Source organism: Bythopirellula sp. (assembly GCF_041737835.1).
Lineage (GTDB): Bacteria > Planctomycetota > Planctomycetia > Pirellulales > Lacipirellulaceae > Bythopirellula.
In genome coordinates this window covers 115,344-173,014 of the sequence record NZ_JBGSQY010000004.1, presented here as the reverse complement: position 1 = coordinate 173,014, position 57,671 = coordinate 115,344, and the positions used below count along the sequence as shown (strand labels likewise).

The 57,671-nt window shown below is 55.4% G+C and carries 53 protein-coding genes (2 of these 53 cut by a window edge); 30 read left to right on the top strand and 23 right to left on the bottom strand.

Annotated features, from left to right (window positions below; genetic code table 11):
• Positions 1–517, bottom strand: partial view of a PEP-CTERM sorting domain-containing protein gene (locus tag AC6T8Q_RS02195; protein ID WP_500677534.1) — the 5' portion only. Its footprint begins 233 nt before the window's first position; 517 of the gene's 750 nt are visible here — the first part of the coding sequence; its start codon is at positions 515–517; its stop codon lies off the left edge, out of view.
• 111 nt (positions 518–628) lie between these two features.
• Positions 629–1,369: a 3-keto-disaccharide hydrolase gene (locus tag AC6T8Q_RS02190; RefSeq protein ID WP_500677533.1), complete on the bottom strand. Its 741-nt coding sequence runs from the start codon at positions 1,367–1,369 to the stop codon at positions 629–631.
• 264 nt (positions 1,370–1,633) lie between these two features.
• Here AC6T8Q_RS02190 and AC6T8Q_RS02185 point away from each other — a divergent pair, with 264 nt between their 5' ends.
• The 3 genes from AC6T8Q_RS02185 (at position 1,634) to AC6T8Q_RS02175 (ending at position 5,719) form a co-directional block, all read left to right on the top strand.
• Positions 1,634–3,004, top strand: a complete 1,371-nt coding sequence (locus tag AC6T8Q_RS02185) for a Gfo/Idh/MocA family protein (RefSeq protein WP_500677532.1) — start codon at positions 1,634–1,636, stop codon at positions 3,002–3,004.
• Positions 3,005–3,050: 46 nt separating this feature from the next.
• Positions 3,051–4,358 carry a PQQ-binding-like beta-propeller repeat protein gene (locus AC6T8Q_RS02180; protein ID WP_500677531.1) on the top strand — a complete coding sequence of 436 codons (1,308 nt, stop codon included), beginning with the start codon at positions 3,051–3,053 and terminating at the stop codon, positions 4,356–4,358.
• Between the two features lie 92 nt (positions 4,359–4,450).
• Complete coding sequence (locus AC6T8Q_RS02175) at positions 4,451–5,719, top strand: BaiN/RdsA family NAD(P)/FAD-dependent oxidoreductase (protein WP_500677530.1); 1,269 nt, start codon at positions 4,451–4,453, stop codon at positions 5,717–5,719.
• On the opposite strand, the gene AC6T8Q_RS02170 is transcribed toward AC6T8Q_RS02175, so the two are convergent.
• Complete coding sequence (locus AC6T8Q_RS02170) at positions 5,720–6,682, bottom strand: putative ATP-dependent zinc protease (RefSeq protein WP_500677529.1); 963 nt, start codon at positions 6,680–6,682, stop codon at positions 5,720–5,722.
• 336 nt (positions 6,683–7,018) lie between these two features.
• Here AC6T8Q_RS02170 and AC6T8Q_RS02165 point away from each other — a divergent pair, with 336 nt between their 5' ends.
• The 11 genes from AC6T8Q_RS02165 (at position 7,019) to AC6T8Q_RS02115 (ending at position 17,647) form a co-directional block, all read left to right on the top strand.
• Positions 7,019–8,581: a 7TM domain-containing protein gene (locus AC6T8Q_RS02165; protein WP_500677528.1), complete on the top strand. Its 1,563-nt coding sequence runs from the start codon at positions 7,019–7,021 to the stop codon at positions 8,579–8,581.
• A 163-nt stretch (positions 8,582–8,744) separates the two neighbouring features.
• Positions 8,745–9,728, top strand: coding sequence for an alpha-L-glutamate ligase-like protein (locus AC6T8Q_RS02160; RefSeq protein ID WP_496920811.1), 984 nt, complete (start codon positions 8,745–8,747; stop codon positions 9,726–9,728).
• Between the two features lie 85 nt (positions 9,729–9,813).
• On the top strand, positions 9,814–10,029 hold the full coding sequence (locus AC6T8Q_RS02155) for a hypothetical protein (RefSeq protein ID WP_500677527.1): 216 nt from the start codon (positions 9,814–9,816) through the stop codon (positions 10,027–10,029).
• Positions 10,030–10,330: 301 nt separating this feature from the next.
• Positions 10,331–11,089, top strand: a complete 759-nt coding sequence (locus AC6T8Q_RS02150; RefSeq protein WP_500677526.1) for an Ig-like domain-containing domain — start codon at positions 10,331–10,333, stop codon at positions 11,087–11,089.
• A gap of 400 nt (positions 11,090–11,489) precedes the next feature.
• Positions 11,490–11,882, top strand: coding sequence for a hypothetical protein (locus AC6T8Q_RS02145; protein WP_500677525.1), 393 nt, complete (start codon positions 11,490–11,492; stop codon positions 11,880–11,882).
• Positions 11,883–12,114: 232 nt separating this feature from the next.
• A complete protein-coding gene (locus AC6T8Q_RS02140) occupies positions 12,115–12,852 on the top strand; it encodes a Fe-Mn family superoxide dismutase (protein ID WP_500677524.1) in 738 nt (245 codons plus the stop codon).
• Between the two features lie 186 nt (positions 12,853–13,038).
• A complete protein-coding gene (locus AC6T8Q_RS02135) occupies positions 13,039–13,830 on the top strand; it encodes a hypothetical protein (RefSeq protein WP_500677523.1) in 792 nt (263 codons plus the stop codon).
• 99 nt (positions 13,831–13,929) lie between these two features.
• Complete coding sequence (locus tag AC6T8Q_RS02130; RefSeq protein WP_500677522.1) at positions 13,930–14,388, top strand: hypothetical protein; 459 nt, start codon at positions 13,930–13,932, stop codon at positions 14,386–14,388.
• A gap of 215 nt (positions 14,389–14,603) precedes the next feature.
• Positions 14,604–15,989 carry a cytochrome c peroxidase gene (locus AC6T8Q_RS02125; protein ID WP_500677521.1) on the top strand — a complete coding sequence of 462 codons (1,386 nt, stop codon included), beginning with the start codon at positions 14,604–14,606 and terminating at the stop codon, positions 15,987–15,989.
• A gap of 82 nt (positions 15,990–16,071) precedes the next feature.
• A complete protein-coding gene (locus AC6T8Q_RS02120) occupies positions 16,072–16,272 on the top strand; it encodes a hypothetical protein (RefSeq protein WP_500677520.1) in 201 nt (66 codons plus the stop codon).
• 10 nt (positions 16,273–16,282) lie between these two features.
• On the top strand, positions 16,283–17,647 hold the full coding sequence (locus AC6T8Q_RS02115; RefSeq protein WP_500677519.1) for an MFS transporter: 1,365 nt from the start codon (positions 16,283–16,285) through the stop codon (positions 17,645–17,647).
• A 72-nt stretch (positions 17,648–17,719) separates the two neighbouring features.
• Here the strand turns inward: AC6T8Q_RS02115 and AC6T8Q_RS02110 are convergent, their stop codons facing one another.
• A complete protein-coding gene (locus tag AC6T8Q_RS02110) occupies positions 17,720–18,313 on the bottom strand; it encodes an HAD family hydrolase (RefSeq protein WP_500677518.1) in 594 nt (197 codons plus the stop codon).
• Positions 18,314–18,453: 140 nt separating this feature from the next.
• Between AC6T8Q_RS02110 and AC6T8Q_RS02105 the strand changes: the two genes are divergently transcribed.
• Both AC6T8Q_RS02105 and AC6T8Q_RS02100 read left to right on the top strand, forming a co-directional pair.
• A complete protein-coding gene (locus AC6T8Q_RS02105) occupies positions 18,454–19,038 on the top strand; it encodes a transglutaminase-like domain-containing protein (protein ID WP_500677517.1) in 585 nt (194 codons plus the stop codon).
• A gap of 95 nt (positions 19,039–19,133) precedes the next feature.
• The gene (locus AC6T8Q_RS02100; protein WP_500677516.1) at positions 19,134–20,405 is read left to right on the top strand and encodes an MFS transporter; all 1,272 of its coding nucleotides are present in this window, start codon (positions 19,134–19,136) and stop codon (positions 20,403–20,405) included.
• Between the two features lie 80 nt (positions 20,406–20,485).
• On the opposite strand, the gene ilvC is transcribed toward AC6T8Q_RS02100, so the two are convergent.
• Complete coding sequence (ilvC, locus tag AC6T8Q_RS02095) at positions 20,486–21,490, bottom strand: ketol-acid reductoisomerase (RefSeq protein WP_496920797.1); 1,005 nt, start codon at positions 21,488–21,490, stop codon at positions 20,486–20,488.
• A gap of 184 nt (positions 21,491–21,674) precedes the next feature.
• The gene (ilvN, locus tag AC6T8Q_RS02090; RefSeq protein ID WP_496920796.1) at positions 21,675–22,211 is read right to left on the bottom strand and encodes an acetolactate synthase small subunit; all 537 of its coding nucleotides are present in this window, start codon (positions 22,209–22,211) and stop codon (positions 21,675–21,677) included.
• A gap of 174 nt (positions 22,212–22,385) precedes the next feature.
• Between ilvN and uvrA the strand changes: the two genes are divergently transcribed.
• Positions 22,386–25,382 carry an excinuclease ABC subunit UvrA gene (gene uvrA / locus AC6T8Q_RS02085; protein ID WP_500677515.1) on the top strand — a complete coding sequence of 999 codons (2,997 nt, stop codon included), beginning with the start codon at positions 22,386–22,388 and terminating at the stop codon, positions 25,380–25,382.
• Between the two features lie 10 nt (positions 25,383–25,392).
• Here uvrA and AC6T8Q_RS02080 read toward each other — a convergent pair whose 3' ends face one another.
• The 3 genes from AC6T8Q_RS02080 to AC6T8Q_RS02070 all read right to left on the bottom strand — a co-directional run bounded on the left by AC6T8Q_RS02080 (position 25,393) and on the right by AC6T8Q_RS02070 (position 26,767).
• On the bottom strand, positions 25,393–25,701 hold the full coding sequence (locus tag AC6T8Q_RS02080; protein WP_500677514.1) for a type II toxin-antitoxin system RelE/ParE family toxin: 309 nt from the start codon (positions 25,699–25,701) through the stop codon (positions 25,393–25,395).
• Positions 25,702–25,704: 3 nt separating this feature from the next.
• A complete protein-coding gene (locus AC6T8Q_RS02075) occupies positions 25,705–25,959 on the bottom strand; it encodes a hypothetical protein (protein WP_500677513.1) in 255 nt (84 codons plus the stop codon).
• A 79-nt stretch (positions 25,960–26,038) separates the two neighbouring features.
• On the bottom strand, positions 26,039–26,767 hold the full coding sequence (locus tag AC6T8Q_RS02070) for a PEP-CTERM sorting domain-containing protein (RefSeq protein ID WP_500677512.1): 729 nt from the start codon (positions 26,765–26,767) through the stop codon (positions 26,039–26,041).
• A 213-nt stretch (positions 26,768–26,980) separates the two neighbouring features.
• On the opposite strand from AC6T8Q_RS02070, the gene AC6T8Q_RS02065 reads away from it, so the two are divergent.
• Genes AC6T8Q_RS02065 through AC6T8Q_RS02050 form a run of 4 tightly spaced genes read left to right on the top strand, consistent with a single transcriptional unit; the run spans position 26,981 to position 30,183 of the window.
• Complete coding sequence (locus tag AC6T8Q_RS02065; protein ID WP_500677511.1) at positions 26,981–28,213, top strand: LL-diaminopimelate aminotransferase; 1,233 nt, start codon at positions 26,981–26,983, stop codon at positions 28,211–28,213.
• A 42-nt stretch (positions 28,214–28,255) separates the two neighbouring features.
• Positions 28,256–28,510 carry a hypothetical protein gene (locus AC6T8Q_RS02060; RefSeq protein WP_500677510.1) on the top strand — a complete coding sequence of 85 codons (255 nt, stop codon included), beginning with the start codon at positions 28,256–28,258 and terminating at the stop codon, positions 28,508–28,510.
• A 5-nt stretch (positions 28,511–28,515) separates the two neighbouring features.
• Positions 28,516–28,836, top strand: a complete 321-nt coding sequence (locus AC6T8Q_RS02055) for a helix-turn-helix domain-containing protein (protein ID WP_500677509.1) — start codon at positions 28,516–28,518, stop codon at positions 28,834–28,836.
• Positions 28,837–28,887: 51 nt separating this feature from the next.
• Positions 28,888–30,183: a pectate lyase gene (locus tag AC6T8Q_RS02050; protein ID WP_500677508.1), complete on the top strand. Its 1,296-nt coding sequence runs from the start codon at positions 28,888–28,890 to the stop codon at positions 30,181–30,183.
• Between the two features lie 164 nt (positions 30,184–30,347).
• Here the strand turns inward: AC6T8Q_RS02050 and AC6T8Q_RS02045 are convergent, their stop codons facing one another.
• Positions 30,348–30,749, bottom strand: a complete 402-nt coding sequence (locus AC6T8Q_RS02045; protein WP_500677507.1) for a hypothetical protein — start codon at positions 30,747–30,749, stop codon at positions 30,348–30,350.
• A 15-nt stretch (positions 30,750–30,764) separates the two neighbouring features.
• The gene (locus tag AC6T8Q_RS02040; protein ID WP_500677506.1) at positions 30,765–31,586 is read right to left on the bottom strand and encodes a hypothetical protein; all 822 of its coding nucleotides are present in this window, start codon (positions 31,584–31,586) and stop codon (positions 30,765–30,767) included.
• 131 nt (positions 31,587–31,717) lie between these two features.
• Here AC6T8Q_RS02040 and AC6T8Q_RS02035 point away from each other — a divergent pair, with 131 nt between their 5' ends.
• The 5 genes from AC6T8Q_RS02035 (at position 31,718) to AC6T8Q_RS02015 (ending at position 37,290) form a co-directional block, all read left to right on the top strand.
• Positions 31,718–33,148, top strand: a complete 1,431-nt coding sequence (locus AC6T8Q_RS02035; RefSeq protein WP_500677505.1) for a high affinity choline transporter 1 — start codon at positions 31,718–31,720, stop codon at positions 33,146–33,148.
• Positions 33,149–33,377: 229 nt separating this feature from the next.
• On the top strand, positions 33,378–34,670 hold the full coding sequence (locus AC6T8Q_RS02030) for a hemolysin family protein (RefSeq protein ID WP_500677504.1): 1,293 nt from the start codon (positions 33,378–33,380) through the stop codon (positions 34,668–34,670).
• 164 nt (positions 34,671–34,834) lie between these two features.
• Positions 34,835–35,221, top strand: coding sequence for a hypothetical protein (locus AC6T8Q_RS02025; RefSeq protein ID WP_500677503.1), 387 nt, complete (start codon positions 34,835–34,837; stop codon positions 35,219–35,221).
• 125 nt (positions 35,222–35,346) lie between these two features.
• Complete coding sequence (locus AC6T8Q_RS02020) at positions 35,347–36,399, top strand: aldo/keto reductase (RefSeq protein WP_500677502.1); 1,053 nt, start codon at positions 35,347–35,349, stop codon at positions 36,397–36,399.
• 153 nt (positions 36,400–36,552) lie between these two features.
• Complete coding sequence (locus AC6T8Q_RS02015) at positions 36,553–37,290, top strand: lamin tail domain-containing protein (RefSeq protein WP_500677501.1); 738 nt, start codon at positions 36,553–36,555, stop codon at positions 37,288–37,290.
• Here AC6T8Q_RS02015 and AC6T8Q_RS02010 read toward each other — a convergent pair.
• From AC6T8Q_RS02010 to AC6T8Q_RS01980, 7 genes are all read right to left on the bottom strand, one after another.
• A complete protein-coding gene (locus AC6T8Q_RS02010; protein WP_500677500.1) occupies positions 37,287–41,027 on the bottom strand; it encodes a proline dehydrogenase family protein in 3,741 nt (1,246 codons plus the stop codon). The two genes, AC6T8Q_RS02015 and AC6T8Q_RS02010, sit on opposite strands and share 4 nt — an antisense overlap.
• Before the next feature lie 471 nt (positions 41,028–41,498).
• Positions 41,499–42,014, bottom strand: a complete 516-nt coding sequence (locus AC6T8Q_RS02005) for a CBS domain-containing protein (RefSeq protein WP_500677499.1) — start codon at positions 42,012–42,014, stop codon at positions 41,499–41,501.
• Positions 42,011–43,036 carry a 2-oxoacid:ferredoxin oxidoreductase subunit beta gene (locus AC6T8Q_RS02000; RefSeq protein WP_496920780.1) on the bottom strand — a complete coding sequence of 342 codons (1,026 nt, stop codon included), beginning with the start codon at positions 43,034–43,036 and terminating at the stop codon, positions 42,011–42,013. Before AC6T8Q_RS02000 ends, AC6T8Q_RS02005 begins: the two co-directional genes overlap by 4 nt.
• Positions 43,037–43,086: 50 nt before the next feature.
• The gene (locus AC6T8Q_RS01995) at positions 43,087–44,937 is read right to left on the bottom strand and encodes a 2-oxoacid:acceptor oxidoreductase subunit alpha (RefSeq protein ID WP_500677498.1); all 1,851 of its coding nucleotides are present in this window, start codon (positions 44,935–44,937) and stop codon (positions 43,087–43,089) included.
• Between the two features lie 56 nt (positions 44,938–44,993).
• Positions 44,994–45,461 (bottom strand): CBS domain-containing protein, encoded by a 468-nt coding sequence (locus AC6T8Q_RS01990; RefSeq protein ID WP_500677497.1) that lies wholly within the window; start codon positions 45,459–45,461, stop codon positions 44,994–44,996.
• Positions 45,462–45,684: 223 nt separating this feature from the next.
• Complete coding sequence (locus AC6T8Q_RS01985; protein ID WP_500677496.1) at positions 45,685–46,563, bottom strand: hypothetical protein; 879 nt, start codon at positions 46,561–46,563, stop codon at positions 45,685–45,687.
• Positions 46,560–47,438 carry an alpha/beta hydrolase fold domain-containing protein gene (locus tag AC6T8Q_RS01980; protein WP_500677495.1) on the bottom strand — a complete coding sequence of 293 codons (879 nt, stop codon included), beginning with the start codon at positions 47,436–47,438 and terminating at the stop codon, positions 46,560–46,562. Before AC6T8Q_RS01980 ends, AC6T8Q_RS01985 begins: the two co-directional genes overlap by 4 nt.
• 164 nt (positions 47,439–47,602) lie before the next feature.
• Between AC6T8Q_RS01980 and ribA the strand changes: the two genes are divergently transcribed.
• The 3 genes from ribA (at position 47,603) to AC6T8Q_RS01965 (ending at position 49,501) form a co-directional block, all read left to right on the top strand.
• Positions 47,603–48,808, top strand: coding sequence for a GTP cyclohydrolase II (gene ribA / locus AC6T8Q_RS01975; RefSeq protein WP_500677494.1), 1,206 nt, complete (start codon positions 47,603–47,605; stop codon positions 48,806–48,808).
• Between the two features lie 103 nt (positions 48,809–48,911).
• Positions 48,912–49,247, top strand: coding sequence for a hypothetical protein (locus AC6T8Q_RS01970; RefSeq protein WP_500677493.1), 336 nt, complete (start codon positions 48,912–48,914; stop codon positions 49,245–49,247).
• A gap of 71 nt (positions 49,248–49,318) precedes the next feature.
• Positions 49,319–49,501, top strand: coding sequence for a hypothetical protein (locus AC6T8Q_RS01965; protein ID WP_500677492.1), 183 nt, complete (start codon positions 49,319–49,321; stop codon positions 49,499–49,501).
• A 29-nt stretch (positions 49,502–49,530) separates the two neighbouring features.
• On the opposite strand, the gene AC6T8Q_RS01960 is transcribed toward AC6T8Q_RS01965, so the two are convergent.
• From AC6T8Q_RS01960 to AC6T8Q_RS01940, 5 genes are all read right to left on the bottom strand, one after another.
• Complete coding sequence (locus AC6T8Q_RS01960) at positions 49,531–50,340, bottom strand: META domain-containing protein (protein WP_500677491.1); 810 nt, start codon at positions 50,338–50,340, stop codon at positions 49,531–49,533.
• 110 nt (positions 50,341–50,450) lie between these two features.
• Positions 50,451–51,548: a hypothetical protein gene (locus tag AC6T8Q_RS01955; RefSeq protein WP_500677490.1), complete on the bottom strand. Its 1,098-nt coding sequence runs from the start codon at positions 51,546–51,548 to the stop codon at positions 50,451–50,453.
• The gene (locus tag AC6T8Q_RS01950; RefSeq protein WP_500677489.1) at positions 51,549–52,466 is read right to left on the bottom strand and encodes a hypothetical protein; all 918 of its coding nucleotides are present in this window, start codon (positions 52,464–52,466) and stop codon (positions 51,549–51,551) included.
• 1,454 nt (positions 52,467–53,920) lie between these two features.
• Positions 53,921–54,208, bottom strand: coding sequence for a (2Fe-2S)-binding protein (locus tag AC6T8Q_RS01945; RefSeq protein WP_500677488.1), 288 nt, complete (start codon positions 54,206–54,208; stop codon positions 53,921–53,923).
• Between the two features lie 45 nt (positions 54,209–54,253).
• On the bottom strand, positions 54,254–55,444 hold the full coding sequence (locus AC6T8Q_RS01940; protein WP_500677487.1) for a M20/M25/M40 family metallo-hydrolase: 1,191 nt from the start codon (positions 55,442–55,444) through the stop codon (positions 54,254–54,256).
• A gap of 278 nt (positions 55,445–55,722) precedes the next feature.
• Here AC6T8Q_RS01940 and AC6T8Q_RS01935 point away from each other — a divergent pair, with 278 nt between their 5' ends.
• Positions 55,723–57,671 carry the 5' portion of a hypothetical protein gene (locus AC6T8Q_RS01935; protein ID WP_500677486.1) on the top strand. It continues 559 nt past the right edge of the window, so only the first 1,949 of its 2,508 coding nucleotides appear in the window; the start codon lies at positions 55,723–55,725; the stop codon falls past the right edge of the window.

Below are 57,671 nucleotides of genomic sequence, written 5' to 3'. Positions count from 1 at the left end.
CGCCATCGCGATCAAAGTCCGCTGAAGGAGTGATCGCGGCGCGTTCGTAGGCGAAGTATCCCCCCGCTTCCATGCCGATTCCCCAGTCGGTGAAACGAATGTCGAGATAGATATCTTGCTCCACCAAATGCACGGCGGCGTCTTGGCCCACGGTCGCAGGTGGACCACTCGCTCCCGGCCCGCCGTTGGCGGTTTGCCAATCTTCGAAGACGAGCGATTCCCAGTTGGCGGCGCTGATCGTGGCGCCGGGATTGTTAAAGGGAAACGCCCATGCGGTCCCCTCGGGACTAAAATTCAAATCGAAGATCTCCTCGGTGGCGATGTTGAAGATCCCCATCGACTCGGTACGGGTGATGATGATATCTGGAAGAATCGCGTCCTGGTTTTCAGGCAGCGTGTAGTCGGCCCACTCGCCCTTGCTGAACGTGATCGTGTAGCCAGAATAAATGAGCGGCGCGGCCGAAGCCACGCCGCTCATGAGGATATTCACAAGCAGTGACAGACACCAATCGCGCATCGACTCTCACCCAGGAATGTGCGGCAATGAAGTCCCCACATTGTATCTCGCGAGCGGAGCGAATTCTGGCGGATTGGCGAAAAACTTGTTGCGCTTCGCCGCAGAATGACTCTACGGCAGAAGTTTGATTGCGATGTCCTTATAGCGGACGACGCTCCCCGGGTCATGAGCCTGGAGGGCGATAGTTCCGCTGCCCAACTTGCGGCCAGGGAATTCCTTGAGATGCGACATGTCGTCGCCCGTGTCGGTGAATTCGACAACCTGCTTGCCGTTGATGTCGGCGGTAATGTGGTCCCCTTCGACAGTGATCACATAATCAAACCACTCGTCGTCTTTGGCCGGTGATTCCTTCACGTCGATCACGCCATAGAGCGAGCCTGTCTTCCGCGGGTCATCGCCCGCATTGTTAACTTGCACTTCGTAACCTTGCTCGGGCCAGCCTTCTTCTTGGTACTTGGTGTGAATGTACACTCCCGAGTTCGATTTTGGTTCGGCCTTCACTTTGAGTTTGAGCTGAAAGTTTTTGAAGTCGTGATCGCCAACCGGCCCGGTGTAAAACACATGGCTACGTTCGCCCCCGCCGACGACCATTTCGCCATCAACGAGTTTCACGGAATCTTTGTTCTCGCTGGCGGTCCAACCGTCGAGCGACTTGCCATCGAAAAGCGTTTGCCATCCGTCCGCTTGTGTGGGTGCAGCGGAGTCGGTTTGTGTTTGAGCCGCGGTTGTTGACTTGCACGGACAAGGACGCTGCCGGGTCGATCGACGATGACGACGCCCAGCTTGGGACTCATTAGCGGTAAGAAATGTGGCAATTGCGACCATCACAATGATGGATTTACGGCTGAACATGGAAGCCTCCTCAAAAAAGCGATTAAAAAGAATCATCAACGAGCGACACAGCAAGCGGGTCCCGGTGCGTCGCTTGCGAGTGTCTGTGGATAGCCCTATCATAAAGTCGCCTTCTCCTTTGAGGGAACCCCCTAAAAGCCGCGCCTCGAGTGCAGCCTATTTCGGAGAATTTGTCGCTTTCATCGCAGTCGTGGCAAAATTCAAACCCTCGGCCCTCAACGCTATTCATCCCGTTACAGCCAACGGATCCACAGGAGTTCTTTCGTGAACCACTCGTCTCGTCGCCAGTTTCTTCAGCAGAGTGCCGTGTTGAGCACCGCGTTTGCCACGCCCTTGCTGACGGGCGCCAACCTTTTCGGCCAAGACGCCAACAGCAAACCGAAGATCGCCGCGATTGGCGTGGGCGGCAGCCGTGGCCGCTACAACCAAGGGGGGGCGATCGCGCGGAAGGCCGCTAAGTTCGGCGACATGATCGCCGTCTGCGACGTTGATGATCTGCATACCGAGGAGTTCAACAAAGAATTTGACGGCAAGCTCACCAAGTATCGCGACTATCGCAAGCTGCTCGAAACAGAAAAGCCAGACGCGGTGACGATTGGCACGCCCGATCATTGGCATGTGCCCATTGCGATCGACGCCCTGCACGCGGGCTGCGACGTCTATTGCGAAAAGCCGTTGACGCTCACCATCGAAGAGGGCATTCGCATTCGCGATGCCGTCAAGCAAACGGGGCGCGTCTTTCAGGTGGGGACACAACAGCGGAGCGAACATGGCCTGCTGTTTTTGAAGGCAATTGCCTTTGTGCAATCCGGCAAGCTGGGTGACAACGTCAAGGCGTATCTGGCGATTGGCGGTGGCGATATTGGTGGGCCGTTCAAGAATACACCAACGCCCGATGGCATCGACTGGAACATGTGGGTAGGCCCTGCTCCCCAAGTGGACTACACCGAAGAACGTCGCAAGGAGTTTCGCTGGTTCTACGAATACTCGGGGGGCAAAATGACCGACTGGGGAGCGCATCACATCGACATCGCCCAGTGGGCACTCGGCGTGGATCGCACGGGGCCGAATTCGATCGTCGCCAAAGGGGAGTTTACCAAGATTGTCCCCGAAAAGTTTGACTGGGCGCCCTTTCTGAACGGCAAAGCAACGCTCCCCAACGGCTTCAACACCGCGACGAAATTCAGCATCGATCTCAACTATGCCAACGGAGCGTTGATTAGCGTCAACGACGTTTATTCCCGTCCCGATGGCACGTCGTTCCCCAACGGCATTTTGTTCGAAGGCTCGAAAGGTCGCATCTTCGTCAATCGCGAGAAGTTCACCGGCAAGCCCATCGAGCAAATGTCGGAAGCCGACAAGACGGCCCTCGATGAAGCCGTGGTGAAACTTTACAAGGGCAAGCTGCCCGGCGATCACATGGGCAATTTCTTCGAGTGCATCGCCAAGGGAGGCGAGCCGATTTCCGACGTCGAGACGCATCATCGCACGATGACCGCTTGCCATTTGTGCAACATCGGGTTGATGATGGGCCGCGAGTTGAAATGGAATCCCGAAACGGAAAGGTTCGTCGACGATGCCGCCGCGGATGCGCTGATTAGTCGCGCGAGTCGGCCTGGGTTTACGATGTCGTGAGACAAAAATATTACGTTCTAACAAAACTTTTACGGAGAAGAGTGCCATGAACCGTTTGATATTTGCCTGCTTGTTGATTTCTGTGTCGCCGGTGTTGGCTGACGATTGGCCGCAATGGATGGGGCCCCAGCGCGATAACATCTGGCGTGAGAAAGGAATCGTCGAAAAATTCCCCGACGGTGGGCCCAAGGTTTTGTGGCGAACAAAAATAGCAGGCGGATATGCCGGGCCTGCGGTGGCCGATGGCAAGGTGTTCATCACCGATTATGTCACCGGCGACGATGTGAAGATCGCCAACTTCGAGCGCAAGACATCGACCGGCAGCGAGCGCGTGATGTGTCTCGACGAAGCCACCGGCAAAGAACTTTGGAAGCATGAATACCCGGTGACCTACACGATTTCGTATCCCTCCGGACCACGGTGCACGCCCTCGGTTCATAACGGCAAGGTCTACACGCTGGGGGCCGAAGGAAATTTGATTTGCTTCGACGTCAACTCGGGCAAGATCGTGTGGCAGAAGGATCTCGTAAAGGAATACAAGACTAAAGCCGCCCTGTGGGGCTACGCCGCTCATCCGCTCGTGGATGGCAACAAGTTGATCTGTGTCGTGGGTGGCGAAGGGACGCACACGGTCGCGTTCGATTTGGAGACCGGCGACGAGATCTGGCATAACTTCGATTCCCCGGAACAAGGTTATTCTCCCCCGACGATCATCGAAGCGGGTGGCGTGCGGCAATTGATTTCCAGCCGTCCCAACGGCATTTCGTCGTCCGATCCTGCAACGGGCAAGGAATATTGGTCAGTTCCCTACACCGCCACCAACGGCTCGATCATCATGTCGCCGGTTGTGTCGGGCGATCACTTGTATGTGGGCGGTTATTCCGATCAATCCCTGATGCTCAAGCTCGCGCAAGATAAACCCGAAGTGGAGATCGTCTGGGGCAACGAGCGCAAACACGGCATCTCGCCCATCAATGTGCAGCCAATCGTCGATGGCGACACGATCTACGGTGTCGATCAAAGCGGCAAGATGATGGCCGTTGCCGTACCAAGTGGCGAGCGGCTGTGGGAAACGTCCGAACCGGTGAGCGAAAAACCGGAAAACAGCGGCACGGCGTTTATCGTGCGGCAGACCGATCGTTACTGGCTGTTCAACGACAGCGGCGACTTGATTATCGCCAAGCTCTCGCCCGAGAAGTATGAAGAGCTGGACCGCGCGCACATCATCGAGCCCACGAACAACGCGTTTGGCCGCGAGGTGGTGTGGTGCATGCCCGCGTTCGCCAACAAGAAGCTGTTTGTGCGGAATGACGCGGAGATTATTTGCGTCGACTTGGCGAAAGAGAAAGAGTAGCACCGCTAATGTGCGCTAATAATCGCTAATTCTCAGTGCAGCAAGTCATTCATATTTATCAGCGTGACATTAGCGTTAATTAGCGGTTTGCTATGAATACTGTTGATGTCGTTGTGATTGGTGCCGGGGCGGCGGGGATGCTTGCCGCGGCGCGGGCTGCTCTGCGACACGATCGCGTTGTGCTGTTGGAAAAAAATCGCAAGGCGGGTGTGAAGATCCTCATGTCGGGGGGGACCCGTTGCAACATCACCCAGGCCACGGATCGCCGAGGGATCGTGACGGCCTTCGGCGCGCAGGGCTCGTTTCTGCACTCGGCATTAGCAGCGTTGGGGCCCGACGAGCTCGTTGCCCTGTTCAATGCCGCCGGAGTCGCCACCAAAATCGAGCCCACCGGCAAAGTATTTCCCGCAAGTGACCGGGCGGTCGATGTCCGCGATGCCTTGCTTGAGATGTTACGGCAGGCGGGGGTGGAATTGCGGCTGGGCGAAAGTGTTTTAGGTATCCAAAGTGCTAATGCTCCTCCCCTAACCCCTCCTCAGAGTATTGAGGAGGGGGATTTTTTGATACGCATCGAACGTGGCGAAATCACAGCTGAAAAGGTTATTCTCACCACGGGTGGGCAATCGTATCCCGGCAGTGGCACAACCGGTGATGGCTATGTGTGGGCGAAGCAGTTGGGGCATTCCATCGTGCCCCCCCGCCCTGCCCTTGTGCCGTTGCGTTCGCCGGCCACGTGGGTGCATGAGCTCAGCGGCGTGACGATCCCGGACGTTCGCATGCAGATCGTTCGTGGCGATGCGAAGAAACCCCTAGCCGAGCGACGGGGTTCATTCCTGTTTACGCATTTTGGTTTGTCGGGCCCGACGCCGATGGATGTCAGTCGCGCGGTGACAACCGAGCCCGATGCGACCGATTGGTTGGCTGTATGCGATTTTTTGCCGAACACCACGCGTGAACAACTCGTGGAAACAATCGCACAAGAAGCCACGGCCAATGGCAAACGACCCATCAACGCCCTCGTTGGTGAGTGGTTGCCAAGACGGTTGGCCGATGCGCTGTTAGCACAAGCGGTCATCGCGCTCGATCATCGTATCGCTGAACTCGGCAAAGTTCAAAGAAACAAACTCGTTGATGCCATCAAGCAGCAAGCGATCCCGGTGAACGGCACGTTGGGATTCAAGAAGGCCGAGGTCACGGCCGGAGGGGTCAGCCTCGCGGAAGTCGATTCCCGCACGATGCAAAGCAAACTCGTGCCGGGGCTGTATCTCGCGGGCGAAATCCTCGACCTCGACGGCCCCATCGGCGGATACAACTTTCAAGCGGCATTCAGCACCGGCTGGCTCGCTGGCGAGAGCGTGTGACTACCGCGTGTGCAGCTCGTTGTTGTCTTGCTCAACGTCGACGACGAAATCGCCCATTAAGAAATTGCGGCCCAAAAGCAGGGGAAATTCCATCTTTTCGCGGTTGTTAAGCGTCACGAGCACGGTCTTTTCAAAGTCCTTGTAACGCAGCGTCAAAGGAACTTTGTAACGACGTTCGCGATGAGCGGCGGTCTTTACCACCACGTAACCGGCGATCTTGGCATCAAGCCAATGCGATTCACCGTTGCCGTTCTTAATATGGAACCGCACGACCTTGCCGATATTCTCGGCCATCTGGTCCGACTCGTTTTCGATCTTGTAATCTTCGATGTGCAGCGAGCAACTTTTCGCTCCGGAGTCGACGCGGGCACGGAAGAGCAGCTCGCTTTGCTTTTCCATGAGCGTGGCCGTCGCACCAATGACGCGCTTTTGCACGGGGGGTGTCTCCTGCGACGGTTGTGTTGGTGTGTCTTCGACAACGGGAGGCTTGTTTTTTGATTCTTCAGATTCGACGGGTTCTTCCTCTTCGTCGTCGGATTCGTCGATCTCCACTTCCGCGCCGGCAGCTTCTTCGGCGGCGGCCTTCTCATCTTCTTTTCGGTCAGCTTCTTCGTCGGATTCGCTCACTTCTTCGTCGGCAGCCTTCTCGGCTTGCTCTTGCTCCTTCTTGCTCACCGGTTCGTCTTGCTTTTTCTTTTTCTTGGGAGGAGGCGACTCTTCTTCGTCTTTGGTTTCTTTTGCGGCGGGCTTCTTGCTTTCGTCTTCGCTCTTCTCTTCTTTCTCTTCTTCCTGGGCGGCGTCTTGATCCGTGTCGTTTTTGGTTTCTTCAGTTTCGTCAGTCTGTTCGTCTTGGTTGTCCTCTTCCTCGGCACAGGCCGTGGAAATGAACGGACTCTCGACGACGGGCAAGCCGCACGCGAGCGCAAACAAAAACAACAAGCCAAGCGTAGAGAAACCACGCATGAGCACGGATCGACAAGGCTCTTCTCTGAATGTCACGGACTCAATACTCGCTGGTAAGAAAAAGTCGCCGGCGGCGAAATGGTCTAGGGGTGTTGGCTGGGAAACTGGGATTTTTAGCCCTTCATTTTGGCATGGAGTCCCCGCCAAGGGAACAGCCTGCACAACCGTTTCGGCCCACAAAAAGCTCTTATACGGCTCTTTGGACCGGGCGGTTCTGGCGTAGTGCGTAAACTATACTACTATGATTGGTCACGCTGGGCCGGCCTGCCAGGGAAAAATCCAGCGATGGACCACTCCTTGATTTTACAACTCTTGATGAATTAAAGGCTTACTGCCGTGAGTGCTCGCGTACTTAGTCAGATCGTTGCGCTGGTGTTTGTTTTGCTAGGAATCGTGTGTTTTTCGGCACGATACTATTCACGAACCGAAGCCAAAGTCGCCCAGCAAGACAGTCTCTGGCGCCTTACCTACGACATTGGTTTCGACCTGGGACCTCCGGAAACGGAAGTCGTGGTGGGTCTGCCCACGTCGAGCCCCGCGGCCGAGGTGGAAGTCGAGGAGCTGTCGTACACGAATCTTCACAACGAAATTCGCGAAACGCCCTTGAGCAAAAATCGCGAATTGGTGGTGGATACCAACATCGCTGGGCCGTTTCGGGTCACGGCCGAATTTGATATCCGTCTGCGGCCTCGCCATTCGTGGGGAGAACAAAATACGCTGGCCACGTTGTCGTCAGCTGGTCGGACTCGTTTCTTACGCAGCGATGAGAACATCAACACCTCCTCGTCCAACGTCCAAGAAGTGCTCCAGAAAATTTCACGAGCCGACTTAACCGATGGGGAGCGTGTTCAAGAATTTTTTGTGTTTTGCTCGCAGGAGCTCAAGCCGGGCACAACCGCCGATGGCTATGACAATGTGGCTTCGGCGCTGGCCAATCATCGGGCGACGCCTTTGGGCCGCGCTCGCGCCTTCGTGACGCTCTGTCGGGCGGACAAAATCCCCGCGCGGCTGGTGGTTGGCTTCGAGTTGCGTCAGGCGGATAATCCGACCCCCCATGTTTGGGTCGAAGCCTTCTACGGCCATCGTTGGGTCCCCTTCGATCCGACCTATGGTTACGCCCGGATTATGCCAGAGAACTTTATACCGATTCGCCGCGACGGCGAAGTGATCGTTCGCAGCAATGGCGCTAAGGACCTGACGCAGAAGTACACCATCATGCGGCTCGCTCCTCCCGACAAACTGTTACTTTCGGAAGTCCGCCGCCCTTCGCAGGTGTTCGATCTGACGCGGCTGCCGGTCGAGATGCATCAAGTCATGTCGTTGATGCTGCTGTTACCGCTGGGTGCTTTGATTACCGCGATTTTCCGCAACATCATCGGTATTCGCACGTTGGGAACCTTCGCCCCCGCCCTGTTGGCGATGAGCTTTATCTACGCCGCCTGGGGCACGGGCTTGGTGATCTTGATCTCGGTGCTGATGGCCGGTTACGTCGGACGGTCGCTCCTCGATCGGCTGCATCTGTTAATGGTGCCGCGGTCGAGTATCGTGCTGACAATTATTATTTTGTTCGTCGTGTTCGGCGTGTCAGTGATCGACTACATGGCCCCCGCCTCGGGCGTGCGTGCCGTGTTGTTGCCATTGGTGATTTTGACGATCTTGATCGAACGGTTCTTCGTGACTTCCGAGGAAGACGGCACCGCGTTTGCGATTCAAATCGTGATCGGCACGTTTGTGGTCGCCGCGTTCTGTTATTTGATTTTGAGCTGGGAAGAAATCGGGCAGATCTTGTTGATCTATCCCGAGCTGCACTTCTTCACGATCGCGGCGTTCATTTGGATCGGTCGCTACAGCGGCTATCGCCTCGTGGAACTCTGGCGGTTCCGCGACATGGTGAAATAGAAGTAGCCACAGAGAGCACAGAGCACTCAGGGCTGTATGTTTATTGAAATCACACCATAGACGGATTTAAGATCGAGCCAAACAAAGTAAACATCCAAAGTCATATGCTCTGTGACCTCTGTGTACTCTGTGGCAAAGTAGCTCGTGACAAGAAACCAACACCATGGATAACAACTCCAAACGATTCTGGGCCTGGCCCGAAGAACTCCATCGCCGGGGTATCTTGGGGATCAACCACCGCAATCTCGATTTCATCCTCGAGCACAATCCGCGGAGTTTGTATCCCCGCGTCGATAACAAGCTCAAGACCAAGGAAATTTGCCAGGAGCATGGCATTCAGGTGCCCGAGACCTATTTCGTGATGACCGAGCATAGTCAGTGCCCGCGATTCTTGGAGCTGATCGGCAACCGTACGGAGTTTGTCGTGAAACCGGCGAGCGGCGCTGCGGGACGTGGGATCATCGTCGTGGCTGGCCGATTAGGTAACAATTTTTTTAGCACCTCGGGGCGGCTCATCGAGTGGACCGACCTTCGGCATCACCTTTCAACCGTGCTTTCAGGTTTGTATTCGTTGGGTGGCCAACTCGATCAAATCATCGTCGAGCGCCGCATCGTCAGTCACCCCATGCTGAAGAGCATTGCCGTCGAAGGAACGCCCGATATTCGGGTGATTCTGTATCGCGGCGTGCCGGCGATGGCGATGATCCGGCTGCCGACGAAGGCTTCGGGGGGCCGTGCGAATCTCCATCAAGGGGCCGTCGCCGCGGCGATTGAGCTTGATACCGGCAAAACTTTTGGCGGCGTTTGCCGCGACCGCGCGATCACGCATCACCCCGACACGCAGCAGCCGATTGCCGGCATTGAGTTGCCTTATTGGCACGAAGTGCTCGAAGGCTCGATGAAGTTGAGCGATGCCCTCGAAATGGGCTACGTGGGGATCGACTTTGTGGTTGATGCCGACACGGGACCCGTGGTGCTCGAAGCGAATGCCCGGCCTGGCCTCGCGATTCAACTGGCGCATCGTCAGGGGATCGTGCCGCGCTTGAAATACATCGACTCGCTCACCGATCTCGAACGAACCGGCGAGAACCGTTGGGACGTGGTCAAATCGATTGCCACGAAGAGCAGTGATTTCTGGCGGGTGTAGGGCTGAGCATATCACTCCCGATCCACGAATCTGGTAATTGGGTTTCTCTCGCGGCATGGTATAATTGTGCCAAAGGAAGAAACTCATGACGTTACTTGAACAAGCATTCGCCGAGGCAGCCAAGTTGCCTGCCGCTGAACAGGAATTGCTGGCGTCACGTCTTCTCGCGGAGATGGCTGCTGAAGATGAATTTGATCGAGCGATTTCGCGAACCTCGGATCAATTGGCAAATCTTTCGCGAGAAGCTCTCGCCGAGTATCGAGCTGGGCTGACCGAGGAGCTCGATCCGGATCGGCAATGATTTCGCGTAACACCCGCAGTTTCCGCGAATTGTATGCGGCTTTGCCCACACGTGTTAAACAGCAGGCTCGTGAAGCCTATCGCCTTTTTAGCAACGATCCCTACTACTCAGGCTTGCACTTTAAGCAGGTCCACCCAGATCCCCCAACGTACTCCGCGCGAGTTGGCATTAGCTACCGTACCGTGGGAGTTTGATAGGGAGATTTTAATGGGCAAATTGACTTGTCTTGAAGTATGCCGCTACATTCAAATAGACTTCACGGACATGAGAGGTAAGTTCACTCTAAATATTGGAGTTTGCTATGCGTCGACTGTTGCTAGTTGCTTGTCTGTTTGGATTGCCACTTAAATTTACTCACGCCGCGACGGCAGCTGCTGAAAAGGCCGCCGCTCCCCTCCCCGCTTGGATTGTTTCCACGTCACCCAAGATCGGTGCGACCGACGTCGATCCCAAGCTCACCGAAATCACGGTGACGTTTGACCGCGACATGAGCGATGGCATGAGCTGGACCGGCGACGAGAAAGACGAGATGTTTCCCGCCGATCCCGATAAAGAGGCCTCGTGGAAAGATAAACGCACGTGCGTGCTGCCCGTGAAGCTTAAGCGAGGCAAGTACTATCGTGTCGGGATCAATTCCAAAAGCTTTCAGAATTTTAAGAGTGCCGCTGGTGAGTCGGCCCCCTGCTCGGTGATTTGCTTCGTCACCCGCGGCGCCAACAAAGCGGTGCAAAGCCGCGTTCGTGCCCCGCAGATTACGAAAATGGTCCCCGAGAATGGCGCGACCGACGTCGATCCCGAGTCGAAGGCGATCCGCATCACTTTCAATGTTCCGATGGGCAAAGGGATGTCCTGGGTCGGCGGTGGAGCGAGTTTTCCCGAAGGGTTGGCCGATGAGAAGCCAAAGTGGACGAGCGACGGCAGAACCTGCATTTTGCCGGTCACATTAAAACCCGACAATCAATACAAGTTGGGCCTCAACAGCTTGCAGCACGTGAATTTCCAAAGCAAATGGGGCGTGCCACTCTCGCCGGTGAATTACGAGTTTAAGACGGCGAAGTGAAAAATTAGCTTTGTTAAGCCGTTAGTCATTCGAGTAGATATGGCCATATTCATATCAATATTCATTTTCGTTGCGATGATCAATTTTGTTCGATGTCTTCGCTTCGCATATTCATCAGCAAAGAATCTAAGTGGTGGAGGTTATCCAATTTTAGGAGACGCCATACACAATGGAATGCTAATTGGAGTGGCCGCTTGGTTTTCTGGCTTAACACATAATTTCTACACCCCTTTTCAAGCGGCGCTCGGTTGGAGTGCTTTAGGAGTGTTTATTCTCAACGTTTGGCTTATTCTATGGTTGAACAAGATTGGTGAACTACACAGAAAACAAATGCAAATCGAATGACCTGCTAAATTATTTCGTTCAAATGACATTCGAATTCTTGATGAGGCTTTAAATTTTGAACGACGAGAATTTTAAGCCAGGCTTTAGGATATCCGTGTTGGATATCATAGTTCTCGTGCTTGGGAGTGTTGCTGCAATCAGTTTCGGCATTTATGTACCATGGCTAGGGGCAGTGGTTGGCTTTGTCATTGGCCATTTCTTTCTTTTCTGCAATATCGTTCGAATGGCCCGCTCAAGTGAACTCACTTGGGCAGCGATATTTTTGACAGTTTCGACATTAACTGTCGTGGCAAATTTTCCTGGCTGGTTTGTGTCGTTCTTACTATCGTTCCTCGCGACTTTTATTCTAGTTGCTGTTGAATTGCGCAAACCGTCATACCACGGTGTGTTTTGGCGATATTTCAATCCCGATTTACCTTATTGGTGGTCTGCTCAAGCCTCGACTTAGATGCATTTCTATTCAACAAAGCTTGTATCATGACGCTACCTAAGATTTAGGTGGCAGAGATAAAAGCAGCTTGACTTTTTGGCCATCATTTTTGGGAACCAGCAAACTACAGAACTCCAGGCTCGCTGCACTTGATTGACCCTTCTCCGCTTCGGCATTAGGATTGCCCTAACGCGAACAGGATCGTGCGCACGCACGATCAATCTCTCCTATTCACTCGTCGAGGTGATCCATGAACCTGCCCGAGGATTTTTCCCGCCGTAATTTTCTGCAAGTCTCCGCCGTCACTGGCGCGGCTTTGTTAAGCACCCTTCCTCAGAATGCTTTCGCTCAAGCGGCTGCCCCCGCGCCGCCCACCGGCCCGTACAAGTTACCGCCGCTTCCTTACAAGTTCGATGCGCTCGAGCCGTCGATCGATGCCAAGACGATGGAGATTCATCACGACAAGCATCACGCGGCTTATGTGAATAATCTCAACGTTGCCGTACAGGGGACCGATCTGGGCGATCAAAGCGTTCAAGACTTGATCAAGAATTTGGACGCCGTTCCCGAGAACATTCGCACGGCCGTGCAGAACAATGGTGGCGGTCACGCGAATCATAGTTTGTTCTGGACGGTGATTAGCCCCGATGGCGGCGGCGATCCGTCCGGTGAATTGGCCGCGGCGATCGATAAAGATCTCGGTGGATACGAAGCCTTCAAGACCGCAATGACCGAAGCCGCGACGAAGCGCTTTGGCAGCGGCTGGGCCTGGCTTTGCGTGGGAGACGGCGGCAAGCTACACGTAGAAAGCACCGCCAATCAAGATAGCCCGTTGATGCACGGTCACACGCCGATCTTGGGTCTCGACGTTTGGGAACACGCTTACTATCTCAAATACCAGAATCGTCGGCCGGAATACATCACGGCGTTCTTCGACATCATCAACTGGCCCGAGGTGGCGAAGCGCTACGCCCAGGCCAAGGGATAAGTTCGCACCAACGAAAAAGATTTTGGCAAATGCCAGCAAGCCCAGGAACCATGTTTCCTGGGCTTTTTTTGTTGACGCGAACCCTTTTCCGAACTCGCTGCGTAATGATGTTGAGGAGTCGGTGGCCTGGGGGGCACACCGACGCCTCGCAGGAATCTTACGGCACGGAGCAGAAGGAATCTCATCATGTCACTGGCCATTCGACTAGGAAGTGGAATCCTTTCTTTGACTTTGCTGGCAATGGGCAACACAAATGCCACTGCTGGCAAACCGCAGGTGGCATTTGATTTTGGGCGGATCGCGGAATGTGTCGACGTGACCCCTGCCGACAAAGCGGACCTTTATCCCGGCGAAAAAATCGTCGAGGTGAAGTTGCGCGTGTCGGTTCACTTGCTCGACGGCGACATCAACGACGTGAAAGAAGTCCGCGTTGAGGTGGGTGATAGCGATAACCGCATGCGAGTCCACAGTTTTGCTCCCTGCACTCAACTGGCGAGCCATCTCAGCGAAGACATCGAATGGTCGAAGACCACCGAAGATACCAACTCGTTGGCTGCCTCGCTGGGTGGTGAGTTGCCGACGCCCGTGGGTGGGTTGATTGCCCACGTGACCCCCACGATCAGCGGCGCGAAGACGAATCACGAAAAGATCACCGAGAAGCAAGTTCGCCTAGCGCCGAAGTTTGCCGTCGTGGCAAGCGGCACGATCTCGCAAGAGCATGGCGTGTTCTTCAAACTCCGTTCGTCGCCCCAAACCTCACTTGAAGGGACTCACGAACTGATCGTGCGGTTCATTGTTCCGGAAAATTGGCGGGGCGATTCGATCCGCGTGTGCTGCCAGGCTACGGGCACGGAAAAGGTGCTGTGGATGTCGCAACAAACGACCTGGGCCCACACTTGCAGCGGCGTGGCCCTGTATCTGGCCGGCGATGCCCGGGCCCGCCAAGCGGCGATCCGGTTTGTCGATTCCCGCGGCTAGGTATCAACATTTGGGCCGTGAACAACTGTCACAGCCAGTGTGCAGCACTCGCACACGAACGGATCCCCGAAACGAAAATTCCTCGGGGAATCGAGCCCAGTGAAGCTGGCACAAGCATTGCAATCTTTCTGCTGGATTAAAGTCTTTCCAGTCAGAAAGGTGAGGTGCATGATGAATGCCCATGTGTTCAAGCAACCTGCGACGCTTCCCCGCTTGTTCAGTTGGGCCGCTCAGGTCTGTGGAATAGTGCTATTTGTCGGATGGGTTGTTTTGGTAGTTGATGAGCAGTTCCGCAATCATTTCGATATGCCCGTGGCGAACGCATTCCTACAGGGCAGCGCGATGGTCGGTGTTTTCGTCGGCTACCTGTTAAGCCGGAAATATGCCGTACCGGGAAGCATTCTGGCCCTGGTGGGGACGGGCTGCTTCTTTGCAATTTCGTATCTGACCACCGGCGTTTGGCCTCAATTGAGCGCCTTGTGGTTTGCGGTTCCAGCCGTGCTGACGCTGGCAGCTTTTGAATTGACGCAAAAATTGCGGCGGAAACACGCTGCGTAAGCAGTTCAGATGGTGCGGAAAGTAGCATCTTTCCGCACCGGTCTTCGGAACTTTGCCACGAGGACGGTGTTTGAGCATCAGTCCGCTTTCGTTGCACCGACCGCGAAGGGGGTTTATTATACCAGAACGGCGAAATCCGGGCCGCGTCCGGGGAGTAGCTTCATTCAGTCACTCGAGTAGATAGCTGATTGGTAATGACTTTTAAGGGACAGAGCATGCTCGAGTTTTGTCGTTGCACAGTTTTCACACTCTGCTGTGTTGCTGTCGTTTCAACTGCCAGCAAGTGTTGGGCGGTACCTGGCGTGCCTGTCCTGCCCACGACCCCCGCCGATTACGTGGGCTACGCGGTCACCAATATTCCAGCCTACTGGAAAACGGGTGGCATACTCGCGCGGAATAACACGCCCGACGACAATCCCATCACCAATGCCGGTGCGGCCCTGGGGCGCGCACTGTTTTATGACAATCGTTTGTCACACGACGACGGCACAAGTTGCGCATCATGCCACCGGCAGGAAAACGACTTTTCCGATCCCAATCAGTTCAGCGAAGGTTTTGACGGCGAAGTGACCCCACGCCATTCGATCGGCTTGTCGAACAATGCCTACTATTCTCGAGGCAAGTATTTCTGGGACGAACGCGCCGCAACGCTCGAAGCGCAAGTTCTGCAACCGATCCAAAACGCCGTTGAGATGGGTAGCACCTTGGCCGAGGTCAGGGGGAAACTTGCCGCAACGAGTTTCTATCCCCAGCTTTTCCAGCAAGCCTTCGGCACACCCGATATCACTGACGAACGGATTTCCAAGGCGATGAGCCAATTCGTTCGTTCGATGGTTTCGTATCAATCCAAATTCGACCAAGCCGTCGCGGCCAGCCCCAATCCGAATTTTCCAGACTACGCGGCGGTCTTTACGGAACAAGAACAACTGGGTGCCGAGATTTTCCATCGCAATAGTTCGTGCAGTGCTTGCCATGCCAGCAATCTGCAAGTGGCGAACAATACACACAACATCGGACTCGATCTGACAAACGAAGAGGACGCCGGTGCAGGCAACGGCAAATTCAAAACTCCTTCGCTGCGTAACGCTGCCGTGAGGAATGGCTTCATGCACGATGGTCGTTTCACGACGCTCGAAGAAGTCGTCGAATTTTATGTCTCCGGCATCCAAGCCAACCCGTTCCTTGACACACGGTTGGTTGCGGCCCAAAACTTCGGCACATTTAATCTGACCACCGAAGAGAAGGCCGCGCTTGTCGCGTTCTTGAATACACTCACCGATAACACATTTCTCACGAGCGAACTGTTCAGCGACCCGTTCGTTTACGTGCCGGGGGATTTTGACGGTAACGGCGAAGTCGACGCGGCGGACCTCGCGATCTGGCAGTCCTCATTGGGTGTCGATGAACTGGGCGATGCCGACAACGACGGCGATACCGATGGGCGTGACTTCCTCACGTGGCAGCGCAATATAGGCCTGACCTGGGAGGATTTCGTCGGGCTATCGGCGACTTCCACGGTGCCCGAGCCTTCGTCGATCTTGTTACTCAGCATCGCGGTCACAACAGGTTTGTTGAGACGAAACCGCCGCCTAAAATATTAGACGGCTAGCTTGATTTCTCCCGTGGCGTGATAATTGCGATGCATCAGCACATCACGTCATATCAAATACGCGGGAGATTCGCATGTCTGTTGATCCCATGGCCAAGTCTAAGGCCGATTTGGCTGCCACAATCGACCATATCAGCTTGCCCGATTCGCCCGTGGGGATCGACGCACAATACACCCATGCGATTATCATCACGTATTTGCAGCAGATATCGGCACGGCTCGATGTGCTGGAAGAACGCTTGAACAAGTGCGATTCTCTGGCAGCCAACCAGTGAGCCGCCAGCCATGAGTTCTTCCCCAGCCACGCCCGAAGCGGAAGCGGCCAAGCATCCGCTCAGTCCGTCGAAATTGTCGTACATGTGGCGGGCGCTCGCGCATCGTAATTTTCGGCTGTTTTTTTACGGGCAAAGCATCTCGTTAATCGGCACATGGATGACCCGCATCGCGACGGGTTGGTTGGTCTATCGGCTCACGGGCTCCGCATTTTTGCTGGGCGTGGTGGGCTTTGCCGGACAGTTTCCCTCGTTTGTGTTGGCCCCATTTGCCGGCGTCTTTATCGACCGCTGGAATCGGCACCGCCTGTTAATCGTCACGCAAGTCTTCGCCATGTTGCAGTCCTTAGCCATGGCCGTGCTGACACTGGGGGGTTGGATCACGATCTGGCAAGTCTTGGCCCTGAGTGTGTTGCAGGGGCTGATCAATGCCTTCGATATGCCGACACGCCAGGCATTGCTTGGTGAGTTGATCGACAATAAAGAAGATTTGTCGAACGCGATCGCACTGAACTCTTCGATGGTCAACGGCGCTCGACTCTTAGGGCCGTCGATCGGTGGCATTATCATCGCTGCGGCAGGCGAAGGCTGGTGCTTTATGGTCGATGCGGTGAGTTTCATTCCGGTGCTCGGTTCGCTGCTATTGATGAAAGTCATACCGCGCTTGCGCGATCGTTCACGCGAGAAACATATCCTGCTGGAACTACGCGAAGGCTGGAGTTATGTTTCGCAGTCCCGCACGATCCGTAGCATTTTGCTGCTGCTCGCCCTCGTAAGTTTGGTCGGCATGCCGTACACGGTGTTGATGCCGGTGATGGCCGAAAAGGTTCTCGGCGGCGGAGCGAACACTCTGGGGCTGATGATGGCGGCGACGGGCGTAGGCGCGCTGATTGGGGCCTTGTTCCTTGCTGCGCGTAAGACAGTGCTGGGCTTAGGGAAATACATCCCCATGGCCGCCGGGGTTTTTGGCACGGGATTGGTGTTGTTTGCGCTGTCGCGATCGCTATGGCTCTCGCTTCCCCTGTTGGTGATCACGGGATTCGGATTTATCAACCAACTTGCCGTGAGCAACACGCTACTGCAAACCCTTGTCGACGAAGACAAGCGTGGCCGCGTGATGAGTTTTTATGTGATGGCGTTCATGGGAACCGCCCCGTTTGGCAGCTTACTCGCCGGCACGGTGGCCGAGCGTTGGGGGGCCCCTACCACGCTGTTTGTCGGGGGAATCGGCTGCATCCTGGGGGCGCTATGGTTTTTTCGATTGTTGCCAGAACTGCGGGAAGAGATTCGCCCGATCTACCGCAAAAAAGGAATTTTGCCCGAGATCGCCTCCGGCCTTCAAGAAGCGACCGAATTGCGCGTGCCGCCGGAGTCGTAGAATCGTGCTCTGTAGCTGAGGTCTATGACCTCGGTCTTCAACATCCGGCCTCACAGAGGCCAGCCACAGAAATCAGCTTGCTCGAGCTTTCAGAACCAATCGCACGTCGGTAAAACTCATCCCCGCGCGTTGTGCGGAAACGATGCCCGGATCACCATCTTCAAAAACGTGACACTTATCGGCAGGGACTTTCAGCCGCCGTGCCGCTTCGAGAAACACATCCGGCGCGGGCTTGGGCGCCACCGGATCGCTGGCCGTGATAATCACGGGAAACAAATCGATCGCGTCGATCGTTTCGAGAATCGCGTGAACCATATCTTTGGTGCCGCCCGAAACCACCGCCATCGACAGTTTTCCGAAATGTGCGTGCGCCGTGGCCAGCACTTCTTCGACCGGTTTGGTCAGATGAATCTGTGCTGCGAAGCGAGCTTCTTTATCGGCGGTGATTTCGTCACCATCCAGCTCGACACTCCACAGTTTGTTGATTTCCACTACAATGCCATGCGTGGGCACCCCGGCATGCTCGTCGATAAACGACCGCGGGCAATCAATGTTGTGCGCGAGTAGCGTATCCCGCCACGCGGCGTAGTGAAGGGTCATCGTGTCGGCGAGCGTGCCGTCGCAATCAAACAACAGCGCGGCAGTTCCAGGCGGGATTGGTAACATAGTGAGGCGGGAGTTGAGGGTGGGATTTTGTAGCAGCTTTCCCCGCCATTCTAGCCGCTCACGGTCGGTGGTGTGAACCCGATGACCGTATGCATAGTCCGTGAAGGAGTGTTATTTCGCCCTGTTTTTGAGCAGTATCTATGTCCGTAGAACCATTTTTAACGTCCACCGCGATTATTGATTGGCAGACACCTGCGGTTCGTGAATTGGCTGCAAAATTGGCCGCGGAAGGTGCGACTCCAATAGGCCTCGCCAAACGCACGTTTGAATGGGTTCGCGATGAGATCAAACATAGTTGCGATTACCGCCTCAATCCGGTGACCTGCCGGGCCTCCGACGTGTTGGCCGCGGGCACTGGCTACTGCTATGCCAAAAGCCATCTGCTCGCAGCCCTCTTGCGAACCAACGGCATTCCGACGGGCTTGTGCTATCAGCGATTAAGCGTAGATGGTATTGGACCGCCCTTCTGTTTACACGGATTGAATGCGGTCTTGCTTCCCGAGATGGGTTGGTATCGCATCGACGCCCGCGGCAATCGGGCCGACATTAGCGCCGAATTCACACCACCTCTCGAGCGATTGGCATTCCCGATACATATTGCCGGTGAATACGATTTGCCGCAGATTTATGCCGAACCGCTGAGCGTAGTGGTGAATGCTTTGCAGAGGCACCAAACCTGGGATGCGGTGCTGGCCAACCTGCCCGACGACCCATCTGCGGAATGAACCCCCCTTGCGGAATGAACCTACTTTCTTGGGGCTGGGTCCACGTAACAATAAGTGGGGAACGAGAAAGCAAGTTACAAGCAGCGAGGTAGAGCATGTCGGCGGAGTCAGCCACGGTCGAAGCGAATTCCAATTCCGCAATAGAACAATCAACGGTCATCACCGTGCTCGCGGCACTGAGTTTCTCGCATCTTCTTAACGACATCATGCAGTCGCTGCTTCCGGCGATTTATCCGCTGTTGAAATCTCAGTATTCGCTCAGTTTTTTTCAAATCGGTTTGATCACGTTCGTGTTTCAATGCACGGCCTCGCTCCTTCAGCCGGTGGTGGGCATCTTGACCGACCGTCGGCCTTGGGCGTTTTCGCTCTTGTTCGGGACGATGTTCACGTTGACGGGGCTCTTAGGCTTGGCCGCATCGACAAGCTTTGCCGGCATCTTGGTCTCCGCGGCATTTGTGGGGATCGGTTCTTCGATCTTTCATCCTGAAGCGTCTCGTGTCGCTCGCTTAGCATCCGGTGGCCGTTATGGATTTGCTCAATCCTTGTTTCAAGTGGGTGGCAATACCGGCACGGCCATCGGTCCGCTGATCGCGGCGTTTATCGTCATGCCGCGCGGTCAAGGGAGCATCGCCTGGTTGTCGTTGGGGGCATTGTTGGCGGCTGGGCTCTTGATGTACGTCGGGCGCTGGTATCAACGCCATCTTGTGAGTTATCACGCGAAGTCTCGCTCCACGGCGGGTGCGAAATCCGCTGGCCTCTCCCCGTCGCGCGTGCGGATGTCGATTGCGATTCTGCTAGCCCTCGTGTTCTCTAAGTACATCTATTTGGCGAGCCTCACGAGTTATTACACGTTTTATTTGCTGCATCGTTTTCACGTGTCGGTGACGGATGCCCAAATGTATCTGTTCGTGTTTTTGGGAGCCGTTGCCGCGGGCACGCTCGGCGGCGGACCTGTTGGTGACAAGCTCGGCTTCAAGACCGTGATCTGGGCGTCGATCCTCGGCGTGTTGCCATTCACGCTTATTTTGCCGTATGTGAATCTCAATTGGACCGTCGTGCTTACGGTCCCGATTGGTCTAATTTTGGCCTCTGCCTTCTCGGCGATTATTGTTTACGCCCAAGAATTGATCCCCAGTCGCGTGGGCTTAGTGGCCGGCATGTTCTTCGGCTTCGCATTCGGCATGGCCGGAATCGGTGCTGCGGTACTCGGCAAGTTGGCCGATCGTTACGGCATCGAAACCGTTTACCAAGTGGTTGCCTTTTTGCCGTTGATGGGACTTCTTGCCTACTTCTTACCCAACATGGACCGCAAACACGCCCGCGAAGATGTTCAGGCCCATTTGGCATCGCCCGAACTCGATGCGTGAGAGAAAAGATTGCATCAACGAAAAACGCCCGGGGAGTGCCATCCCTGGGCGTTGAATTTTAGTCGTTATTCTGTCGCGGATTAAACTTCCTTCTCTTGAATCCACGACATCATCTTCCGCAATTCCTTGCCGACTTGCTCGACGGGATGATTCCGCTCCCGACGGCGAACTGCCTTGAAGGAAGGGGCCCCGGCCTTGTTCTCGAGAATCCACTGGCGGGCAAAATCGCCGTTCTGAATCTCAGTGAGGATCTTCTTCATTTCCTTCTTCGTCTCTTCGGTCACAATCCGCGGTCCGCGGGTGTAGTCGCCATACTCGGCGGTGTTCGAGACGCTGTAACGCATGTAGTTGAGACCACCCTGATAGAACAGGTCGACGATCAACTTCAATTCGTGCATGCATTCGAAGTAGGCCATCTCGGGTTGGTAGCCGGCTTCGACCAAGGTTTCAAAACCAGCCTTTACCAAGGCAGCAGCACCACCGCACAGCACGGCTTGTTCGCCGAAGAGGTCGGTTTCGGTTTCTTCGGCAATCGAGGTGCGGATCACACCGCCGCGGGTGCCGCCGATGCCTTTGGCATAAGCCATACCAACCTTGAAAGTTTCTTCGCTGGCTCCGTCGCCGAGCGCGATCAAACAAGGGACGCCGCCGCCGGCCACGAATTCGCTGCGAACCAAATGGCCAGGGCCTTTAGGAGCCACCAGCAAGAGATCAACTCCCTTGGGAGCAACTACTTGGCCGAAATGGACGTTAAAGCCGTGCGAACACATGAGGATATTGCCCGGCTTGAGATTGTCGCGAATCTCGGCCTTGTAAGTATCGCCCTGCACTTCATCGGGCAGCAAGATGTTCACGACGTCGGCTTGCTTAGTCGCATCCGCCGCGGACATCGGCTCGAAGCCATGGCTCTTGGCGAGGTCGTAGTTCGCACCGCCAGGGCGCTGGCCGACGATGACTTTCACGCCGCTGTCACGTAGGTTTTGAGCGTGGGCATGGCCTTGTGAGCCGTAGCCGATGATCGCGACCGTCTTGCCCGTCAGGGCTTTCATGTCGGCATCTTTGTCATAGTAAATCGTAGCGGCCATGAGATTTGCTCCCGTCTGTGTTAGCTTCTGACTCCCGGAATATCACGCAGAGGCGCAAAGGCCGCTGAGAAATGTGAGATGCAATCCGGAGTAAATAAAAGTGTTTTGTAAATTTGTAGATTGAAAGGGATATGTTTTTCTCACGCTCTGCGAACTCCGCGCCTCTGCGTGAATAATTCTTCAACTATTTTGCGACGGCCTCGGAGTCGACCGCATGGATCGAACCGTGCTCGGTAGGTCCATCGGCCAAGCCGCGCACCATGGCGATCCGTCCCGTGCGTACCAGTTCGACAATCCCGAAGGGACGCATCAGCTCGACGAAGGCTTGAATCTTCTTTTCCTGTCCCGAGATCTCAACGATGACTTGATTGGGGGCCACGTCGACGATCCGGCCGCGAAAGATTTGGCACAGTTCGCCAATTTCGGTCCGCTTGTTTTCATCAGCGCGAACCTTGAGCAGCATCAAATCGCGTTCGACGAATTCCTTGGAACTGATGTCGTCGACGCGCACGACGGTCACGATCTTCTCGAGTTGCTTGCGGACTTGTTCCAGCAGCGAATCGTCGCCGACGACGACAAACGTCATCCGCGAGAGTTGAGGGTCTTCGGTCTCCCCGACGGCCAGGCTGTCGATGTTGTAGCCCCGCGAGGAAAACATCCCCGCCACGTGGGCCAACACCCCCGGCACGTTCTGCACCAAAGCAGAAAGAACATGACGCATAGTGATCGACTCCGGAATGTAACGAAACCTTCGATGATAATCGGCCCAGGGGCCCGGAACAAGCCTTGCCGCTAAGCCGCTAGCGACCGCTAGTCGGCCTGGCGGTACGGGAAATCTCGGGTTATTTGGTTGTTCCCGGTTCCGCGAAGTGCTAGGCTAAACGGTTTTCCCACTGTGTATTTACGACCACAGGGGAAGCTATTCCCTGTCACGCAAGCCGCGACCCCAGCGGATTGGTCCTTTTGGGCGCCGATGTCGACGACCGCGATACCTCCCCACGCTGATGTTTCCACCAACGCTGCGGCTGCCGAGCAGGCGGACATGATCCGCATTCGTGGGGCCCGCACGCACAATCTGCAAAATATCGACCTCGATATTCCGCAGCATCAGCTCGTGGTCATTACTGGACTCAGCGGGTCGGGCAAAAGTTCGCTCGCATTCGATACGCTCTTGGCCGAGGGACAGCGGCAATACATCGAAAGCCTGTCGGTTTATGCCCGGCAATTTTTCGATCAAATGCAACGCCCCGACGTCGACGTGATCGAAGGCTTGCAGCCGACGATTGCCATCAATCAACAAGCGGCCAGCACAAATCCCCGCAGCACCGTAGCGACCGTCACCGAAATCTACGATTTCTTGCGCGTGTTGATGGCTCGCGCGGGTCAAGTTTGTTGCCCTGACTGCGGCACGCCGATCTCACAGCAAACACCGACCGAGATTCAGCAACACATCCTGGGCTATCCCGAGCAAACCAAAGTAATGATCCTCGCACCGATGGTACGTGGTCGTCTGGGCAAGCATCAAGAAGTTTTGGATCGCATCCGCCGCGAAGGTTTTGTCCGCGTGCGGATCGACGGCCAAACTTACGAACTCGATCAAGTCCCCGAACTCAAAGCGCGGCAGCATCACAACATCGAGGCCGTGGTCGACCGCGTAATCATTCGCGAAGGGATTGAAAACCGTCTCGCTGAATCGGTTCGCTTGGCCATCAAACATGGCGAAGGGGCACTCCGAATTTCGGTGCTCACTCCCGATGCCAAAGCTAAGCTCAACGGCAACGAGTCCAATGGCGGGGCGTCCAATGGCACAGCGTCCAACGGCAATGGCAACGAATTCTGGGAAGAACGCGTTTTCAGCACCTTTTATGCTTGCCCCGACTGCAAGCGAAATTTGGCCGAGGTCGAGCCGCGCACTTTTAGTTTCAATAGTCCTTACGGCGCCTGCCGCACATGCGATGGCCTCGCGACTCGTGAGGGCTTTGATGCGGATTTCGTGGTGCCCGATTTGGCGTTGACCTTGGCGACCGGCGCAATCGCACCTTGGCGAGGAACGGGCGGGTCAAGCAAGGAAGAACAAGAAAAACTGCTCGGCAGTTTTGTTAGCAAAGCCAAAGTCAGTTTCGAAACTCCGCTCGCCGATTGGCCTGAAGAAACGCGGCGGCAATTGCTGCACGGCGACGGCGGGAAGTTTGTCGGCGTGCTCGCCCTGCTCGAAAAAGAGTTCACCGATGCGAAGCGGGAAAGCTCGCGCGAACGATTGGCCATGTTTCGCGCGCAAGTCGTGTGCAGCGATTGCGGTGGTTCACGGTTGCAGCCCGAAGGACGTGCCTGCCGTTTGGGTGGCAAAGCGATTCATGAAATTACGGCCCTGCCGATTGATGCCGCGTTCACGTTTTTTCAAGAACTCAAATTTCCTCCGCAGCAACAGCCTATTGGTGAACCGCTGGTCGCGGAAATTCTGAAACGGCTCAAATTTCTCAAACAGGTCGGCGTGGAGTATATCGCGCTCGACCGTGCGGCCGACACGCTAAGCGGCGGTGAAATGCAGCGGGTTCGACTGGCCACGGGGATCGGCTCGGGGCTGGTGGGCGTGCTTTACATTCTCGACGAACCGTCGATTGGCCTGCATCCGCGCGATAACGATTTGCTGTTGGAATCGTTACGAGAGTTGCAGCAGCTCGGCAACAGCGTGCTGGTTGTCGAGCATGATGAAACCGTCATGCGGACCGCTGATTGGCTTATCGACATGGGCCCCGGGGCCGGTGATCGTGGCGGCTTGGTCGTCTCGCAAGGGACGCCCGCCGAAGTGATGGCCGACGAAAATTCGCTCACGGGGAACTATCTTTCCGGGCGGATGCAAATCGAAATCCCCGCCCAACGCCGCCGCGTGGCCAAAACGCGGATGTTGGAACTCGAAGGGGCGAGCGTTCACAATCTGCAGAATATCAACGTGGAATTTCCGCTCGGCACATTCACCTGCGTCTCCGGCGTGAGCGGTTCGGGCAAGAGTTCGCTCGTGGTCGATACGCTCGTTCCCGCGCTAGCACGCAAACTTAATGGCGCGAGCGCCAAACCAGGGCCGTACAAAGCACTGCGTGGGGTGAGCAAGCTCGAACGGTTGATTCACGTCGATCAATCCCCCATCGGCCGAACGCCGCGTTCTAACCCCGCGACCTACACGGGCGTGTTTGATGAAATTCGTCGCGTGTTTATCGGCACCAAGCACGCCAAGCAACTCGGCTACAAGTTGGGGCGCTTTAGTTTCAACACCAAGGGGGGCCGCTGCGAAGAATGCCAGGGCCAAGGTGTGCAGCGGATCGAAATGCGATTTCTGCCTGACTTGTTTGTGAAATGCCCCGTCTGTCACGGCCGGCAATTCAATCGTCAAACACTCGCCGTCCGCTATCGCGAAAAATCGATCGCCGACGTGTTAGCGATGAGCATCGACGAAGCCGCGCTCTTTTTCGAGAACCATCCCGCGATTCATCGCATGCTCACAAGCTTGGTCGACGTGGGACTCGGCTATCTGACCGTGGGGCAGCGGTCGACGACGCTTTCGGGCGGCGAAGCCCAGCGGATCAAGCTCGCCGCCGAGTTGGGCCGACCCGCCCCGGGCAAGACGATGTACGTGCTCGACGAACCAACCACCGGTTTGCACACCGACGATATCAAGCGGCTGCTCGGCGTGTTGCAGCAACTTGTTGAGTTGGGCCACACCGTGCTGGTGATCGAGCACAATCTCGACGTAATCAAAGCCGCCGACTGGGTGATCGATCTTGGTCCCGAAGGGGGCGCGGGAGGCGGGCAATTGATCGTCGCCGGCACGCCCGAAGACGTGGCCCAATGCGAAGCCAGCCACACGGGGCGCTATCTGCGGCAGGTGCTGAAATAATTGGAAGCAGCTACTTAGACTGTTCACCAAACTGCTGCGGAAGGTCTCTGACACTGTCAATGATTCGCATGATTTCGATGCCTTGTGCGCACGGTTGATAGAAGATTAACCACCGTTTGAACTGAAAGTAGAGCCAGTTTTCCGGAGCCGCCGCGTGCTGATGGCCTGCCGCTAGGCCTTGAGCGTGTTTTTCGATGAGTTCGAGCATCTGCTCGGCGATACGTCGAGCAGTGAGCGGCCTGCCATCCGAAATGCGGATGTAATAGAGTACCTGTTCAAATTCCGTTGTCGCCTGCGGTGTCCAGACGACGTCACCCATTATTCACAGCCCTTGTTGAGCGACCCGTTGCTCGACTCGCTCTAGCAATTCCTCAATACAGATTGGCTTGGACAAGCCCTGGAGACTCTGTTTGTTGGCGATGTCGTTCAATTCTTGAAAACGACGGAGTTTCTGTTGTGACTCGCGAAATTTTTGGACGCTCTCTTCGGGAGACAATGTAGGTACTTCGCTTGTACGCAATTCACTTAAAAATGCGTAGAAGGAATCAAAGTCATTGGCATGAAGCTGCGTATCCATGCTAAAAGTATAGCCGTTCTTTGAAAGCAAGTCAAAAACTCGCCGCCGGCGCAAGGGCCGGGCGGCGCATCAACTCAGTCTAACGCCGCCGCAGAGAAGCAAGCGCAAGCATGCCACCGCTCAGAAGCAGAAGGCTCGTGGGTTCAGGAATGCCGACGTACCGCACTGTGGTAAAAACCGTGGCCGGAGAAGCGTTAACAGGATTCGGTACGAGATAAACATTCGCCGCCGTTGAGTCGGGGCCGCTTGTATACCACGCGGGAATATCCCCAGCGTCGAATGATCCTGTGGCCATAGGAACACCACCCGAGAAAGATCCAAGATCGGGATTACCTCCGAATACGATTAGATTGGGATCATCGAAATAGGATGAAGGATACGTTCCTCCTATCACACCAACATCGATAGTCGGGCTGAATGGAAGATCTGCTTCAACAATTTCGAGAAACAAACCGCCTGGGTTCGACGAATCTTCGATTTCGAAACCTGCAGGCGTGAGAAAGCCAGTTGCTGGGTTAAAGTTTAAAGAAGTTTGATTGAGAGCCAACACTGCACCAGCAATGCCGTATTCATCTGCCTTAGCGACAACCGTCCAAGTACCGCCCGATCCAAAGTCAGCTGGATCGTTAAACTCCAGGTTAAGACTAAACCAAGCATTCGCAGCCCAGAGTTGGCTGCCTCCCAGAAGGCTGCACAAGAGTGCAGCAAAAACAAATCGTTGACGAATCATGAGCGGACTCCTTAAAAGAAAATAAGAAATGAAAACAATGCCCCGCAACAACTGGCCGCGAAATAAATGTGTTGTCACGAGTAATGGAAAATAACTCGGATGAACCTATCTCATTTCAAATGGTGTGTCAAACTTTTTCTTGGTTTCTTTGCATTATGAAGCATGCAAGTTTGGGTGATGCTCAATTTGTGAAGCCGAAATAGCCCAGTTTCTCGCTGGTTGTTCCGAATAAAAACTTGCGGTATCCTAGCGAGTTTCCCATATAACCTGCCACGCAACAGTCAAATTCTTATGTCCGATCCCTATTTCCAAACTCTGTTTGCCGACCGCATTGGTGGTGCCCAATATGGTAAAGGCACTGCCATCTATAAGTTCGAGAAGATCAAACGCGCCAAGCGCCAAGCTCTCGCCGAGCATCCCGAGCGTAAGCTGCTCGACTTCGGCATTGGGGAGAACGACGGCGTGGCCGATGAAGTCGTCTTGCGCAAAATGGCCGAGGAAATCGGCAAGCCTGAGAATCGTGGCTACGCCGACAACGGCATCGGGAAATACAAGGAAGCCGTCGCGCGCTTCATGCAACGGCAATATGGCGCGACGCTTGATGCCGCCACCGAGATCAATCACTGCATAGGCTCGAAGACGGCGCTAGCGATCTTGCCGGCCGTGTTTATCAATCCGGGCGATGTGACGCTCATGACCGTGCCAGGCTATCCGGTCGCTGGCACGCACACGGCTTATTATGGTGGTGAAGTTCATAAATTGCCGCTATTGGCCGAGAACAATTTCTTGCCCAACCTGGCGGGGATTCCAGCCGACATCAAGAAGCGGGCGAAGCTGTTGGTGCTCTGCTATCCCAACAGCCCCACGGGCAAGACGGCGACCCGCGAGTTTTACGAATCGGTGATCCGTTTCGCTAAAGAGAATGACATCGTCGTGGTGCAGGACGCCGCGCATGCGCTGCTTTCCTTCGATCAAAAGCCCAACAGCTTCCTCGCCGTGCCTGGGGCGAAGGAAGTAGGCGTCGAAGTCCATTCGATGTCCAAAGGCTTCGACATGATCGGCTGGCGGCTCGGCTGGGTGTGCGGCAACGAGCGCATCGTCCGCGCCTTTGCCGACGTGAAAGACAATTGCGACTCCGGCCAATTCATCGCCATCCAAAAGGCCGCCGCAGCCGCGTTGGACGATGCTTCGATCCCCGCGCGAATTCACGCCAAGTACAAACGGCGGATGGAAAAGTTGGTGGCCACGCTCCAGCGCTGCGGCTTCAAGTGCAGCATGCCGGGAGGAACTTATTTTCTCTACACGCCGTCGCCAAAAGGTTTGGATGGTGGCCCCACATTTGAGAATGCAGAGGCTGCTAGCCAGTACCTGATCAAAGAACAATCGATCTGCACCGTGCCCTGGGACGACGCCGGTGCGTTTTTGCGTTTCAGCATCACCTACGAAGCTGCCGACGAGGCCGCTGAAGACGTTCTGATGGCGGAAACGGAAGCCCGGCTCAAGAACATTAAGCCTGTGTTTTGACCTTTCCGTTTCTGGTGCTATCATTTATGAAGGCGCTCTCCCATGCCGATCATCGACATCCTTTGGGATTTGCCTGATGATCCGGACGGCAATGTGCAGCACATCGCCGAGCATGGATTGGTGCCCGCGGATGTTGAATTCGTTGTGCAGCATCCGCTCAAGAGAAGCCAAAGCCGCTCGTCGGGCTTGCCGTTAGTGTCGGGACGATTGACGAGCGGCGAGCAAGTCGTCGTGGTTTATCAAATGCTTGATGAATTGACGATGTATCCGGTGACGGCTTATTGCGTGGAGGAGTAGTCGAAATGGCGAAAAAGACTTATCAAAGCGTGACGCGCAACCGTAAGCTGACGCCGGCGGAATCCGCTCGACTGAAAAGCCTACGAAAAAAAGTTGAGAAGGAGATTCCGCCCGCCAAGGCTGATCCGATGAAGGTGACAATTGCCAAACTCAGAGCTTTGCGAGAGTCCAAAGGACTGAGCCTCGGACAGCTTTCCGAACTCACGGGCATGACGCGCGGGAATATCGCTCGGCTGGAATCTCAAAAGAATGCCACGCTTAAAACTCTCGAGCGATATGCAGCTGGCCTGGGGTGTGAGCTGGAAATAAGCGTCGTCGCCAAGTAAGCTGCTTCTAGCTTTTCTTTCAGTCTTATCTTTTGCGCTCAAGGGTGGTTCATGAAGTTTCTTCTAGCCCTAGCATTCATGCTATTAGCAGCATTGCCGGCAATTGCCGATAAGCAACCGACCCCCGCCTTCCCCGGTGCCGAAGGTTTCGGCGCTAACGCGCAAGGTGGCCGCGGCGGCAAAGTGATTTTCGTTGAGAATCTGAACGACTCTGGCCCCGGGAGTTTCCGCGCGGCCTTGGAGACTCGCGGGCCTCGCTACATTCTGTTCAAAGTCGCGGGCGTTATCGAACTCGAAAAACCCTTGGAATGCCGCCGGCCGTATTGCACGATCGCGGGACAATCGGCCCCCGGCGACGGAATCTGCCTCAAGAATTACAACTTCACGGTTCGTACGAACGACGTCGTGGTTCGACACCTGCGTTTTCGTCCCGGCGATGAACCCGCGGCAGCTCTGCGCGAAAAAGGCAAATCGTTTGAACCCGATGCCGTCACGATCAGCGCCCCTTCGCGGAATGTGATTCTCGACCATTGCTCGGCCAGTTGGTCGACTGATGAAACCTGCACCGTGTCGGGCGAAGGAATCACCGGTGTCACCGTCCAGTGGTGCATCATTTCCGAGTCGCTCAACAAAGGGGCCCATCACAAAGGGGACCATGGTTTCGGCTCATTGATCCGCACCAACGGCGACGTGAGCTTTCATCACAATCTGTATGCCCATCATCGCACTCGCTGCCCCCGCCCTGGCACGTATGGCGATGGGAGCTTGTTGTTCGATTTTCGCAACAACGTCATCTACGACGGCAACGGCTATTCGGCCGAGGATCCCGTGCGGATGAATTACGTCGGCAACTACCTCCGCAAGCTCAATGGCCCGGCGTTTAAAGTCGGCGGTGATACAACCGAAATGTATCAGCAAGGCAATTTCCAAGAAGATGCCGGCGCGAAGAACGACGATTTCTGGCAACTCGTCAAAAGTGTGCAGCCACGGAACAAACGCAACGAACCGTTTGAAGTGGCAACCGTGGAAACGCAACCCGCCGAAGCGGCTTACGAAGCTGTGCTCGATTCCGCCGGCGCGATTTTGCCAAAGCGCGATGCCATCGATGCCCGTATCGTGAAACAAGTTCGCACCGGCACGGGGGGATTGATCAACTCACAGGCGGACGTGGGAGGCTGGCCACCCTACCACTCGGCTGCTCCTGCCAAGGATTCCGACAACGACGGCATGCCCGACGCTTGGGAAAAAGAGCATGGTTTGAATCCCCAAAAGGACGACCATCTGGGCGATCCCGACGGCGATGGGTATCCGAACCTAGAAGAGTTTCTCAGCAGCATCGAGCCGTGAGAACATGTTGATCTATCATTTCCTCTTGGTACGTTGTCCATGACGGTCAAACGGATGCCATTGAAACAGTTGCTTGTAATTTATACCTAATTGAAGCATGCATTCTTCGTATTTCTTTAGTTCGATGTAGATGGATTCAGCAGAGAAGTCTTCTTGATCGTAGATCAGTTCTCGCCTGAATCGGTGTCAACACCTATCTCCGGATTGGCACGGATATAGCCAAGAGTTTCTCCTCCTGCTTTTAGCTCAACGTAGGTAGAATGCACAACGCGATTACGATATCTCCGTAGCTCATGGAATTGATCTTTCAGCACGATCATCTCTTTGGATTTCTGCTCGCCCAATGGAAGTTCATACTGTTGCGTCAAGTCAACGTATAGTGCGGTAACCTTATTTAGGAGATCGTGATTTGACTCCTGTCGTAACTGCATGGGTGGCCACTGCTTGTGCTCCGGGTCGAGAATGAACCAACCAATTTGGCGATAGAGATGTTCTACCCATTGAAAGACGATTACGAACTCACCAAGTGCTTGATATGTTTGACTTATGCTTTTGTCATATTTCATTTTATATCCCAACAGCTACGGCCAGCGTTTCTTGCGCAAAATGTCGGATTTACGTCCGTAAGAGAATCCAAGGAATTCATACATATATGGAATTGAACAAGTCAAATTTCCTTGTTGACGATCTATAGCCTGCGCAGCATCAACGACTAGGTGCAGCAGTTTTCGCAGAGCAGCTATTAACTCTATTACATGATAGGTGGCATATTTGGCAGCCAAGTCTTGTAGAGCCGGTGTAACAAACATACTTTGAAGTATCTGCGCAGAAGTCTGATCTGGAGTTGTAGGGTCGATCGCGATACTTACACCAGAAAACGCAGTTGCTTGTGCAGACCGGTCAACCGCAACTTTCAGTTGTTGCTTTGCAGGAACGTCCTCATTTAAAATTCGTTGAATAACCAAAGTATATTCATCGAGAGGATCTGCAGTTTTTTCAGCGGCTACCAAAGAGTCGAGATTGAAATATCTTGCCTTCGTAGCAAATATATCCAGGACGCCAAGAATATCGAGTTCAATACTTCCATCAGGGATCTCAGCTAACGCATTGTCACCATTAATTCGCAATGACTTGAGATGATCAAACAAACGCTGAAGCTTGTGGCCCAAATCTCTGAGCGCACCACTTGTTGGAGGGTCAAGGCTGTTTTTGGACATGTGATCAAGAATGGCAATGGTCTTCATTAGCCGTTCCAGTCCAATCGAAAGCTGAAAAAAAGCAACATAGAAATTGCCCGTTTCAGAATCATTTGCATTGCGCAGCGCTGTTATGCCTCGTGTCAAACAATGTTGAAAGAGAAAGCCTTCTTGCTGCAGAAGCTTAAATCGAAGTTCAGGTTTCATTGCGGATCCCATAGAAATATAGTAGACGCGAACTAATTATAAAGGTTCGCTTGCTCTAATCGCATGGCCGTCTGCATAATTTATCCTCTGTTAATTGTATTGTTCCTGAGAGAATATCTAGTTTATCTACCATGCTCCTCACCTTCGTCATTCTCTACCTCCTCGCCTCCATCGCCGTCGGGCTCTGGGTTGCGCGGCGGGTGAAAAGCACCGAGGACTACGCCGTCGCGGGGCGGTCGTTGCCGTTGTCGGTGATCATTGCCACGACGTTCGCTACTTGGTTTGCCGCGGAGACGGTGCTGGGCATTCCCGCCAAATTTCTGCATGGCGGTATGTCGTCGACGGTCGAAGATCCCTGGGGCGCGGCGATGTGCTTGATCCTGGTGGGGCTTTTCTTTGCCCACAAGCTCTATCCCATGTCGCTCCTCACGATCAACGATTTCTATCGTGAACGCTACGGCAAGAAGGTCGAGCTCTTCTGTTCGGTGGTCGATATCTTTTCGTATCTCGGTTGGGTCGCCGCGCAAATCACGGCCCTCGGATTTGTGTTTGCCGTGCTGACCCACGACGCCATCAGCACTCGCCAAGGAGCCTTCGTCGGCACGGCCATTGTTCTCCTCTATACCGTTTACGGCGGCATGTGGTCGGTCGCGATCACCGATTTCTTCCAAATGATCGTGATCGTCCTGGGACTCACCGGCATCGCCTTCATCGCGGGCGACATGGCGGGCGGTCCAGCCAAGGTCTTTGAACTCGCCTCCGAGCGTGATCTCTTGCGATTCTTTCCCGAAGCGAACTTCAAAGACATCATGTTCTTCATCGGCGCGGGCATCACGATCATGTTTGGCTCGATCCCCCAGCAAGATATCTTCCAGCGCATCATGTCGGCTAAGAGCCAGCGCGTCGCCGTCGCTGGTCCAATTATTGGCGGTACAGGTTACCTGCTATTCGCCCTCGTGCCGATGTTCATCGTTACGAGCAGTCTGATCATCATGCCCGAGGAAACAGCAGAACTGATGGGTAGCGACACCGAATCGCAAAAGGTCCTGCCGAAGCTGGTCGTCAACCACATGCCGGAGTTCGCGAAGATCATGTTTTTCGGCGCGCTGCTGTCCGCGATCATGTCGACCGCCTCGGCAACAATTCTCGCTCCTTCAACGGTGTTCGTGCAAAACATCTTGAAGCACTTCTGGCCGGGGATGAGCGACCGATATGAGCTGCGCCTGATGCGCTACACGGTACTCGTCTTCACCGCGTTGGTTCTCATGTATGCCCTGATCATGGAAGGAACCTCGGTTTACGATCTGGTCTCGACCACCTATCAACTGCCGGTCGTCGGCGCGTTTGTCCCGCTCGTGGCGGGGTTGTACTGGAAACGCTCAACCAACACCGGCGCTATTCTGTCGATCGCCCTGGGCGTGGGGATCTGGATTCTGTTCATGGCCACACCACTGGGCGAGCATTTCCCGCAACAACTCGCCGGGCTCTTCATGGCGATTGTGGGGATGGTTGTGGGGTCGCTGATCCAATCCAAGGAGTCGCTATGTATTCAAGAAGAATAGAACGCGGATGACACAGATTTGACCGATCTACGCGGATAAGTTTCTGGATTTTCAAACCACAATTCTATCTGCGTCCATCTGCCCAATCCGCGTTCATCTGCGTTCTATTGATAAATGTCTGTCCAATCCGTCGCTTTTTCCGTAGATTGGATGGCTCAACCAGGGCGCATTGCCGTGAGAATCGTTGTCTCCCGAGGCTGATTGAATGTGGGGTTTGGAAATCGCCGTCATGCTCACAATGATCGGCGTGAATTGTATCTTCGCGGGCTACGAAATCGCCCTGGCTTCGATCACCGTCGCTCGTCTGCAGCGCCTCGCCACCGACAATCGTGCGGGGGCCAAAGTCGCTCTCTACATGAAAGAGAACATGGAGGCGAGCCTCGCCGTGGTGCAACTCGGCATCACGCTCGTCGGTGCCATTGCCGCGGCGGTCGGTGGCGCGGGGGCCGACGAAAATCTGGCTCCCATCTTGGAAGCGAAATTTGATTTCTCGCCAAGACTGGCCGAGTTTCTCGCGCTGATCTGCGTCGTGTTGCCTCTCACGGTCTTCACCATCATATTCGGCGAACTGATTCCAAAAATATTCGCGCTGCGCAATGCCGAGTGGGTTACGCTGCGGCTCTCGCCCTTCATGCGATGGTTTGCCTTCAGCGTCTGGCCGGCGGTCTGGATGTTTGAAACGGTGGTGATGGGCATCATGTCGTGGGGCGAAGGTTTGCGCAAGGAGGGTGGTGCAAAACCAGAAACCGCCGAGTTGCACGAAATTCGCGCGACAGCGGCCCTCGCTCGTGCCTCGCGATTGATCGGCCATCGTGAAGAAGGGATCATTCACGGCGCGACCGAAATGCAATCGCGACCCGTGCGCGATATCATGCTCCCCGCTGAGCATATTCGGATGCTTAGCATCAATGCCACGCTGGGCGACAGTTTGGTCACCGCGCATCTTGATATGCACACGCGCTTTCCCGTCGTCGAAACGCTGGGTGACCTGCAAACGGTGGTGGGTTATGTGAACGTGAAGGACATCATCGCCACGCTGCGGATGAATCCCAAGGACCCCTCGCTCCGTTCGATCGTGCGGCGGCTCCCCAGTTTTCGCGAAAACCAGCCGATTGCCGAATGCTTGGAACGCTTAATGCGTGAGCATACTCACATCGCGGTCGTGCGGAATGATCAGGAAAAAATCATCGGCATGGTGTCACTTGAAGATATTCTGGAAGAACTCGTCGGCGAGATCGAAGATGAGTACGACCGCTTGCCCGCACACGTTGTTTCTTCGGGCCATGCGTGGGTCGTGGGTGGTGGCGTGCCGCTGGAACGCCTGAAAGTCGCGACGGGTATGAATCTTGTTGACGACCTCCCCCCCGGCGGGGCCAACACGCTGAGCGAATGGGTTATCGGCCATCTTGGCCACGAAGTCACCGGTGGTGAAACCTTGGAGCACGGCGCGTGGCGCGTGGTCGTACGCAAAGTCCGCCGCAAGAAAGTGCAAGAAGCTCAAGTCAGCCGTAGTGACGAATGACGAATAGAACGCGGAGGAACGCAGATCATGCGGATATTCGCGGATTATATTCTTGTTCTTCTTATACAGAATTCGATCCGCGCTCATCCGCCAAATCCGCGTTTGTCCGTGTTCTATCAATCTTTCTCCCCGAACCTTGCCCGCGGTCGACTGTCTTGTCTTCCATGGCAATTTCTTCCCAAACTGATGAGCCAGTCAACACGACGGCCAGCACGCTAGCCAAACCGCTCGCGCCGGAGGAAATCCGCGCCGGCGAATTCGTTTCGCCGCTGCACGTGTTTTATGATTTGCCGTCGTTCTTCTGGGGTTGCGACTCGAAGCTCGAGCGCCGCGAGGAGTTGGTGCGGCTCTGCTATTTGCCTGAGACGGGGGGCGTGCCGCTGAAGGTGGTTTCTGTCTGCTTGCCGTTCGTCTTGGTCAAGCAACCCAACGGCGAGCGTCAAACGCTCGACGTGCGCAAAGTTCGGCTCGCACGGCTGAATCGCGAGTACGCCAAAACCGCTTGGAAGGTGTGCAAGAAAAAGAAGTCGGCGGCCATCACCCGGCTTTGAAGAATAGTTTAACGCAGAGTTCGCGGAGAATGCCAAGGATCCTCAGCGAACTTCGCGACCTCTGCGTTTAATGTCGTTCTTGAATTTGTTATCATCGTAGCCTCACATACTCTGGGAGCTACACGATGAAATACCGCTATCTCGGCGATTCCGGCTTGTTGGTTTCGCGAATTTGCTTGGGCACGATGACCTTCGGCATGGAAGGTTGGGGCTGTGACGAAGCCACTTCGATCGACATCACGAACCGCTTCATCGCTGGGGGCGGCAACTTTCTCGATACGGCCGACATGTATTCCAAGGGCGTTTCCGAGGAGTTTGTCGGCAAGGCGCTCCGAAATCATAACCGCGACGATCTGGTGATCGCCACGAAGTGTTGGTTCCGCATGCGCGACACGCCCAACGGCAAGGGGCTTTCGCGCAAGCACATCATCTCCGCCGCCGAAGCCAGCTTGCGCCGTTTGGGAACCGATTACATCGATCTCTATCAGTTGCATGGCCCCGATCCGTTCACGCCGCTTGAAGAAACCTTGCGAGCGCTCGACGATTTGGTAAAAGCCGGCAAAGTCCGTTACCTTGGTTGCAGCAACTTTTACGGTTGGCAAATGGTGAAAGCCAATGCCGTGGCCAAGGAGCTCGGGCTTACCAAACTCATCAGCGGCCAGCATCTTTACAATTTATTGCGTAGAGATATCGAGCGCGAAATTCTTCCCGCCTGTGCCGATCAAGGAATGGGGATGCTCTGTTGGAGCGCTATCGCGGGGGGCCTGCTCGCCGGTAAGTACGATCAGAAATCCGGCCCACCCAAGGATTCCCGCGTCGGTCAGCGGGCAAACATCGATTTGCCCCGTTATTGGAACGACGAAAGCTTTCGCATCATCGACGAAGTCGTGGCCGTCGCGAAAGAAACCGGCGTCAGCGCCGCCCAAGTCGCGCTTAGCTGGCTGTTGGGAGATCGCCGCGTGTCGGCCGTGATCGTCGGAGCCAAGCGGGCGGAGCAAGTCACCGAATGGCTCCCCACGGGAGATTGGAACTTGCCTGCGGAGCTACGCGATCGACTCACCAACGCGGTGCCGTTTTTCTCTGGCTATCCGCGCGAATGGATGGAAACCACGTTCGGCAACATCGCCGGCGGCGAAGAGTTCGCGCCGTGGGATGTGCGGAAGGCGATTGAGTGGTGACGAAAAGTTAAGTTCTGCAAATTTTTGCTTGAAGATTTAGTTAAGTTTTGTGGATCGAACTTGTACGTTGCCTGTCGTAATCTACCATGTGAATTCTCAACTTGACTGTATTGAGAGTTACAAAACACTTGGTCTTCATCCTTGGAATTGCTCATGACTCGATCGTTTTTCGCAGTGATCTGCACAGTACTTGCCATATCATTTACTGTTGAACCTGCCATAAGTGCGGTTCGAATCACGGAGTTTATGTCCGAAGGGCAAGGTGATATTCTTTCGGGTAATGGAGGCCGTCGCCAGCGTGAATTTTTCGAGATCACGAATCTTGGAAGTTCAGCTGTAGATGCATCGACGTGGTCTTATAACGATAACAATACAAATGATCCGATCAATTGGGGACCATCCATCGGATCGATCGCTGCTGGCGAAAGTATTGTCTTCACCCAAATGACGGTAGCCGACTTTCGCTCGTATTGGGAACTTGACCCAACTATTCGCGTCTTTTCTTTTGGGCAGCTCTCAAATCTTGGCAATGCGGATACGATCAATATTTACAATTCGTTCACGCAAGACACCTCGACTTTAGTTGATTCACTGACCTACACCTCCGATGCTCGTGGCAGTGGGGTCTCGCGGAACCGACCGTGGGATGGTGGAACGGTACAATATCCCAATTCAGCGTGGGTTGTCTCGAGTGTTAGTGATGGTTATGGTTCGTACTTGGCACCTAGCCCAAGTGGCTTTCCTCCAAATTTCCCAACGCCAGGGATTCCTTGGGTTTCGACTGACTACATTGATCTTGCGAACCCTGGATTTTATGTCCCCGAGCCGACTACATTGCTCGGCTTGGTTATGATGACTGGTGTATTCATTCTGCGGCGTCAGAATAGCTAATGGGCCCCGCTCCGCGCCCCCAAATTCCCATACCGATGATAAACATGCGTGAGACTTTGCTCATGGAAATACCGGAGCAATTCCACGCGGCCATGGCGGGAGACGGGTTCGTCGGCGATGTACTCGCCACTGGCTGCCGCGGCGGTGCGCAGTTCAAACGGCACACGGTCGGGGCTGGCGTAGCGTAATCGTCCGATCTGCCCTTCGCGCAGGAGTTGAGCTAATTCGATATCCGACTGCTCGACGAACTCAATCGCCCCCGCCCAGCTGTCAGTGAGCACGTCCAACAGCTGCACGACCGGCGCATCCAACTCCGGCGGCGAGCTCACCACCGTGCGGCACCCAGCCGTGTGCGCAGCCAACGCCCGCGCGAAAATTTCAAACGGCGTGTCATCGGCATGCACGCGCACATGCACGGTCTTGATCGGCAGATAGCGACGAAAATTGTCTTCCCCCAGCAGCTTGAAGTGATCGTGCGACAGCGAGAATTCCTGGCCCATCCAATGTTCGTAACTTTGGGCCGCCGTTACGATTTGTTCCGCATCCTCGGCGTCGATACCACCCCGCGCCGCAGTCATGCGCAGCGCCTCACAGAAATCATCGAGGCCCGTGTCGCCGAGATCTGTGGGGGACCGTGGACTTCCGTCCTCGGCTGCGACATTTTGATAGTCGCCGACGGAAGACGATGGTTCTTCGAATTTCATAAACTGTGCGACATAATTTGGCCCACCCGCCTTGATGCCGGGCCCGATCGCGCTTTTCCCCATTCCACCGAAAGGTTGCCGCAACACAATCGCTCCCGTCGTGGGCCGATTGATATAAAGATTCCCCGCACGAATTCCATCCTGCCACAATTGATGTTCGCGGTCGTCGAGACTTTCCAGTCCCGAAGTGAGTCCATAGCCCGTCGCGTTCACCAGATCAATCGCGTGGTGCAAGTTGCGCGCTTCCATCACGGCCAGCAGCGGTCCAAAGAATTCGGTGCAATGCGTATAGCTGTTGTTTGTGACACCCCACTTCACGCCGGGGCTGACCAGATGAGGATTCTCCTGCACGTGCAAATGAGGCCTCACGGCCCAAGATTCACCGGCTTCGAGTTCCTTCAGCCCGCGTTCCAGTTCGCCACTCGGCGGGCGAATCAACGGCCCAACTTTCGTCGCCAGATCCCAGGCACTTCCCACCCGCAAACTTTCCACCGCATCGACGAGCGATTCACGAAACTTGGCGTCGTGATAGACTTCGCTTTCCAAGATCAAGAGCGACGTGGCCGAGCATTTTTGCCCGCTGTGGCTGAAGGCCGAGTGCAGGATGTTCTTGATGGCGAGATCACGATCGGCAAGCGCCGTGACGATGGTCGCGTTCTTTCCGCCGGTTTCGGCAAAGAGTTTCAGCGTCGGTTTCGCGGCCAGCATCCGCAGCGCAGTCTCCGTGCCACCGGTGAGAATTACGCCATCGACTGCGTCATGGGTCACGAGTTGCTGTCCGACGCTGCCGCCACTGCATGGCGCGAACTGCAAAGCCGTTTTCGGAACGCCGGCCTCCCAAAAGCAGCAGCACAATTCATAGGCGATCAAAACTGTGTCGCTGGCCGGTTTGAAAATCACCGTGTTCCCCGCCGCCAGCGCCGCTGCAATTCCGCCACAGGGAATTGCCAACGGAAAATTCCACGGCGAAACCACCACCACAACTCCCCTACCCCGAGCATTGAGATTGTCGAGATTGTGAAACTCTTCCACTGATTGAGCATAGAACCGACAAAAATCGATCGCTTCGGAAACTTCGGGATCACTCTCCGTGAGCAACTTTCCCCCTTCGGCCAACATGGCACCCATCAGATCACCGCGCCGGGCGGCGATTTCATTGGCCACGCGAAAGAGAATTTCCGTGCGTTCTCGCGGCGAAAGTTTTCGCAAACCCGCCGGATCGTGCTGCGCACAGGTGACCGCTTGTTCGATGTCGGCCTTATTCGCTTGGTGATAGCGGGCCACAACCACGCCGGGCCGTGAAGGATCCTGCGAATCGCGTTGCTCACGCTTGCTGGCAATCTCTTCTCCCGCGATCACAAGCGGCACGGTCGCCGCTTGTGCGTCGCAAAGAGTTTTCCACCGCTCAAGAATATCATCAGCCCACTGGCCGTTCTGTGTCAGCGACCAATCCGTATCCGGCTCATTGCGAAAGAGAGTCCAGAGGTCAGAGGCCGGAGATGAGGTCCAAGGCTCTTCACCCTGACCTCCGACCTCTGGCAGCTGACCCCTCTCTTGCGTTCGCCTTGGTTTGCTCGATAAAGACGGAATCTTCTCAAACGATTCTCCAAATCCCTGCTCCAGCTTTCGCCACTCGTCGCTATCGACAGTGAGCCGGAACGCATGGCGGAGAAAATTTTCGTCGCCGGTGTTCTCGTCGAGCCGCCGCACGAGATAACCAATCGCGTTAATAAAATCTTCTTGCTTGCAGGCGGGGGCATACAGCAACATGTTCTTAGAAAGTTCCACGAGCGCTCGCCGTTGGTGATTGGCCATCCCTTCGAGCATTTCAAATTGCACGCGGTCATGAGCCTGCGCATGCGTGGCGAGCACCAGTCCATAAGCGAGCGTGAACAAATTGTGCGAAGCGATTCCCAACCGCACGGCGTTGAGGTTCTCCTCCTGCATGCCAAATTTGAGCATCTGGTGGTAGTTGGCGTCGGTTTCGATCTTCTCGTTAAACGGAGCCTGTGGCCAACCGCGCAAGCTGGCCTCGACGCATTCCATTTCCATGTTGGCCCCCTTCACGATGCGAATCGTCACCGGTGCTCCCCCCACGGAGACTCGCTTGCGCGCCCACGCGGTGATCTTTTGCTGCTGGAGAAATGAGTCGGGAATATACGCCTGCAGCGCGATTCCCGCTTGGCATTTCACAAGCTCCGACCGATCCAGCGTACGCATGAACGCTTCCGCCGTGAGCGACATGTCGCGGTACTCTTCCATGTCGAGGTAAACAAACTTCTTAACCCGCGTGCCGTCGTGCCGCACGAATTCGTGCTTCATCGCAGCGCGGAAGAGCAGCTCCAACCGATCGCACAGAATTTCGACCGTGTGTTCGCGGGCGAGCGCGGAAATCTGCGAATAGATCGTCGAAATTTTGACTGACAAGACTTCGATCTCGGGTCGTTGGAGCGCTTCGAGGTAATTCTCCAGCCGTCGCTCGGCTTCTTGTTCGCCCAGCAGGGCTTCGCCCAGAAAATTGACATTCATCCGCAGCCCCGCTTCGCGGCGCTGCTCGAGATGTTCTTTGAGCAACTCTTCCTCAGCGGGCAGAATGACGTTCGCTGTTTCTTGCTGCATCTTTTCCTTGACGAAGGGCATCGCCACGCCAGGCAGATACGACCCGAACGATTGAAACCCTTTGAGCAGCGTGCGGTCGAACGTGCTGAAGAAGCGAGGCACACCCTGCACGTCGAGAATATGAATGAATTGATCCGCCGCCCGATGCGGCAGCTGCGAGCGAAAAGCCTGATCGGTGAGCTGCGTGAGCGTCGCCTTGTCGTGCGGCGACTGGATCATGCGATCGAGTTCGCCTTGCTGTCGCCGTTCGGCAGGGGTTTGTAATTCGTTGGCGCGAGTTTGCAATTGCCGCGCCAGATGAATCGCCTGCTGCACCTCGATGGCGAGCGAAGTGTTAGCATATGGCAAAAAATCAGCAAGCCGTTGGGCAACGCCCGAAGCAACTTCCGCGGCGGTTAAGCTATTAAGAGTCATTGACTTGGTTCCTCGCCAATATTTCATCGCTTGTACTAGAGCGGATTTCAAAAATGCCAACCGGACGCGAGCGCGTGGCGGCTGATTTCATCAGCAGCGGACATGCCAGTGATAGTCACACAATCCGTCTCTCGAATTCTATCCCGCAGGGATTCTATCATTCAGCCCAGTGTTGGTCGCTTCCAGCGACTACCCTGGGTTATAGGAGTATTTAGAGCGGCCTACCTGGACGAATATCGTCGTTTGTTGAGAAAATACGAAATTGAATTCGATGAGCGATACGTTTGGGATTGATCCAACCCCTGCGGGGTAGCCGAGGATCGAATGCCCATTCCTAGGGTAGCTCGCAAGCTCGCAACCCTAGGCTGAATGATAGAATCCCTTCGGGATATGCCAATTACGAATCAGCCATCGGCCCGATTCAACAGCCAGCCTTTAGAATAATGGGCGACTGAGCACGTTCAATAATTCTCACGCCGGGACGAGTCGCTGGGCGAGATAGTTGAGAATGTCGCGGATCGAAGAGACACCCACGAGCTTGCCGCCGGAGAGAATCGGCAAGTGGCGGTAACCGCCGACGTGCATCTGATGCAGCGCGTAGGCGATCTTGTTTTCGATATTCAGAGTGACCGGCTTGGTGGTCATGACCGAACTGATCGGCCGGTCGGCGAGCGATTTAATACTCGTGTTGACCTTCATCAGCGCGTCGAACTCGGTGAAGATGCCGGCAAGCTCATCCCCTTCCATCACCATCACGCAGCCAATTTTCTCGGCGACCATTTTTTTCAGCACGTCGCCGATTTTGTCGTCGGGCGAAACGGCCAGCGGCTTGCGCGGTTGCAGCAGCTCGATGCGGTCCTTCATCAACGCTTTTTCAAGCGTCGTCCGCGGATGAGGATGGCTCAAATCCGAGAGCGACAGCTGACACTGTTGACAGTGGTCAGCACCTTCCAAATTATCAAAACCACAGGCTGGGCAAGGAATCATGAAACCGTCCAAGTGTCGCCGGAATTAAAGAGTGCTTCGAGATCGCCCTTCCCTTTGTCCTTGATCGCCTGCTCGATTTGCGCGTTGGCCATCTGGTCGTAGCGCGGCAGGTCGACGGCGCGGAACACGCCGATCGGCTCGGGGAATCCATCTTCATACCGCATCCGGCTGAGCAAATAGGCCAGGCTCGGCTCGGTCGCCTTTTCATCGTGGAACAGCAGATCGTCTTCGCTAATGCCTTTTCCCAACTCGACGACTTCGGGATCCAGACCGTGCAGGCGGATCCCCTTTTTGCGTTCCTTGCCGAAGATCAATGGCTTGCCATGCTCAAGTTCCAGTGTGGTGTCTTCTTTGGTGTCGCGGTCCTTGGCATATTCCCAAGCACCGTCGTTGAACACGTTGCAGTTTTGATAAACTTCGACGAACGACGTGCCGCGGTGCTCGGCGGCTCGCTTCAACACGTCGCCCAAGTGTTTGATGTTGGTATCGATGCTGCGGGCGACAAACGTCGCTTCGCAACCAATGGCAATCGACAGCGGATGGAGCGGATTATCAATCGCACCCATCGGCGTGCTTTTGGTCTTCTTGCCCAACGGCGAAGTCGGCGAGTATTGACCCTTGGTCAAACCGTAGATCCGGTTGTTGAACAACACGATGTTGAGGTCCACGTTGCGGCGGATGGCGTGCATCAAGTGATTGCCACCGATGGACAGCCCGTCGCCGTCACCCGTGATGACCCATACTTGCAGGTCGGGGCGGGAACTCTTGAGCCCCGTCGCCACCGCGGGGGCACGGCCGTGAATCGAGTGCATCCCGTACGTGTTCATGTAGTACGGAAAGCGGCTCGAACAACCGATGCCCGAGATGAACACGATCTTCTCGCGGGGCACGCCCAACGTGGGCAGCACCTTTTTCATTTGGGCGAGAATCGAATAGTCGCCACAGCCAGGACACCAACGAACATCCTGATCGCTAGCGAAGTCGGCAGGTTTTAATATCGGAAGCGTGGATTCAATACTCATGGGAGGATCGCTTTATGCGCGTTTTACGCGACATAGTTATAGTGCGCGTTTTACGCGACGAGTGAATTAATCTTGGTGACGATTTCGGAGACGCTAAAAGGCTTACCTTGGATTTTGTTCAGGCTGATCGCGTCGATCAAGAATTTCGACCGAATAATCATACTGAGCTGACCCAGGTTCAGTTCGGGAATCAAAACTTGTTTGAAGTTCCGCAGAATCGTTTCCAGATTCTTGGGGAACGGATTGATGTAACGCAGGTGGCAGTGAGTTACTTTTTTGCCGGCTTTTTGTGCCGTGTGGACCGCCGTCGCACAAGCGCCGTAAGGACCACCCCAGCTCAGCACCAATAGGTCGCCCGTTTCCGCACCGTCGAGTTCCTGTAGCGGAATATCGTCGGCCACGTTGGCCACCTTTTGTGCCCGCAGGTGACACATCTTTTCGTGGTTGATGGGGTCGTAGCTCACGTTGCCCGTGATGTTCGCCTTTTCCAAACCGCCGATGCGATGCTCCAAGCCCGGAGTTCCGGGAATTGCCCAAGGCCGCGACAACCGTTCGTCGCGCTCGTAGGGCAGAAACTCATCGCCGTTGGTGAGTCCATCGGGATGCTTGATGGCGATCTTGGGAAGCTCCGAAATCTCCGGAATCCGCCAAGGCTCGCTACCGTTGGCAATGTAACCGTCGGTGAGCACCATCACGGGGAGCATGAAGCGGGTCGCGATTCGCCAGGCTTCTTGAGCCACGTAAAAACAATCGCCAGGGCTGCGGGCCGCGATCACCGGCATCGGGCATTCGCCGTTGCGGCCGTAAAGTGCCTGGAGCAAGTCGGCTTGTTCGGTCTTCGTGGGGAGGCCCGTCGAAGGACCGCCGCGCTGCACGTTGATGATCAGCATCGGAAGTTCGGTCATCACGGCCAGACCCATCGCTTCGGCCTTGAGTGCGATACCAGGACCACTCGAAGCGGTGACGGCCATGTCACCCGCGAATGCGGCACCGATCGTGGCGGTGATCGCCGCGATTTCGTCTTCGGCTTGGAAGGTCAAAACGTCGTAGTTTTTGTAGTTCGACAGGTAGTGCAAAATATCGCTGGCAGGCGTAATGGGATAAGCACCCAAGAACATCCGCTTATTCGACAGCTGAGCCGCGGCTAGCAAGCCCCAAGCCATCGCTTCGTTGCCTTCGATGTTGCGATACTTGCCCGGCTTCAACTTCGCGGGGCCAACGTGATACTGTGTGTTGATCGCTTCGACGGTTTCGCCGTAGTTGTAACCCGCCTTCAAAGCGTTGGTGTTCGCCTGGGCAACGCCGGGGAGCTTGCCGAACTTGCTTTCGATGAAACGCAATGTCGGTTCCAGCGAACGGTCGTACAGCCAGAACACCAAACCCATCGCGAAGAAGTTACGGCAACGGTCGGCCTCTTTCTGGCTCAAACCGAGGCCGTCGACCGCGAGCCGCGTCAGGCGGGTCATGTCGACCGAATGCAGCTTGTATTTGCTCAGGCTGCCATCTTCGAGCGGGTTGGTGGCATAGCCGGCCTGCTCGAGGCCTTTGCCGTCGAAGGCATCTTTATTCACAAGCAAAATACCGCCGTCGCGCAAGTCACCAATGTTGGTGGTGAGTGCCGCGGGGTTCATCGCCACGAGGGCGTCGACCGTGTCACCCGGCGTGTAGATTTGCGTGCTGGAAAAGTGGATCTGGAAGCCCGAGACGCCGGCCTTCGTACCGCGCGGAGCGCGAATTTCGGCGGGGAAGTCGGGGAACGTAGCGACGTCGTTACCCAACAACGCCGACGTATTGGTGAATTGAGTTCCGGCGAGCTGCATGCCGTCGCCAGAGTCGCCACAAAATCTTACGGTTGCTTCAACAAGTTCCGAGACGGGTTTCGAGGGAGTCGCTGTGGCCATGATTGCCAAACTGGTCCTTTGGATGATTTGCTATGAAAGCGATGTAATAGGGAATGTTAGGCGCCTTCGCGCTCGGCGGGTACTTGCCCAGGTTGCGGCGACAAGTTGTAAATCGTTTGTGGGAAGTGGTCCACCAAATAGTGAACAATTCCATAAACCGTGGACATGCCGCTGGGACAACTGTTGTCATCGATGATCGGCAGGTGACGATAGCGACCGTCCGACATCTTCTGAATCGTTTCACCCACGGTCGTATTCGCTGGAAGCGTGGTAGGGCTGGCGGTCATCAGTTTCGAGATGGGCTCGTTGGCCCCGACGTCTTGATTGGCCATCCAACGCAGCGCGTCGCGGTCGGTAAAGATGCCAGCAAGTTTGCCACCTTCGCAGATCAGCACGCTGCCGGTCTTTTGTGCGCGCATCAGTTCGAGCACTCCACCCACGGTCGCATCCGGCGCAACGATGAGCGGCTTTTCAGGGTAGGCGGCCATCACCGTTTCGGTGCTTAGGCTCAGATGAAAACTCACGTGTCGTGCTTTCTCAGAACATGATTGCAAGGCGAGCCGGGTCGTCTCGACCCCGATACTGAACGACTCAGGACGAGCCGTTCACTTAGAATTGATTTGCTCCCTCGCAAAAGTATCTACGAACTTTACCATGCGGCGCCTGGGTGTAAAACAGCAAAAACGGCTCAAATCTGCCGATTTCCTGGACTACTCAGATTAAGAGCACCTTACGGCTTCGTTACGATTACGAAGGCTTATTCTGATTCGCATTGTAGAAGCGAGTCAAATCGATCCCCCCGCGCTGCTCTTCTTCCAACAATCGCAGCCGCGCTTCGACCTGTTCCAAGCGCCGCGCCAGCACCGGCAAAAGTCGTTCTTCGGGGTCGACACGTTCGCTGCGTGGAACTTCAGGATAATCCAAGTGACGATGCAACGCCGCAAACAGCAAAAGCGGGTCTTTTCGCCGATTGGCCCAAGCAATCCGCCCTTCCTGAACGCCAAAGAGTACCGCATGAGGTGATTGCTCAGCGTTCGAATCCCCGCCAGACCCCAGCCGTTCTTGTTGCAAAACGTAGAATCCGCTGCGCACATAGATGAGATCGGCCAGTTCGACCAAACCAATTTGCCGCCTGACGGTCAGAATCCATTCGCTCCAAGTCGCGTCATACGACGGATCGCGCGACATCGCGTCGAGCCCCTGATCGTAATTCAACCGGTTTCGGCAGAGGGCCTCGAATTGATAGACGAATAAACCTTGCCGCGTGACATGCTCGGCCGCGCGGTATTGGGCTTCGCGGGCTAGGATGAGCAGCCCGATCCGCAGATCGAACCGTTTGCGGTCATTCTCCGCTTCGCTCATCACGTAGCACTGAAATGGCGTGAAATAGTGCGCAAGCTGCCGCATGCCCGGCGCGAATGTCCCCTGATGCCGTAGCTCGGAGAGCAGAAAATCAATCGCCATCGGAAGTTTCGTGGTCGCAAGCACTTCCTCGCGCACGGCCTCTAAAATTTCCTGCGCCGGGGAGTTCTCCGCCATCCGTTCGGCCAGCACCGAGAAAAAGTGGGCCTGTTCTACATATTCCTCGCGAGGTAGCGGAGACAATGCTGCGGTGGGCTCGCTCATGGCGTGGCCTGTAATTTCAGATGATGAGCCAAAAAGTCCACCGATTTCTGCACCGCCGTGCGATCGTACGCCGCCGCCGTATGGCCGATCATCGGCACGACGTAAAGTTCCGCATTGCAGCCACAGGTTTTCATGGCATCACACATTCCTTGCGGAATGAAGAGCGGCACAAGCTCATCCCGCTCGCCGTGGAAGAAAAACATCGGTGGATCGTCCTCGGAAATAAACGTCGCGGGCGAAGCCAGGCGATACTGCTCGGGGACTTCCCGCCGCGAACCGCCGAGCCAGAATCCCAGGAACTTTTCGTCCAAGGGCATCACACGAAAATCACACGGTGCACCGCCCCCGGCCACGGCTTGCAAGCGCGTGCTGGGAAGTGCAGCCGGTTTCTCCACGCCTTCCAGGCCATCCTCGGCATCGGTCGTTCCCAACAAGGCCACCAACTGGGCCCCCGCCGAGTAGCCAAACCCGCCGATTCGCTCAGGGTCGAGCTTCAACTCTGCTGCATGCTCGCGCATCCAGCGGACCGCCGCTTTGCAATCTTCGATCTGCGCGGGGAATTTCGACTGTGGAGCCAGACGATAGCTGATCGCCACCGCCGTGAAGCCACTTTTCGCCAACATTTGGGCTACGCCCGAAAGCTGAGCCCGGGTTCCCATCGTCCAGGCACCCCCGTGAACCACGAGCACGCCGGGGTGGAGTCCCGCACTTTTGGGAATATAGAGATCCGCCTTCAACGGGCCGGTGTCTCGTTCGATATAGGTTTCGCCGTATTTTGTGTCGAATTCACCAGCAACTGCGGTTAAAGCCTCAGCCCCGCGCACCGAAGTGCTCAGCACCAAAACCAAGCCCATTGTCAGAATGACTTTATTCAAGGCAGTAACTCCCATTATCTAGCCGCATCGTCCCGATGCGGTCGGTAACGCGTCCCGATGCCGTGCATTCACGCCACAAAACCAGCCCGTTGGTGACCCTTCCCGCGGCTCTTATAATATCCTCTACACAACTTACCAACCGCAAGTTTCACTCGGAGTGTCGTTTGTCCGGCCAATATTCCACTATTGAAGATGCCGTCGCCGCTATCGCCGCTGGCAAAACCATCGTTGTCGTCGATGCCGAAGACCGCGAAAACGAAGGCGACTTCGTCTGCGCGGCCGAAAAGGTCACCACCGAGACCGTGAATTTTATGATCACGCACGGCCGGGGCCAACTTTGCATGCCAATTTTGCCCGACGTGAGCGAACGGCTGAAACTCAGCCCGATGGTCGAGATGAACACCGCCCCGCTGGGGACCAACTACACCGTGCCCGTCGACCACCGCAGTTCGCGGACCGGCATCACCGCCTCGGAACGGGCTCAAACCATCCTCGCGATTTGCGATCCGCAAAGTGTTCCGTTGGATTTCAACCGCCCCGGGCACTTGTTTCCGCTCGTCGCCAAAGAAGGCGGCGTCCTCCGCCGCGCGGGACACACCGAAGCGGCCGTCGACTTGGCTCGCATGGCGGGACTCATGCCGGCGGGCGTGTTGTGTGAAATTCTCGACGAGAGCGGCGATCGGGCCAACCGCGATCAGCTGTTAGAGCTCGCCAAAGATTTTAACCTGCCGATTATCTCCATCGAACAATTGATCGCCTACCGCCGCGTCCGCGAGAAGCTCGTCTTCCGCCAAGCCGAAGCCAAGCTCCCCACCCGCTACGGCAACGGCACGATCATCGCCTACGGCGTGAAGTATGAAACGCAGGAACCGCTCGTCTATGTGATGGGCGATCTGACTAAGTCCACCGCTCCGCTCGTGCGGTTGCATTCCTCTTGTTTCACGGGCGACTTGCTCGAATCATTGCGCTGCGATTGCGGCGACCAATTGCACATGGCGCTCGACATGATCAGCCGCGAAGGGTGTGGAGTGCTGGTTTACCTGCCCCAAGAAGGCCGTGGCATCGGGATCGTCGAGAAGATCAAAGCGTACAAGCTGCAAGACGAAGGACTCGACACGGTCGAAGCCAACATCGCGCTGGGCTTCAAAGCCGACCCCCGCGACTACGGCGTGGGGATTCAATTGCTCAAGGATTTGGGCCTCACGCGAGTTCGCTTGCTGACCAACAATCCCAAGAAGACCGACGCCTTCATCTACGGCGGGTTCAATTTGGAAGTCATCGACCAGGTCCCCATCGTCCCCCCGATTCACGAACACAACGCTGGCTATCTAGCCGTCAAACGTGACAAGATGGGACATCAACTGCCGTAAGATATTTACCACGAAGACACGAAGGACACGAAGTTTGATTTTCTCAAACGAAATCCGGAATACTTCTTTGTGCTCTTAGTGCCCTTGGTGGTTAACTTTCATTATGTATCGCTTCCACCTAAACCTCTTCGGCTTCACCTGCACTTGGGAACAAGCTGCGGCGCAGTTGGAATCTTTGGAGCGCATGATCTTCGAGCCCGATGGCTCGTGGATTTGGTCCGGCGCGACCGATGGCCAGCAGTGGCACGTGAATGGTCATCTGTTCGATTTCGCACAGCAACTTCACCGCGTGGAACTTCATGGCTGGTGCCCATCGGATCAGTTTGATCGCCTGCTCACCTGCTTCGGTTGGCCCGAAACCGCGATTTCCTTCGAAATGGTTCGCGAAGGCCTGCAAGTCTCCGAAAATGAATTCCGCACGGCCATGACTTCGGCATGACGAGTGCACAGAAGTTTTCTATAGCCGGTCCGCCACGCGGTCCGGGAAGTCCAAGATTTAGGAGACCCCCGATGAGTCACGCCGATCCCAACTCCCCCGCCACGGGCGACATGTTCCGCTGCGAAAAATGCGATTTCGAAGTGCAGGTCACCAAAGAATGCGAATGCGAAAAGTCCTGCGCGGAGCTCAAGTGCTGCGGCCAAGACATGAAAAACGTCACGTCGCTCGAAGTGCCCAGCTCGGTAGGAAATTAAACTCTGCCGGCAAGTAAGTCACAGTGAAGTTACTTCGTCGCTGTAAATTCCGCCAAGACTTGATCGGCTGAATCCAGCAACTGTAATTTGCCATCTGCGCTTGTGGCGCGCGTAGCTTTTTCAAACGCCTGAAACAACTGCGACTCAACCTTCATCGCCTCCGGCGGGCCGGCCATCATCGTCGAACCGATCGGGCCAAAGAGTTTCTTATCGTCCGCGGCAACTTTGCCGAAGAAGCGATTCACGCCCCCAAAGCCCGCCAAGCTGCCGTCTTCGTTGATCGTAAGAGTTGGCGTCTTGATCTCCGCAGGAATCGCCTCGCCAGACAAACTGTGCAAAACCCACTCGCCGGTAAGCGCAGGCTTCGCCGGTGCCTTAACGAACTTCATAAGAACCTTTCCGTGGCTATCCAGCAACTCGAGCTGCTCATCCGTAGGGTTACTGGCTGTGGCTTTTTCCAGGGCTTTGAAAAACGTGCTTTCAATCTTCATCGCCTCCGCTGGGCCGGCCTTTCGAGTTGAGCCGATGGGGCCAAACAGTTTTTTCCCATCAGTGGCCAACTTACCAAAGAAGCGGTTCACGCCTCCAAAGCCCGCCACGCTACCGTCCTGTTTGATCGTCAGGGTCAGAGCCTTAACGCCTGTGGGAATCTTTGCCTCGGCAAGTTCCTTCACGATCCACTCGCCGGCGAGTGGATCGTCTGGCGTATCGGCTTTGCGGATCATTTCTTTTTCATCAGCCGCCATCGGCTGGGAATCCTCTGGCTCGGCGTAAGAAAAAGAAACAGCCAAGGTTGCCAACACACAGCCAACCAGAGCAGTCTTAACCATCAATCGCATCGACAAGTCCTTTCGCGAAGAGAATCGATCCCACCGCGATCATTCTGGCGAAGTTGCTGCGATTTGGGAAGCGAAATAGGCGAGCGGGCATTTTATATGCTCGGAACTTTCTACCAATCAAGGCCAAAGCTCGTGCTCAAGCCCGTAAACGTTAAATTGTCCGTCACGCTGCTGTTCCAGTATTGCGTTTCAAACTGGCATCGCAGACGAACGGTAAGCCGACGATATCGCTTTAACAATTCCAGTCCGATATTTCCTTCACTAATCCAAAGGTCGTCGTTGATGTCAGACCCTGACTGAGAAAAGTTGTTTTCGATGACTTCTTGCGCGAGGTAATGCACTTCGGCATCGACAATTGCGAAATCATATTTCGAAGGGATATACGAAGTTCTCACTCCGGCAATTAGCCCTACTTCATATTTGTTTCTTTTCAGTAGCGATCGCTGGTATTCACTGAATGCCGAAACACCCAAGCCCGATTCCGAATCCATCTCAAGTTGGCGTCTAACCTCTGTATAAAACAGAGAATACTCAGGGTTGTTCGGTGTGTGGTTGATCGTTCGAGTTGAAAAAGACGTTGATTCACGACTTGCTGATCGCAGTCCGGTCCCAATCAAAAAGGCCGAGTGATCATTGGTAAACTGCTGATAAAGATCGAAGTCATAGTTTTCAACATCGAAATCAAAGCCACTAAGACTATTTGCGAAAACAAGTTCTCCAGGGAACGTTTCATTAGACACCGCGATATCGGAAGGAATTTGGCCGGGATTGAGCTTGCGGTCGGGGTAATAAGTCCAATCAGAGTCCGCAGGATTTTTATAATTCCAATACCGTCCTCGAATGCCGAAGCCTGATTCGCTTTCCCAGCCTAATTGAAAGCGGGGCGTTACGATGTAATCGTTGTCCGCTTGAAATGATTTGCTAGAAATGCTCAGTGCGAGAAAATCGATTTCAGAATAAACCTGACCCCGGTTCAAGAACTCGGTGAGCGTATCCCCCGATCCCGTGAACAGCATCGGCGTCCAGAGTGCATTGTCCGCTTCAACTTCGATATCAGTCGTGGGGAGAGCTTCAGTCACCGCCGCGTTCTCTTCAACGCTGGGAACCTCCAGCAACGGCTCAGCAACTTCTTGACCGAAGAGGTTACAGCTCGGCGTCACTCCACATGCGGCAACAAGCGCCAATAGGTAGGCTGTTCTTCTTGTCATTTACCACGTCAGCCCTAGCCGCACGGTCGAGCCCAGGAAATTTACGTTCTCCATGTCGGTTGGCGACCACGTTTGGGTTTCCATGAGATATTGAGCGACGAACGAACAACGCTGAAACCTTCGTTCGAACTCAACACCAAAGGCGGCCTCACCGACGTTCAAATTGCCGTCCAGCTCAACGCCAGGAAAATCCGAGTCGGTCACAGTACCCGTCGTCATTGCGTATCGTCCCCGCGTGATGAGTGCCCAGTCGACGCGGTCCGAATGATAAAAGCGATGCCGTCCCTCGGCAAATACGCTCACCCCGGCCCCGATTGTTTCCATCGTCTGCGTCAGCCCGGGACTGATAAGCGAGTACTCAAGCCCCGCTCCGCTCACCCCCGCCCCGACAAGAAGTGAACCGTTTTCGAAACGGAAATTTCGATACAGATCAAAATCAAACCGCGCGGCCGTCGTTTGCATGCTCAGTGGCGTCGGCCCTGTCAGCGGATCAAACAAAGCTCCTTCGGCTTCGATTCCCCAGAAACGAGTGCGCACGCCGAAGCCCGATGCCGCTTCCCATCCCAGATACACTCGCGGCCCGACGCCCCCGGTATCTTCTTCCAGGTTGAGAGCGCCCGTGGCAATCGTCGGTTTGAATATCGTCAGTTCAACACCCGAGTACCAAAAGCTGTCGTGGCACTGCTGAGTGCAAAAGTCGCAATCACACGGCACGATGTCCTCGGTGTGCTGCGCTTGATGCACCGCCGGAGGTCCCCCTTCCAGCACCGTATCGATGCGGTCAACACGTTCGGCGGCCTCAAGCGAGGCGATCCGCCGTTCGAGATCCGAATACGCAAAATCGAAGGTCTGCGCGCGCAGCCACGGACTCGCGCAGTTGAGCAAAAAGAGAAAAAGGGCGCAACGAAAAAACGACATCACAGCTTCTCGCCGGTTGCGGGGAATGGCCGGGAGCACAAATTTCAGGCCCCCTCATACAGGGGTGGTCAATTAGCCGCAAGGGCAAACACACCGCTAGCATGCCAGCCGGGGCACTTAAGTCTCCGCACTAAAGGGGTTGGTTAGCGATCAATAAAACGAAGGCCGGGAATGCAATCGTGATCATCTTTGAAATACAATGCCACTATGAAAAAGCCACTTTGCCAAGCTATTTCCTGTTCTTGTCTAATTTTGACCATGCTATTTCTTGGATCATGGGTGCGTAGCTATTTTTGCGTTGATTATTTAGTGAGAGAATCGAGCCACTCGTACCTTACTTTATATAGCCTACGAGGCATCTTCCCAATTCGATTAATAGCATGGGAAGAAACGACTCGTCGTCCAATCAGCTACCAATTTCGAACCATCAACAATCCAGTACAAGAAAAACCAGCGCACCCTAGAACCCTTGGATTCAACTTTGAAACAAAAGATTGGGGAGCGACCATGACTTGGACGCTCATTTGTATTCCCCATTGGTTTTGTGTGATGCTTTTCGGTTTTCTGGCCGTAGCGACAAGGCCCAATCCCCGATGGCGATATAGCACATACGAGGCATTGCTTGTCGTGACCTTATTCGCACTAGCAATTGGCGCGTGGGTCGTTTTTACACAATCCATCGGAGTGCCTTTTCATACTCCACTATTTGGTTAAATGATACTCGCAAAACTAAAGTCACTATCTATCTTGTTGTAAGTTCCAACAAACGATTAACGCTCGATTCACTCGCCACGGCGTTTCTGAAGCAAGCATTTCTCCGCGCCCTCCATGCCTCCGTGGTTTAATCCCTTCCCCCCTGGCCAAAAATTGTTGTGGCGAAGCGATTTTCAATCGCGATAATGGTGTTCGCCCTTTGGTAGGCATGTTCTTTGACAACCAGAAAACTCAGTAGGGACTTTTGGAGCGCGCTCTTCGTGCGTTTCGTCCAAAAGTCGACTCGTTTTGGAGCGGGCGAATGTCGCAAGCGATTGAATGATCAGCACTTGCAACGTCACCACGTGACAAAACCCAAGAGTTTCGTCACCAAAGTTGGGACCCCAGCGCAGAAGCAAAAAATCAGCTTGGCGTTGCTGAGGGGGTGCAAACCAAGCAAAGCACGCAAACCTGGCAAAGCTGAAGACGAGGACGATAGGACGGTGGACTGTAGGACCGTGGACGCTGGGAGTGAATTACGAGCCGGAGACTCGTGCCACACGGAAATGAAAAATTCACAACTCGCAGCAATCGAAATAGACCCCGACAAGTTCGACAAGTTGGAAGAGTTGGAAGCCTTGAATTGAGAACAACAAGCAATCGGAGGCTCGGGTTCCAAGTGGCAGGCTAGATTCTTCGGTCGCCTAGGCTCTCTCAGAATGACGCGGGATTGCTAGCGCCTAGTAGCTAACTTCTAATCGCTATTCCTCCACCGGCGTGGCGCCTGGTGGGGGCGTGCCGCCGCCGCTGCGAACGTAGTCGCCGCGGGCTTGGGCGTAGTCGGTTGACTCGGGGAGGTCGGCGGTGGCATTCGCGCGGCTGGCTTCAAACATTTTTTGGAGGAACGGCCGGCACCAGCCGCAACCGGTCCCCGCGCCGAAGCAATCGGCCAGTTGCGCAGCACGCTGCGGGCGTTCGAGTCGCAAGAAGTTGGCGACCTTGCGCTGCGTGACGTGAAAGCAAAGGCAGAGTTCGTCGTCGGGTTTCATGAAATGAGAGGTCGGAGATCAGGGGTCGGGGGTCAGGGGGAAGTATCAGAGATTGGTGACAAGTTTTAGGGCGACGCGGCGGGCGTGGTGGAATTCTACCAAATCCAACCATTCGGAGGTCGTATGAATGTTGTTTTGTCCGCAACCTAAGGTCACGGTGGGGATGCCGTGTGCTGTGAGCCAGTTGGCGTCGAGCCCGCCGTTGGAGATGTTGATCTCCGGCGTGAGTCCCACTGCCACGACCGCGGCCTTCGCGGTTTGGACACTCGGATCGTTCGTCGCGAGATGAAACGATTCGTAATCGAGTTGGCCCTGGATCGTGACTTCGCCATGCTCGCCGGAGCTGTTGCACACCTTTTTGGTCGCCCGGCGGAAGGCCTTTTCGATTTCGTCGATGATCCGCTGGCGAAACTTGGGATCGTGGGCCCGGGCTTCGGCACGGATGTTGACGTGATCGGTCACGACGTTGGTGGCCGTGCCGCCGGCGATGACGCCGACGTTGCTCGTGCCCCGTTTGCCTTGCTTCTCGATCAGGCCATGCCAGCCGTTCTCGACGAGATCGGCAATGGCCAGCGAAGCAATGGCGATGGCGCTGATCCCTTTTTCGGGATGCCCGCCGGCGTGGCTGGCCAAACCACGAATTTCAATGTTCATCCGGTAGCCGCCGGTGGCGCCGATGGTCAACTTCGCGGGGGATTGGCCATCGAAGTTGAACGCCATCGCCGGTTTGCCCAGCAGGTTCAGGCCGACGTGCCGCGCCCCGTGTAGGCCGATTTCCTCCTGCACGGTCCAGAGAAAGGTGAGCGGCGGATGGGGCAAGTTTTCCTGAAGTATCGTCAATGCCGTGGCCAGCAGCACCGCCACGCCCGTCCGGTCGTCGGCTCCCAAGCCGGTGTGGGCATCGGCAGCCACGATCCGCTTTCCCTTTTTGACCGGCCGTGCGCCGACGCAAATCGGCACGGTATCCATATGAGCTGAAAGCATCCGCCGCTCGCCGCGAACGGTTCCCGGGAGTTTAAGGACAAGGTTTCCCTGTTCCCCCTTGTGGACCGACTTGCGATGGGCCGAGTCTGTCTTGAAGGCACCCGGCGAAACGCCAGCGGCGAAGAGCTTCTCGCGAACGTACTCGGCCACGGGAGTTTCCTGGCCACTCCCCGCGGGGATGGCGAGCAGCTCGAGCAACAGCTGCTCGGCTTGGGCATCGGTAACAGCTGCGGGCTTTTGTTTGGTCTTCACGGTGATAATTCTTGTGTGATTTTTGCGTGTCAAAGTTCACCCATTTTCGCCTGCAAGCACAACCGGAGGCAAGATTGCCTAGTTACGCGAAAATTACCTGCCTCAACACAATCACCACCAGCATTGCTGGCAAAACCAGACGCAAGAGAACGACGCAGAATACCGATCTTATCTGAACGAGTGCATTTGTGTGTCGTGAACCCACACGGCCCCCACCCGGATTGGTGGCACAACGGCGGAAGCTGTGGCGCTGCGGTCCGCTCCGCACGACAGCTTGGATGGATCCATTTCCCGGGGCAGGAGAGAACAACGACATGCGGTGGGAACGACGCAGGCCGGTTTGGCCATTGATGGGGGGCATGGCTTGTCTGTTCGGACTGGCCGTTGCCGCGCCGTATTGTTGGCAGCATCCCGTTCTCAACGTCCACGAGCTCATCGAGCGCCGTCAGCTCGTTCGTCCTATCGAGCAACAAGCCTTGCCGGTGCGTGCGACGTTCGACATGGGCACGCTGCGCACGATGCATGCCACGCTCAAGAGGTTCGTCGAAGTCACCGAGTCGATCACTCCGCCCACGCCCTTGCCGGCACAGCCGAAGGTGATGGTCACGAGCGAAAACGATCGCCTCGCGATGCTCGAAACTCGAAATACCAAACAAGCCTTCTCGCTGGTGGAACCGGCTGCTGCGAAGTCTCAGCCCGTTCCCCACGTTCAAGAACCTGTCGTCACGATCACGCCGACCCCCTTACTACGGCAGGCACCGACGCTGCTGATCGAACGTTTGGAGAAACTCGCCCATCATCCGCTGGCCACCGAATGGGCCTCGGCGGTGCTCACCCGTGTTCGCCAACTCACCGAAAATCCGGCCACGCCCCCCGTGATCGGTTTGCAGATACTGGCCGAACTCAAGCAACTCGCCGCGGCGGGTCAGATTCGATCGCTCGAAATCTCGGATCCGGCCGTGCAACAGAATTGGCTGCAAGCCGCTCAAGGTTTGCAACGTCGGATTGGTATCTGGGAACTGCTGATCGAACGCGGCGGGGCCGAACCAATCACCCCCACAGTAGAACAAACCACCGACCTCATGCCGGTGATCACCGATATCGCTGCCCTCCTGGCGGGGACGGCCAACGGCGACGAATGGCGTGACTACCTGCTGCTCGATCAAGTGGCCGCCGCCGCGAGCGAAGGGGTCGCCTTCGATCACCTCACGCGGATGCGTTTGAGCCAGGAAGTCCTCTCGCGGCTGAACGATCCTCGTTTGTCGGACGAACAACGCACTTTCATCGCCGCCGAACCGCTCTCCAGTTTTTCGCGCGAACTGCAACCTTGGGCCGCGGGGCCGGTCGATCTCAATAAACTCCTGGCGATTGTCGAACGCTACGAAGCCGACAGCCGCATGCTCTACGCCGAAGCGATTGGCCAACTCTCGCAGCGGATGCAATGGTCGAACGATCCCAAGCTCCAAACACTTGCTCACGATTTGCAGCAGCAATTCCGCGGGGCGAATATGCGGATCGCGCTCAATCACGAGATGTTCAACCGCATGATCCCTAAGCAACCGAGCATCGTCGCGCCGGTGCGCGAACGCATTGCCGGCACGAAGGTCGAAGGCAACTCGAAGACCACCAGCGACGTCGATATCCGCCTCTTGCCCGCCGACGACGCTTGGCAATTGGTCCTGCGTGCCGATGGCCAAGTCCTGTCGAACACCCGTTCCGATACCTGGCCGGTGAAGGTTCGCAACGCCGCCCGCTATGAATATGCCGCCGAAAAAGTGATCACTATCGGCGAGGACGGCCTGGAGGTCGAACCGACCAAAGCCGCCGCCAATGGCAAACACCAATACCTTGGTGCCGAATCGAAATTCGACCGCGTGCCGTTCCTCGGCGCGATGTTCCGTGGTTTTGCCAAAAAGGAAAACCAAAAATCGCGTCCCCAAGCGATGGCCCAAGTTCGCTCGAAGGTCGTCAACAAAGCCTGCTCGCGGATGGATAGCGAAGCCGATCCGAAGCTTCAAAAAGTTGAGCAACGCTTTCACGATTTTGTCATGGTTCCCTTCGAGCAGTTGGCCCTCGCGGCCGAGCCGATCGACATGTTCACCACCTCGGATCGCGCGGTGATGCAATTACGGCTCGCGAATCTCGATCAACTCGCCGCCCACACGCCGCGTCCCTCGGCTCCTGCCGACAGCGTCGTGAGTGTGCAGCTGCACGAAACCGCGCTCAA

Coding starts and splice junctions, on each gene's coding strand:
- AC6T8Q_RS02190 (WP_500677533.1), bottom strand. CDS start 1,369: ATGTTCAGCCGTAAATCCATCATTGTGATGGTCGCAATTGCCACATTT.
- AC6T8Q_RS02180 (WP_500677531.1), top strand. CDS start 3,051: ATGAACCGTTTGATATTTGCCTGCTTGTTGATTTCTGTGTCGCCGGTG.
- AC6T8Q_RS02175 (WP_500677530.1), top strand. CDS start 4,451: ATGAATACTGTTGATGTCGTTGTGATTGGTGCCGGGGCGGCGGGGATG.
- AC6T8Q_RS02170 (WP_500677529.1), bottom strand. CDS start 6,682: ATGCGTGGTTTCTCTACGCTTGGCTTGTTGTTTTTGTTTGCGCTCGCG.
- AC6T8Q_RS02160 (WP_496920811.1), top strand. CDS start 8,745: ATGGATAACAACTCCAAACGATTCTGGGCCTGGCCCGAAGAACTCCAT.
- AC6T8Q_RS02155 (WP_500677527.1), top strand. CDS start 9,814: ATGACGTTACTTGAACAAGCATTCGCCGAGGCAGCCAAGTTGCCTGCC.
- AC6T8Q_RS02150 (WP_500677526.1), top strand. CDS start 10,331: ATGCGTCGACTGTTGCTAGTTGCTTGTCTGTTTGGATTGCCACTTAAA.
- AC6T8Q_RS02140 (WP_500677524.1), top strand. CDS start 12,115: ATGAACCTGCCCGAGGATTTTTCCCGCCGTAATTTTCTGCAAGTCTCC.
- AC6T8Q_RS02135 (WP_500677523.1), top strand. CDS start 13,039: ATGTCACTGGCCATTCGACTAGGAAGTGGAATCCTTTCTTTGACTTTG.
- AC6T8Q_RS02125 (WP_500677521.1), top strand. CDS start 14,604: ATGCTCGAGTTTTGTCGTTGCACAGTTTTCACACTCTGCTGTGTTGCT.
- AC6T8Q_RS02120 (WP_500677520.1), top strand. CDS start 16,072: ATGTCTGTTGATCCCATGGCCAAGTCTAAGGCCGATTTGGCTGCCACA.
- AC6T8Q_RS02115 (WP_500677519.1), top strand. CDS start 16,283: ATGAGTTCTTCCCCAGCCACGCCCGAAGCGGAAGCGGCCAAGCATCCG.
- AC6T8Q_RS02110 (WP_500677518.1), bottom strand. CDS start 18,313: ATGTTACCAATCCCGCCTGGAACTGCCGCGCTGTTGTTTGATTGCGAC.
- AC6T8Q_RS02105 (WP_500677517.1), top strand. CDS start 18,454: ATGTCCGTAGAACCATTTTTAACGTCCACCGCGATTATTGATTGGCAG.
- AC6T8Q_RS02100 (WP_500677516.1), top strand. CDS start 19,134: ATGTCGGCGGAGTCAGCCACGGTCGAAGCGAATTCCAATTCCGCAATA.
- ilvC (WP_496920797.1), bottom strand. CDS start 21,490: ATGGCCGCTACGATTTACTATGACAAAGATGCCGACATGAAAGCCCTG.
- ilvN (WP_496920796.1), bottom strand. CDS start 22,211: ATGCGTCATGTTCTTTCTGCTTTGGTGCAGAACGTGCCGGGGGTGTTG.
- AC6T8Q_RS02080 (WP_500677514.1), bottom strand. CDS start 25,701: ATGGGTGACGTCGTCTGGACACCGCAGGCGACAACGGAATTTGAACAG.
- AC6T8Q_RS02075 (WP_500677513.1), bottom strand. CDS start 25,959: ATGGATACGCAGCTTCATGCCAATGACTTTGATTCCTTCTACGCATTT.
- AC6T8Q_RS02065 (WP_500677511.1), top strand. CDS start 26,981: ATGTCCGATCCCTATTTCCAAACTCTGTTTGCCGACCGCATTGGTGGT.
- AC6T8Q_RS02060 (WP_500677510.1), top strand. CDS start 28,256: ATGCCGATCATCGACATCCTTTGGGATTTGCCTGATGATCCGGACGGC.
- AC6T8Q_RS02055 (WP_500677509.1), top strand. CDS start 28,516: ATGGCGAAAAAGACTTATCAAAGCGTGACGCGCAACCGTAAGCTGACG.
- AC6T8Q_RS02050 (WP_500677508.1), top strand. CDS start 28,888: ATGAAGTTTCTTCTAGCCCTAGCATTCATGCTATTAGCAGCATTGCCG.
- AC6T8Q_RS02045 (WP_500677507.1), bottom strand. CDS start 30,749: ATGAAATATGACAAAAGCATAAGTCAAACATATCAAGCACTTGGTGAG.
- AC6T8Q_RS02040 (WP_500677506.1), bottom strand. CDS start 31,586: ATGAAACCTGAACTTCGATTTAAGCTTCTGCAGCAAGAAGGCTTTCTC.
- AC6T8Q_RS02035 (WP_500677505.1), top strand. CDS start 31,718: ATGCTCCTCACCTTCGTCATTCTCTACCTCCTCGCCTCCATCGCCGTC.
- AC6T8Q_RS02030 (WP_500677504.1), top strand. CDS start 33,378: ATGCTCACAATGATCGGCGTGAATTGTATCTTCGCGGGCTACGAAATC.
- AC6T8Q_RS02025 (WP_500677503.1), top strand. CDS start 34,835: ATGGCAATTTCTTCCCAAACTGATGAGCCAGTCAACACGACGGCCAGC.
- AC6T8Q_RS02020 (WP_500677502.1), top strand. CDS start 35,347: ATGAAATACCGCTATCTCGGCGATTCCGGCTTGTTGGTTTCGCGAATT.
- AC6T8Q_RS02015 (WP_500677501.1), top strand. CDS start 36,553: ATGACTCGATCGTTTTTCGCAGTGATCTGCACAGTACTTGCCATATCA.
- AC6T8Q_RS02010 (WP_500677500.1), bottom strand. CDS start 41,027: ATGACTCTTAATAGCTTAACCGCCGCGGAAGTTGCTTCGGGCGTTGCC.
- AC6T8Q_RS02005 (WP_500677499.1), bottom strand. CDS start 42,014: ATGATTCCTTGCCCAGCCTGTGGTTTTGATAATTTGGAAGGTGCTGAC.
- AC6T8Q_RS02000 (WP_496920780.1), bottom strand. CDS start 43,036: ATGAGTATTGAATCCACGCTTCCGATATTAAAACCTGCCGACTTCGCT.
- AC6T8Q_RS01995 (WP_500677498.1), bottom strand. CDS start 44,937: ATGGCCACAGCGACTCCCTCGAAACCCGTCTCGGAACTTGTTGAAGCA.
- AC6T8Q_RS01985 (WP_500677496.1), bottom strand. CDS start 46,563: ATGAGCGAGCCCACCGCAGCATTGTCTCCGCTACCTCGCGAGGAATAT.
- AC6T8Q_RS01970 (WP_500677493.1), top strand. CDS start 48,912: ATGTATCGCTTCCACCTAAACCTCTTCGGCTTCACCTGCACTTGGGAA.
- AC6T8Q_RS01965 (WP_500677492.1), top strand. CDS start 49,319: ATGAGTCACGCCGATCCCAACTCCCCCGCCACGGGCGACATGTTCCGC.
- AC6T8Q_RS01960 (WP_500677491.1), bottom strand. CDS start 50,340: ATGCGATTGATGGTTAAGACTGCTCTGGTTGGCTGTGTGTTGGCAACC.
- AC6T8Q_RS01955 (WP_500677490.1), bottom strand. CDS start 51,548: ATGACAAGAAGAACAGCCTACCTATTGGCGCTTGTTGCCGCATGTGGA.
- AC6T8Q_RS01950 (WP_500677489.1), bottom strand. CDS start 52,466: ATGTCGTTTTTTCGTTGCGCCCTTTTTCTCTTTTTGCTCAACTGCGCG.
- AC6T8Q_RS01945 (WP_500677488.1), bottom strand. CDS start 54,208: ATGAAACCCGACGACGAACTCTGCCTTTGCTTTCACGTCACGCAGCGC.